General features: G+C 39.1%; 42 protein-coding genes and 2 tRNA genes. 28 read left to right on the top strand and 16 right to left on the bottom strand.

Annotated elements, in window-relative coordinates; all coding sequences use genetic code 11:
- The first annotated feature begins 111 nt into the window (after nucleotides 1-111).
- Nucleotides 112-423, top strand: a complete 312-nt coding sequence (gene eif1A, locus ACUVXA_RS00235) for a translation initiation factor eIF-1A (protein ID WP_445869216.1) — start codon at nucleotides 112-114, stop codon at nucleotides 421-423.
- 26 nt (nucleotides 424-449) lie between these two features.
- Here eif1A and ACUVXA_RS00240 read toward each other — a convergent pair whose 3' ends face one another.
- From ACUVXA_RS00240 to ACUVXA_RS00255, 4 genes are all read right to left on the bottom strand, one after another.
- Nucleotides 450-1019: a KH domain-containing protein gene (locus ACUVXA_RS00240; RefSeq protein WP_445869217.1), complete on the bottom strand. Its 570-nt coding sequence runs from the start codon at nucleotides 1017-1019 to the stop codon at nucleotides 450-452.
- Nucleotides 998-1807, bottom strand: a complete 810-nt coding sequence (locus ACUVXA_RS00245; RefSeq protein WP_445869257.1) for a serine protein kinase RIO — start codon at nucleotides 1805-1807, stop codon at nucleotides 998-1000. The genes ACUVXA_RS00240 and ACUVXA_RS00245 overlap by 22 nt, the downstream gene beginning before the upstream one ends.
- Nucleotides 1808-1917: 110 nt before the next feature.
- Nucleotides 1918-2063, bottom strand: a tRNA-Leu gene (locus tag ACUVXA_RS00250).
- A 495-nt stretch (nucleotides 2064-2558) separates the two neighbouring features.
- Nucleotides 2559-5588, bottom strand: coding sequence for a hypothetical protein (locus ACUVXA_RS00255; RefSeq protein WP_445869218.1), 3030 nt, complete (start codon nucleotides 5586-5588; stop codon nucleotides 2559-2561).
- A gap of 613 nt (nucleotides 5589-6201) precedes the next feature.
- On the opposite strand from ACUVXA_RS00255, the gene ACUVXA_RS00260 reads away from it, so the two are divergent.
- Nucleotides 6202-7911 carry an APC family permease gene (locus tag ACUVXA_RS00260; protein WP_445869219.1) on the top strand — a complete coding sequence of 570 codons (1710 nt, stop codon included), beginning with the start codon at nucleotides 6202-6204 and terminating at the stop codon, nucleotides 7909-7911.
- 177 nt (nucleotides 7912-8088) lie between these two features.
- Here the strand turns inward: ACUVXA_RS00260 and ACUVXA_RS00265 are convergent, their stop codons facing one another.
- The 3 genes from ACUVXA_RS00265 to ACUVXA_RS00275 are packed head-to-tail and all read right to left on the bottom strand — an operon-like array spanning nucleotide 8089 to nucleotide 10335.
- Nucleotides 8089-8823, bottom strand: coding sequence for a hypothetical protein (locus tag ACUVXA_RS00265; RefSeq protein WP_445869220.1), 735 nt, complete (start codon nucleotides 8821-8823; stop codon nucleotides 8089-8091).
- Between the two features lie 19 nt (nucleotides 8824-8842).
- Nucleotides 8843-9511: a hypothetical protein gene (locus tag ACUVXA_RS00270; protein ID WP_445869221.1), complete on the bottom strand. Its 669-nt coding sequence runs from the start codon at nucleotides 9509-9511 to the stop codon at nucleotides 8843-8845.
- A 26-nt stretch (nucleotides 9512-9537) separates the two neighbouring features.
- Nucleotides 9538-10335 (bottom strand): ubiquitin-conjugating enzyme E2, encoded by a 798-nt coding sequence (locus ACUVXA_RS00275; protein ID WP_445869222.1) that lies wholly within the window; start codon nucleotides 10333-10335, stop codon nucleotides 9538-9540.
- Between the two features lie 261 nt (nucleotides 10336-10596).
- Between ACUVXA_RS00275 and ACUVXA_RS00280 the strand changes: the two genes are divergently transcribed.
- Nucleotides 10597-11295: a hypothetical protein gene (locus ACUVXA_RS00280; RefSeq protein WP_445869223.1), complete on the top strand. Its 699-nt coding sequence runs from the start codon at nucleotides 10597-10599 to the stop codon at nucleotides 11293-11295.
- A gap of 93 nt (nucleotides 11296-11388) precedes the next feature.
- Here ACUVXA_RS00280 and ACUVXA_RS00285 read toward each other — a convergent pair whose 3' ends face one another.
- Nucleotides 11389-11907: a GTP-binding protein gene (locus tag ACUVXA_RS00285; protein WP_445869224.1), complete on the bottom strand. Its 519-nt coding sequence runs from the start codon at nucleotides 11905-11907 to the stop codon at nucleotides 11389-11391.
- 464 nt (nucleotides 11908-12371) lie between these two features.
- Between ACUVXA_RS00285 and ACUVXA_RS00290 the strand changes: the two genes are divergently transcribed.
- On the top strand, nucleotides 12372-14069 hold the full coding sequence (locus ACUVXA_RS00290; protein ID WP_445869225.1) for a lactate racemase domain-containing protein: 1698 nt from the start codon (nucleotides 12372-12374) through the stop codon (nucleotides 14067-14069).
- 83 nt (nucleotides 14070-14152) lie between these two features.
- Here ACUVXA_RS00290 and ACUVXA_RS00295 read toward each other — a convergent pair whose 3' ends face one another.
- On the bottom strand, nucleotides 14153-15136 hold the full coding sequence (locus tag ACUVXA_RS00295) for a PhoU domain-containing protein (RefSeq protein WP_445869226.1): 984 nt from the start codon (nucleotides 15134-15136) through the stop codon (nucleotides 14153-14155).
- Between the two features lie 112 nt (nucleotides 15137-15248).
- On the opposite strand from ACUVXA_RS00295, the gene ACUVXA_RS00300 reads away from it, so the two are divergent.
- The 6 genes from ACUVXA_RS00300 (at nucleotide 15249) to ACUVXA_RS00325 (ending at nucleotide 21016) form a co-directional block, all read left to right on the top strand.
- Nucleotides 15249-16178 carry a PstS family phosphate ABC transporter substrate-binding protein gene (locus ACUVXA_RS00300; protein ID WP_445869227.1) on the top strand — a complete coding sequence of 310 codons (930 nt, stop codon included), beginning with the start codon at nucleotides 15249-15251 and terminating at the stop codon, nucleotides 16176-16178.
- Nucleotides 16179-16192: 14 nt separating this feature from the next.
- Nucleotides 16193-17326 carry a phosphate ABC transporter permease subunit PstC gene (gene pstC / locus ACUVXA_RS00305; protein WP_445869228.1) on the top strand — a complete coding sequence of 378 codons (1134 nt, stop codon included), beginning with the start codon at nucleotides 16193-16195 and terminating at the stop codon, nucleotides 17324-17326.
- On the top strand, nucleotides 17326-18267 hold the full coding sequence (pstA, locus tag ACUVXA_RS00310) for a phosphate ABC transporter permease PstA (protein WP_445869229.1): 942 nt from the start codon (nucleotides 17326-17328) through the stop codon (nucleotides 18265-18267). Before pstC ends, pstA begins: the two co-directional genes overlap by 1 nt.
- 5 nt (nucleotides 18268-18272) lie before the next feature.
- On the top strand, nucleotides 18273-19103 hold the full coding sequence (gene pstB, locus ACUVXA_RS00315) for a phosphate ABC transporter ATP-binding protein PstB (protein ID WP_445869230.1): 831 nt from the start codon (nucleotides 18273-18275) through the stop codon (nucleotides 19101-19103).
- A 28-nt stretch (nucleotides 19104-19131) separates the two neighbouring features.
- Nucleotides 19132-19797 (top strand): phosphate signaling complex protein PhoU, encoded by a 666-nt coding sequence (gene phoU, locus ACUVXA_RS00320; RefSeq protein WP_445869231.1) that lies wholly within the window; start codon nucleotides 19132-19134, stop codon nucleotides 19795-19797.
- A gap of 265 nt (nucleotides 19798-20062) precedes the next feature.
- A complete protein-coding gene (locus ACUVXA_RS00325) occupies nucleotides 20063-21016 on the top strand; it encodes an ArsA family ATPase (RefSeq protein ID WP_445869232.1) in 954 nt (317 codons plus the stop codon).
- A 32-nt stretch (nucleotides 21017-21048) separates the two neighbouring features.
- Here the strand turns inward: ACUVXA_RS00325 and ACUVXA_RS00330 are convergent, their stop codons facing one another.
- Nucleotides 21049-21384 (bottom strand): hypothetical protein, encoded by a 336-nt coding sequence (locus ACUVXA_RS00330; RefSeq protein ID WP_445869233.1) that lies wholly within the window; start codon nucleotides 21382-21384, stop codon nucleotides 21049-21051.
- Nucleotides 21385-21509: 125 nt separating this feature from the next.
- Here ACUVXA_RS00330 and ACUVXA_RS00335 point away from each other — a divergent pair, with 125 nt between their 5' ends.
- Nucleotides 21510-22223, top strand: a complete 714-nt coding sequence (locus ACUVXA_RS00335) for a hypothetical protein (RefSeq protein ID WP_445869234.1) — start codon at nucleotides 21510-21512, stop codon at nucleotides 22221-22223.
- Nucleotides 22224-22599: 376 nt separating this feature from the next.
- Here the strand turns inward: ACUVXA_RS00335 and ACUVXA_RS00340 are convergent, their stop codons facing one another.
- Nucleotides 22600-23265, bottom strand: coding sequence for a Mov34/MPN/PAD-1 family protein (locus ACUVXA_RS00340; protein ID WP_445869235.1), 666 nt, complete (start codon nucleotides 23263-23265; stop codon nucleotides 22600-22602).
- 200 nt (nucleotides 23266-23465) lie between these two features.
- Between ACUVXA_RS00340 and ACUVXA_RS00345 the strand changes: the two genes are divergently transcribed.
- The 4 genes from ACUVXA_RS00345 to ACUVXA_RS00360 all read left to right on the top strand — a co-directional run bounded on the left by ACUVXA_RS00345 (nucleotide 23466) and on the right by ACUVXA_RS00360 (nucleotide 26376).
- Nucleotides 23466-24152: a substrate-binding domain-containing protein gene (locus ACUVXA_RS00345; RefSeq protein WP_445869236.1), complete on the top strand. Its 687-nt coding sequence runs from the start codon at nucleotides 23466-23468 to the stop codon at nucleotides 24150-24152.
- A gap of 158 nt (nucleotides 24153-24310) precedes the next feature.
- Nucleotides 24311-24553, top strand: a complete 243-nt coding sequence (locus ACUVXA_RS00350; protein WP_445869237.1) for a ubiquitin-like domain-containing protein — start codon at nucleotides 24311-24313, stop codon at nucleotides 24551-24553.
- 194 nt (nucleotides 24554-24747) lie between these two features.
- A complete protein-coding gene (locus ACUVXA_RS00355) occupies nucleotides 24748-25182 on the top strand; it encodes a ubiquitin-conjugating enzyme family protein (protein WP_445869238.1) in 435 nt (144 codons plus the stop codon).
- Nucleotides 25183-25227: 45 nt separating this feature from the next.
- Nucleotides 25228-26376, top strand: coding sequence for a ThiF family adenylyltransferase (locus ACUVXA_RS00360; RefSeq protein ID WP_445869239.1), 1149 nt, complete (start codon nucleotides 25228-25230; stop codon nucleotides 26374-26376).
- A gap of 38 nt (nucleotides 26377-26414) precedes the next feature.
- Here ACUVXA_RS00360 and ACUVXA_RS00365 read toward each other — a convergent pair whose 3' ends face one another.
- Nucleotides 26415-27290, bottom strand: a complete 876-nt coding sequence (locus ACUVXA_RS00365; protein WP_445869240.1) for a hypothetical protein — start codon at nucleotides 27288-27290, stop codon at nucleotides 26415-26417.
- A 155-nt stretch (nucleotides 27291-27445) separates the two neighbouring features.
- On the opposite strand from ACUVXA_RS00365, the gene ACUVXA_RS00370 reads away from it, so the two are divergent.
- The gene (locus ACUVXA_RS00370; RefSeq protein WP_445869241.1) at nucleotides 27446-28177 is read left to right on the top strand and encodes a M48 family metalloprotease; all 732 of its coding nucleotides are present in this window, start codon (nucleotides 27446-27448) and stop codon (nucleotides 28175-28177) included.
- Between the two features lie 4 nt (nucleotides 28178-28181).
- Here ACUVXA_RS00370 and ACUVXA_RS00375 read toward each other — a convergent pair whose 3' ends face one another.
- On the bottom strand, nucleotides 28182-28406 hold the full coding sequence (locus ACUVXA_RS00375; protein WP_445869242.1) for a hypothetical protein: 225 nt from the start codon (nucleotides 28404-28406) through the stop codon (nucleotides 28182-28184).
- 119 nt (nucleotides 28407-28525) lie between these two features.
- Between ACUVXA_RS00375 and ACUVXA_RS00380 the strand changes: the two genes are divergently transcribed.
- Genes ACUVXA_RS00380 through ACUVXA_RS00395 form a run of 4 tightly spaced genes read left to right on the top strand, consistent with a single transcriptional unit; the run spans nucleotide 28526 to nucleotide 33534 of the window.
- Nucleotides 28526-29905 carry an AAA family ATPase gene (locus ACUVXA_RS00380; RefSeq protein WP_445869243.1) on the top strand — a complete coding sequence of 460 codons (1380 nt, stop codon included), beginning with the start codon at nucleotides 28526-28528 and terminating at the stop codon, nucleotides 29903-29905.
- On the top strand, nucleotides 29902-32397 hold the full coding sequence (locus ACUVXA_RS00385) for an AAA family ATPase (protein ID WP_445869244.1): 2496 nt from the start codon (nucleotides 29902-29904) through the stop codon (nucleotides 32395-32397). Before ACUVXA_RS00380 ends, ACUVXA_RS00385 begins: the two co-directional genes overlap by 4 nt.
- Complete coding sequence (locus tag ACUVXA_RS00390) at nucleotides 32394-33029, top strand: hypothetical protein (RefSeq protein WP_445869245.1); 636 nt, start codon at nucleotides 32394-32396, stop codon at nucleotides 33027-33029. The genes ACUVXA_RS00385 and ACUVXA_RS00390 overlap by 4 nt, the downstream gene beginning before the upstream one ends.
- A gap of 1 nt (nucleotide 33030) precedes the next feature.
- The gene (locus ACUVXA_RS00395; RefSeq protein ID WP_445869246.1) at nucleotides 33031-33534 is read left to right on the top strand and encodes a hypothetical protein; all 504 of its coding nucleotides are present in this window, start codon (nucleotides 33031-33033) and stop codon (nucleotides 33532-33534) included.
- 38 nt (nucleotides 33535-33572) lie between these two features.
- On the opposite strand, the gene ACUVXA_RS00400 is transcribed toward ACUVXA_RS00395, so the two are convergent.
- The gene (locus ACUVXA_RS00400; protein ID WP_445869247.1) at nucleotides 33573-34718 is read right to left on the bottom strand and encodes an aminotransferase class V-fold PLP-dependent enzyme; all 1146 of its coding nucleotides are present in this window, start codon (nucleotides 34716-34718) and stop codon (nucleotides 33573-33575) included.
- A 197-nt stretch (nucleotides 34719-34915) separates the two neighbouring features.
- Between ACUVXA_RS00400 and ACUVXA_RS00405 the strand changes: the two genes are divergently transcribed.
- Complete coding sequence (locus ACUVXA_RS00405) at nucleotides 34916-35902, top strand: ornithine cyclodeaminase family protein (RefSeq protein WP_445869248.1); 987 nt, start codon at nucleotides 34916-34918, stop codon at nucleotides 35900-35902.
- A 64-nt stretch (nucleotides 35903-35966) separates the two neighbouring features.
- Here ACUVXA_RS00405 and ACUVXA_RS00410 read toward each other — a convergent pair whose 3' ends face one another.
- Nucleotides 35967-36830, bottom strand: a complete 864-nt coding sequence (locus ACUVXA_RS00410) for a TVP38/TMEM64 family protein (protein WP_445869249.1) — start codon at nucleotides 36828-36830, stop codon at nucleotides 35967-35969.
- A gap of 295 nt (nucleotides 36831-37125) precedes the next feature.
- Here ACUVXA_RS00410 and ACUVXA_RS00415 point away from each other — a divergent pair, with 295 nt between their 5' ends.
- From ACUVXA_RS00415 to ACUVXA_RS00445, 7 genes are all read left to right on the top strand, one after another.
- Nucleotides 37126-37776 (top strand): DUF47 domain-containing protein, encoded by a 651-nt coding sequence (locus ACUVXA_RS00415; RefSeq protein WP_445869250.1) that lies wholly within the window; start codon nucleotides 37126-37128, stop codon nucleotides 37774-37776.
- A gap of 69 nt (nucleotides 37777-37845) precedes the next feature.
- Nucleotides 37846-38421 carry a tRNA-intron lyase gene (gene endA / locus ACUVXA_RS00420; protein WP_445869251.1) on the top strand — a complete coding sequence of 192 codons (576 nt, stop codon included), beginning with the start codon at nucleotides 37846-37848 and terminating at the stop codon, nucleotides 38419-38421.
- A 160-nt stretch (nucleotides 38422-38581) separates the two neighbouring features.
- Nucleotides 38582-38748 (top strand) — tRNA-His (locus tag ACUVXA_RS00425).
- Nucleotides 38749-38859: 111 nt separating this feature from the next.
- On the top strand, nucleotides 38860-39156 hold the full coding sequence (locus ACUVXA_RS00430) for a hypothetical protein (RefSeq protein ID WP_445869252.1): 297 nt from the start codon (nucleotides 38860-38862) through the stop codon (nucleotides 39154-39156).
- 68 nt (nucleotides 39157-39224) lie between these two features.
- Nucleotides 39225-39989: an alpha/beta fold hydrolase gene (locus ACUVXA_RS00435; RefSeq protein WP_445869253.1), complete on the top strand. Its 765-nt coding sequence runs from the start codon at nucleotides 39225-39227 to the stop codon at nucleotides 39987-39989.
- Nucleotides 39990-40161: 172 nt separating this feature from the next.
- Nucleotides 40162-40716: a zinc ribbon domain-containing protein gene (locus ACUVXA_RS00440; protein ID WP_445869254.1), complete on the top strand. Its 555-nt coding sequence runs from the start codon at nucleotides 40162-40164 to the stop codon at nucleotides 40714-40716.
- A 138-nt stretch (nucleotides 40717-40854) separates the two neighbouring features.
- On the top strand, nucleotides 40855-41007 hold the full coding sequence (locus ACUVXA_RS00445; protein WP_445869255.1) for a hypothetical protein: 153 nt from the start codon (nucleotides 40855-40857) through the stop codon (nucleotides 41005-41007).
- A gap of 168 nt (nucleotides 41008-41175) precedes the next feature.
- On the opposite strand, the gene ACUVXA_RS00450 is transcribed toward ACUVXA_RS00445, so the two are convergent.
- Nucleotides 41176-41856: a roadblock/LC7 domain-containing protein gene (locus tag ACUVXA_RS00450; RefSeq protein WP_445869256.1), complete on the bottom strand. Its 681-nt coding sequence runs from the start codon at nucleotides 41854-41856 to the stop codon at nucleotides 41176-41178.
- Between the last annotated feature and the right edge of the window lie 460 nt (nucleotides 41857-42316).

A 42316-nucleotide genomic window follows, 5' to 3' on the forward strand; every position in this document is an offset into this window, starting at 1 on the left:
CAAAAAAAGGTTTTTTATAATTTGTCTAAAAAGCGAAGCTTATGTAGGTTTTTTAGGAAATTTTAAAAGAGTGATTACGTATCTTTAAAAGACTAAAGAAGGTTGAAAGTTGTGCCACCGAAAAAAACCACCATAGACAAAGAAACAGAATTCAGAAAAGTACGCACTCCACGAGAAGGAGAAATTCTAGGCGTCGTCGTCAAAATGATGGGGTTCGACCGTCTCCAGGTCAAATGCACTGACGGAAAAACCAGACTGTGCAGAATAAGAGGAAAAATGAAGAAAAGGGTCTGGATTCGTGAGGGTGATGTTGTGCTTGTTGCACCCTGGGACTTTCAGGATGAGAAGGGCGATATAATGTGGAGGTATTCTAAGGGGCAGGCTCGATGGCTTGAAGATAACAGTTACTTGCAAGGTATATAATAGAATATTCGTTTTTGCCCTTTAGGTTATATTTCGCTTAAAGTTTTCCATGATGTCCATTTTCTTTTTAAGGCTCGTCTTCTCTTTTGAAGAAAACCATAAACAGTTGAATGGGGTAATCCCTCGATTAACATAATTATTGCTTCTTTAGCCATTCTACTTTGATCCGCATCACCAATTATAGCTACAGTATGCCCATAAACTGATATTATAGCTCCGCTAACTTCTTCAATAATCCTTCTGGTTTTTCCTCCGGTACCTATTATACGTCCCTTAATCCTATTCATTGCGTTTTTTGATTTACCAGTAAAAAGTGTAAGATCTACTATTTCCAACAGCTCATCTTCCCCTAGAAGTCTAAAGGCTCTATTGGGACTAAAGCCTCTTCCGATTGCCCGTGCAATGTCTCTCGCTTTCCAGACAGCCAAGGGATCGTCAGTTTCTTCTGTTGATAAAATGAAAACACTGCCTTCTTTACCATCAATCTCCAGTCTAGTTTTAGTCTCTTTCTCAATAGTAGCCTTAATCTTTCCATCCGGGCCAATAAGAATGCCCATACGTTCTTTCGGAATTTTTATAAACTCTCTGGTCTCCAAGCCAATTCCTCACCTGTAACCTTTCTATACGCCTCATCCAAAGATAGAACATTCACCCCTAAACTGGAAAAATATCTCAAAACATTCCTAATATCACGAACCAAAAACTCAATTGCCTGAGGATGACTCAGAAGAACTGCCTGAGAAACATCAATAATAACAGGCTCATCCCAATACAAAATATTATACTCACTCAGATCCGCATGAACCAGCTCAGCCCCCCGATAAAGCTTAACAACATAATCCAAAACAATCTCAAACACAGAATCCGGCTCCTCAATCACTGCTTCCTTAAGCCTCGGAGCAGGAACACCCTCCTCACCAATAAACTCCATAACCAGAACATTCCCTCGACAAACAACTGGCTTAGGAACCCTAACACCCACTTCGTCCGCAAGACTCAGATTCTTAAACTCCTTCTCAGCCCACGTATACACTATCGAACGCGTGTCCCTCTTAACCCTCGAAAAACGCGGATCTCCCTGAATATAAATCCAAATCCGCTTAAAATCCATGGTCGAGGTTCGAAAAATCTTAACCGCCAAATCCCGAATCTCCCCCTCCTTCTCAACAGTAGCCCAATAAACATTCGCCTCCTTACCCGAAGAAACAACCCCCTTCATACTAGTCAAATAACCCCGATTAATCAAACCATACAAAATCATCGCAGTTCTCTTATCAACAACCGCCTGCACCGTCTCCAAATCCTCAGACATCTTACGCTTCATTCTACTCTTATCTATCTTACGATCAAACCTATCAACACGCTTCTCCAAAACAATCACCATCAAACAAAAACCACAAACATCAAACCAAAACATCACAAACCAAATAAAACTAAACAAACACCCACCTTTAAAAATTTGGTGCGGGCATATTTCCCCAATCAAATTAGTAGTGCAGGGAGCGTGATTATCGAGACGCATCGCATCAACGCTTCTTTTCGAACACGCGAAGGCTTGCGCGGCTCCTCCAAAAACCGGCGGACACCACTACGCCACTGGGTCCTAAGCCCAGCTCCTTTGACCACTCGGAAATCCCTGCACCATTTTCCTACACAGAGCTTAACGAATTATATAACTCCAATGATTTCTAATTACACAAAATGGATACGCATATTAATTTTTATACGTTTTCCTTTTGAACTTTCCCATAGAAAAAATTTCCTATAAATTACTTACAAAATGTCGAAAATTCTAAATACAGAAAATTATAAAAACTGGTTAGTGTAATCCTATTTTGTCGAAACCAGTGCGGAGGTTTCCGAGCTAGGTCAAATGTCATCCCCAAGGGCTCGACAGGTTTGAGGAGCAGGACTGAGGACTCTTGAATTTGTGTTATTCGAGGTTCGGAACTCCTGTGGCGTAGGCCTTCACGCGTTCGATCAGTGGCAGAATTTCTGCTGCTGGAACACATCGCGTCCTCCGCACCATTCAATATTTATTTTTTAATCTCTTCTTTTATCTTACACTATTTTTGGTAAAAATCATTCTAGTATTGAATTTTTTAAGTAGAGGAAAAAATGAGTAGGGGTTGTTTTTACGGTCTTCGCAGTAGTGTTTTGTGGATTTTGATTAGGGTGTCTGGGTAAAATATTCGCATGAAGATGAGGCTGCATATTAGTAGTACGAATATTATGGTTATGATTCTGGACATTGAGTCTAAGTTGATTGAGCTGATGGCAGCGTTTGCTGTCAGTGGTGATAGCATTGATATGGGGGAGGGAAGAGTTGGGGGAACTACCTGAACAGTGAAGCTTTTTTCGAGGTTTCTGTCGGCGTTATCGGTTATGTTTAGGGTTATGTTTAGGGGGCCTAGTTGGCTTAGTTCGCTGGATGTTATCAAAAGTTCCCAGTATCCTGTGTTGTTATTGTATGTTGCGTTGTTTGTGGTTGGTACATTGTTTAATAATACTTCTAGCCTTGTTACGTTGACTTGTGGGGTTTCTGCAGTATAGGGCACATATCTGATCCATATCAGTAGTTTAAACGGAGTCCCTACAGTTAATGTTTTGTTAGTATTGACATCCGGCTCTATTAACCCCGCTCCCAGTTGATATACGTTGAACGTGTAGTAGTATTTTTCTACGGCTTGGCTACCTATCTCTCTTGTTATTATCTCTCTGCCTTCTGATTGTGTTTTAACCGATACAATGTATTTACCAACTTCTTGGGGCTCAAAGGTTACGTTCCAATTTTGATTATCGTTTGTGTTCCCCAGAAGATTTCGGATTGTGCCGTTTGGGTTAATTATTGTTACATTTAGAGATGCGGGTTTATCTAAAACGTTTGTTATGTTTAATGTGACTTCTTCATTGATGTATGGTATAATTGGCGGCGTAACGTTTACGCTAGAGTAGAATTGCATAGTAACATTTACAATTTCCCCACCGGAAATTTCTTGCCCTATTGGTGTTTCGTTGAAGGCGTTTTTGAGTATTGTTATCCTGTCGGCTGTGGTGTCATCGGTCCAGTTTCCTGAGAGGAGAGAGGTACTATTTAGATATACTTTATCAACCGCAGTTACGTTCACTGTTGAGTAGTCAATGTACATGGATTCCTGCGATAATGAAATGGTTGCATTGCTTTGATGGTTGTATATAAATGTGAATAGTGTATCAGAAGTCATGTTTCGGTTTTCTGTATAGGACATTATCGCGCTTATTGATGCGTTGATGGTGGCGCTGGTCCATTTTCCACTGGTTATGTCTAAAGCTTTAAAAATTAGTGTAGTCATGCCTGTGCTAACGTTGTATTTTGCTTGACTGCTGGTAAGGGATTGATACCAGTAGCCTTGGGTGCTATTAGTCATAGCGAAGTCGTTTACATAAAATCTTATGTTATTATTTAATCCATTGCTATAGTTATAGTAATATAAGTCATAACTTAGATTGTAAGTAATATCTTTGCTGCATTTTAAACTAAATGTGTAATTGTAATCATTGGTTGCTAGTATTGGTATCCAAACAGTATCATTCCATACTCTATTATTTCCCATAACTCCGGCTAGTTTGTTGTTTATCCAGATATCAATATTTTCTGTATCTGTGGAATTGTAGGAAATAACTTTCATACAGTGCCAGTATCGATTCCCATAGGGGTCTCGAACATCATCCCAGTTCCAATCACTATGATTATCGGCGCTGGTCCATACTTCGTAGCCTTCGGGTGGAGGAATCTCATAAGCAGTGGAGTGGCTTGCCCAGTCGTAAAATCGACTACTACTTGGGTTTCCAGCCCAATCCTTGGTATGGATTACTAGAAAATAGTTTCCCTCAGAGAAATAGCCAGTGAAGTTAAGGGTGAGCCATTCATAATTTGAAGTAATATCTTGGTATGGAATTTCTAGGCTAACGACAGGCTCATCGCTTGGTTTGTAAGCTCCGATTAAGGAATTATATGTTGCATTTCGGATTTCAGCGGTGAGATTTTCTGTTAACCCGGTGTTACGTATCAATATTTGGATTGTCAGGTTTTCTGAATCATGTGGTAAGATGAATCTTTGTGCTTCACTCATATTCCCAACAGTGCGAGCATAGCCATCGGAATTTCTTGTATCCTCAATAATGTTTAACCATGAAACCGGCTTTATATCTGTAAATGTAATAACCGCCAGATACATCCGGTCTCCATTAGAAACATTAACGGTAAAGCTTCCAATCCCAGCGGTGATATTTCCCTCGGCGCTTCCTGAGGTACTATAACCAATATTTCCTGTACTGTTAAATACATCTACCCAAAGCCGATTCAAAGTCCAATTCGCAGGAAGCTGCAGCGTCAAGGTATGCTGAAGTTTTGTGAAATTCAACATCATCCAACAATCAAAATCAACTTTTTTATTAAGCCAATAGCTAGTATCATTTATCTCCTCTACATCACTAAACTCTAAAAGAAGCGCAATACCATTATCACCATTATCACCATTATCACCATTAACTGGATCTGAAGTACACCCCCATGAGTAATACTTGGTAGCATCACCTGATGTAGTCTCGTTAAGCATTAGCAATATAAAGTAAGTCCAGTTTGAATTAAGTTCAATAATGGTATCATTAAGTAGAGTGGCCCAGCCTCCTCCCGAAGTAAAATTACCATATGTGTAGTTTTGGCTTAGCAGGATAGAGCCTGTCTCGTTATTTGGCACCCACTGTGTGCCTATTTTGGTTCCGTTTCTTAGTTCTACTCTAAGGTCTGGAGGAGTATTATTGTATCCTATCCACAGTTGTATACCATTAAAGTATGTTGTAACGGTGGTGTTAAATGACATGGCTACAGATCTGTTTGAATTATCGTTCCATGAAATTTTGAGATATTGTCCTGGAGGGCCGGTGAGATTACCCTCTATGATGTCTATGACTGTTTCGGTGATTTGGAACCAAGTTAGGTTATAGTATATTCCGTTTATTTGGATTGTTGGGTCGATTGAAGTGTCTTTTGATTGAAATGAAAGTGCTTCTGGACTTTTAGGAAAAGTAGATATTATTGGTAAGGTGGTGGATATGAGAAATATGGTGCAGATAAATAATATGCAAAACGTTAGTGCTACTGCAGCTTTCTTTTTGTGTCTCATTTAAACCACCGCTTCTGGTCAAGTTACTAAGTAATCGTTAATATCAATGCTTTTTATTTGGTTGTTCTTTATTTTAAAGACTTCGGATATTTAATGAATTTATTTACAATTTTGTTTGTATGTATTTTGGCTTATTTATCTTGGTATTTGCTTATTATCTTTTGCTACCTTTCTTTTAACACAATACTGTTAATTACATTGATAATTTATAATTATATTATTCCATGATATTGTTATACATTTTATATTTTTTTATTTTATGGTTCTTATAATAATTCACAATTATTTTAGTTATATTGGTTTTCTTATCAATGATAATTATTTTCTCATAGTTATCAATATAGCATTTTTAATATTTAAAATAATATATTTTTTATATTCTAAAACATTAATCTTATACTCTAAGATGAATCATCTAATTAACCTTAAAAACAACGTTATATTACCCGAATTTTTTAATTTTCGTAACTTCTCATTAAATACGCTTTAATTTGCTGTTTTTTACCCACTTCGGCATTTGACGTGACATTTTACAATTGTTAAACGATAATCTTATATAAGTGAAACAAAAAACTTAGAGAAAAGTCCAAATTAGGATGGAGGACTTAAAAAAATGGGAGCGAAAAAAGTAACCTTCGCAAGAGATGCAACAGGCCTAGTACGAGAAATCGGCTGGTTTACCGCCTTATCCATAGTACTCTGCAACGTTATCGGTGGCGGTATTAACAAATATTCAGTAAACACACCCGCCGCATTCCCCCTAGCCAATGTACCACTTGCATTCGCCATAGGCGCAATACCCGCCATATCTGCTGCAGTAGTCTTCGCCCTGTTCGGTGTAGCAATGCCCCGATCCGGCGGCGGCTACGTGTATATTAGCCGAACCATGAGTCCCTTCCTGGGATTCTTAAGCAGCTGGGTCTGGTGGGTATCAGTAGCACTATCATTCGGAATCATCGCCTTCCTAGACACAGCCTTCCTGGGATTCGGACTACAAGTCATAGGGCGCGTTCCCACAGATGGGCTATTCCAGATAGGAACATGGATGCAATCAACTGAAGCGGGGATCATAGTGGGAATAATACTGGTAGTAGTCTTCTACTTCGTCACAGTGGCCGGACTTAACATCTTCGGAAAGGTACTAAACGCGATGCTAATCATCGCAGCCATAGGCAGTGTCTTAACAATATTCTACCTAATGACAGGAAACACAGCAAACGCAATGGTCAACTACGCACTAGCCTACTCAAACCCAATAGACTTCTTCACCAGTGGAGGTCTGGACAACGCTTTCACAAGACTATTTAACAACTATTTCGTAGCATCACTTGAACACTACTGGAATGGTATCCTTGCTACTACTCCAATGGATGACACCGTTGGCGCAGTGGCACTTCTCACTTGGGCTTACATCGGTTTCACCGCATCCACATTTGTGGGTGGCGAGATGAAAGAACCCAACAGAAGCATGATAATATCAGTCATCTACGGTACTCTAATAATTGCCGCATACTATGTTGGAATCAGCTTCCTAGCACTAAACACCAGCGGCCTCTTCGCAAACGTATACGTTGTCGCAGCAGGCGCACAGGCCGACGCCACATGGGCACTCACAATGAACCCTCAGTATGCTTGGATAGCAGCTGCTATTGACCCAAACTTATGGCAATTCATACCAGCGTACTTACTACCTAGCTACCCGGCTCCGATTGGAACCCAGTTGCCATTCTACGCGACACTACAGGTTCCATACGCTTCCGGGCCCATCGCCTTCTTTATCGCTATTGCGGGTGCTATCTGGCTGATGAACGACATTCCACCATTCCTAATCACCGCTGCCCGAACCACCTTCGCATGGTCATTTGACAGAACCTTCCCCGTAAAGTTCGCCGAAGTTAGTGAGAGATGGCACAGCCCAGTGTGGGCAACCACACTAGTAGGCATAGTAGCTATTGGCGGTGTCCTACTATCCTCAGTCGACATTTTCATGGCTGCTTTCGACACCGTGGTAATGGATACCACCATGCTCTGGATCGGAGCCATGGCAGCAATACTATTCCCATACATCAAGCCAGAAATCTACGAGAGAGGACTCAAGTGGCAGTTGGGTGGCATACCGGTTATCACCATCGTTGGAGTTATAGCGTTCTTTGGCACAACGTTTGTAATATTCGCAGCCATACGGGCTCTAGCCCTCCAAGGATTCTTGCTCAACGTATTCGTGTTCGGCCTGGGTGGTCTCATATTCGCTGTGTACTACGCATATAACAGGAAAATAGGTGTAGACATGGCTACGATTTACGCCGAGATCCCGCCAGAGTAGTGCGGGAGCAACCTTTCCCCCTCTTTTTTTTAATTTCCCAATTTTGTAGTTCTATTTACTGATTTCAAAATGCACCTGGTTAACTTTAAACCTGTTTTTTATCTTTAAAATTTAGATTTTTTTGAAAAATAGAAAAATGTGTTTTAATGATTATATTTTGAAATCGAGTAGAGGGTTTTAGTGCATAAGGCCTGGGAAGTAATATTTTTCTCCCTCGGCATAGCTTTCATCTTTTCTTGTTATACCTTCTTGTTCTAGTGCTTGGAGTGCTGCTTGTGCTCTGGGTTTTACCCAGTCTGTTTTTAGCATGATTTCTTCGAGGGTGGTGAATCCTTTTCTGCTTGCTATGCTTATTATTTCGTTTTGATCGTCGGTTAGTTCTATTGGTAGGAATCTTATTATTTTAACACCGGATTTTAGTTCTTGTGTTCCTGGTATTAGGTTGTTTTTCTTTAGTATTTTTACTGCTTTTTCTATGTCTTTCGTTTCGAGTTTTTTAGCTAGTTTTCCAGTGTTTACCAGTAGGTATGACTCTGCGTAGGTCATTATTCCGCCGTTTTCTTTGCGTTTGAGCATGGCTCTCTGGTAGAGTAGCATTCCCAGTTTTTCATGGTCGATTTTTGTCCCTATTCCCATAGCTCCTTTTTTGAGTATTTCTTCTTCGGTCATTATATGCGTGATTACTGCTTCTTTGGGTATTCCGTACTGCTTTCTTATTCTTTCTACTTCTTCTTGGAGCTTGGGGCTAGTGGCTATAACTACTCCGTATTTTCTAGCTAGTTCTTCTAGTTTTTCCCCTGTTTCGGCTGCGGTTTCTAGGTCAGTCTTAATTTCCTCTAGTTTAAACTCTGTGGCTTTTTTTTGCATGTATCTTTTTTTCTCCATTTTGTCGCGTAATTCTCTTATTCCCATTTTTGGCTAGGCTCCTTTTCTATAACTGTTTTAATCTTTGTCGGAAGTCCTTAAACCATCTTACGGCGTCGTATTCGATTTTCTTGGCGTCTTCTGAGTCAATCACCAGGTCTGGTGGCTCATTTTTAAGTTTGTCGCGCCAAGCTAGTATCTCTTTGTATACCCAGTAGTCCTTGTCGTTTAGTCCAGTGAAGTTTTCTATAAGAAGTATGATGTCATCCATTATGGGAACTATATTATCGATTCTGGCATAGTCACCTAGCTGGACACAGTCAATTAGAGTTATGAAGTTCGATACCAAGTCAGCGGTTTCAGTGAGTAGTTTTGCTGGTGAGAGTTTAACGATTTCTAGGGGGATTTCTTCTTCTGGTCTCATTTCTGTCTCGTCTATCTTAACGATTCTTAGCTTCGCAGAGGCATTAGGAAAATTCTTTATGATTTGTTCTTCCTCTATAAATCGGGTAAGATTAAATCCCTGTTCTTCCAGTTTTTTACGCACGCTAATAATTTTTTGAACGTATGCTCTCATCTGGCGGCTGTAAGTGGCGGCATCGATTAAACCGTTTTCGTAATTTTTACCCAACATGTCTAAAGTCGCTATACAGGAGTAAAGTTCCGCTTCTAGTTCCCACTGATTTTCTTGATAATTTTTTTCCGGTTTTTCCCTGGACTTTTCTGCCATCTTCATTTTTTATCCTCCGGGTTATATTATTGTTATTTTGTTTGGAGTTCTTCTAGCTTCTTGTTTACTATGTATAACTGCTTCTTATATCTCTTGTATAGCTTAGTATATTCCGTTGGACCTATTTCCCCCGCCTCAAATTTTTCTTCTAATGTTCTAATCAAATCCTCAATAGCTATTTTCTCACTTTCAACGTCAAGGATTTTACGATATACTGGATCTTCAGGCATCAATGTGGATTCTGTCTGTTCCCGTGCCTCCTCTGGCACATTATGGGCAGTTAATCTTCCACGGAGCAACGCTATCTCCTCATCGCGTTCCTGAAGCGTACTCCTAAGTTTCTGTACCTCGGCTTCTATTTCGGAAAGATGTGGAGAGATTCCAGCACTTACCACTTCGCCTTCTTCTTGTTCCCCCTCTTTATCTACTATTGTTAAAGTTACTTTGGGTACCTCTCTTTCTGGTTTAAATCTGCTTGTAGCTGGACGGGGGGGTATTCTTGCAAAAGTGCCTTTTATAGTATTTACTACATGGTACAAATGGTACTCCGGTCTCCATTGTTCCAAAATATTTAATTGCACTCTTCCAGTTTCGATGTCAACGTTAGGATGTTCGGTGGGGGAAATCATGCGAACTTGAGGTGGATCAATTGGAAATGTGGGCGGAATTTTGATTTCCACCTCGAATTTGAGTCCTCTAAACTCACCTCTACCAGCGATTTCTCCTATCCAACGGGTGAGGTCACCTTTAACTGGCTCAAAGCCTCGAGTTCTCTGGTACATCAACTGAGTTTCCCGTGCCAGAGTTAATTCAAAATTACTGCTGGACAACGCTTATAACAACCCCATTCACTTTTTCTCTAAGAAATATCCCCTAACCTAACATATTAAAACTTTTGATATAGGCATAAAACCGCCTGCTACAAAGGGTTTTAAACAATTTTTCAAACATTTTCAATAGAATCTTTGCTTTCAAATTAATAAATCCCTTCTCTAACACAATTCTAACTAAATTAATATACGTGGAAAACATTCATAATTATTAATATGAAAATCAAAATTTATTATTAGACCTCAAAACTTGGTGGTATAATGGAGAAGGCTCCCAAAGCAGAGGGGTTTGTCGTTATCGGAGGCAGAGTCTATCCGGCAAACCAAGTCATTCAAGCCCTAGTAACCGAAGGCTTCGCCGACACAAAACTAGAACACGGTGGAATACTGGTAATCGGCGGAGTACGCGTATCCCCCATATTCAAAAGCCCACAAGAACACGCAATGGCCATCACCTGCTACGGAAGCCTAGCCTACTGCTGCAGCCTAAACAAACCCTGCGAAAACAGAGACAGAGCATTAGAACTACTAGGCTTAACAAAAGAAGACTACATACGACTAAAAAACTACTTACACAACAAATTCATAGAATACTCAAAAAGCGTCACAGCCACCAGTAAGCCCAACTCAACATACTACACGCCAAAAGAACCCACCACCCCATACTCATACCGCAGCAGACCAATCGAAGCAACAGACCCATTCGAAAACATGGAAAAAACAGGCCCCCACCCCCTCCTACATTCCGATAAAATGGAACAGCAAAGCGGCATCGTAGAACCAATATCCGACCTCTTCAACCACCCAGAAGAACCAAAAACCGAACCCATCCTACCGGGCTACGGAGGCAGCACACTATTTTCCGACCAAAACGACGAATTCTCATTCTGCATATACTGCGGGTCAAAAATACCACCAGCAGCAAGATACTGCAAAAAATGTGGAAAACCCGCACTCTAAACCAACCTAAACTCCTCATAAAAATAGTTTTTAAAAATTAACCTAAAAGTAAATATCAAACTATTAAAAGACAAATATTCACGAATTTTTATATCACGCTTTATCAGATTCCAACATCAATCCAATTAGCTTTGTCATAGCTTCCTTTAATCCAACACCCTCCGTAGCCACTGTCCCTATTACCGAAACCTCCTGGGAAACGCCCAACTTTTCCTTGACCTCATCTGGACTCAAAGCCCCAACCAAATCTTGTTTGTTCGCAAGAATCACCACAGGCACCTTCTTAGGCAGTTCTTTCTGAACTCCTGTCAGAACACTCCTAGCCAATTCAAGTGTTTCAGGGGATGTGCTATCTACAACAAGTAAAATTCCCGCACTTCCAAGAGCCAAAATCTCCTGCAGAAATCTAAACCTCACCTGTCCAGGGGTCCCGAAAATTTTCAAATCTAAAAAATTAACTTCCTCGTATCGTGAACCAAAATCAAAGGCTACAGTTGTGCCTAATGAATCTATGCTAACCGCTTCTTTGCATAGTTTACTTACTACAGTGCTTTTTCCAGAGGAATAAGGTCCTGTGACTAAGATTTTCATTACTTTTGGTTCTTCTTCCAAACTGTTTCGCCTTCCAGAATCTTACTAGTTATTAGTTAAAAATAATACCTGGTAGATTTTTAATTTATATTAGTATCTTCATGTTTATAATATATTTCGCTTTAATCATCTGATTTTATAATTTTTGGTACAGATTCAACTAATATTTTGTTTTTTATTGATTAACCATTCTTAATTTATATGTTCTTTTTATTTTACTGTTTTCAACTCAATTTTTTTAAGTAACCTAAATATTTAACTTCTTCAAAAACCATTATTTTTCATAAACCTGAGGTTTGTAAAATTTTAATTGAGGAAACCATAAAAGTATTTGTGTTTACTAGAATCTGATTATATCTACTTAACCATTTTTCGTCAATAATCATGTATTAGATCCAATTATATGTTAAAATAATATTATTGTAACTATTAGTTAATCTAAGCCCTGAACTGGTGATTTTGACAGTGAAAAGTAAAGGAGGCAGATGCAGGCTTTGGACAGAATAGTTCTTATCTCTATGATGCTTTTCAGTGAGTTGCTAAGTGCTTTAGAAACAGTGAACACACCAAATGCCAGCTCTAAATTCAAATCATACATTGAACAAGTGATAGTTAAACATCCCCAGGTTCTAGCCGGGTTTGATTTCAAATGGTTGGAGCTAAATGCTTTTACTATTCTTGATAATCTTTCAAGGATAGAGGAGAGGTTGAGGCGGGAAAAATGTGTAATGGCTCTTTTTGATTTGCTTCAGGCTGCTATTTCCTATGGGGAAGAGCTGGGAGCGCAATTCGAGTATCTGGATAAATCTGCTCTCATCTATAATGTTAATCATCCCATGTTTGAACAGTATGATTTGGCTAAGGGAATAATTCATGAGAAACTGGTTTGGTTTAAAAAGGAAAAAACAAAAAGAGAAGAAAATAAAAAGAAAGTACGCCTTTCTTTGAGATATGGAAACCGACTCGAGTCAACCAAAATTCCGGGACAAATTTTTAATGGTGTAATCGAACCTAAAAAAATCACTCTGAAAAAAATGTCATTAAACTCTGTTCGCAATATTTTAATGAATCCGATAGGAACTGATTCTCTGAGAAAAGAGGTTTCTGGTGTAAAAAGAGTGGCTATAATCGTTGATTACAATTTTAATTCACTTACCAGCGATATTTTGAAACTGGTTCTTAGCGAGCTAAAAAATGTGCAGGTTCCCCGAGTTGAGGTAATTTTAACTTGCGGCCTAAATAAACTAGATCCGAGTCAATTTACGAAGATGTTGGGTAGTAAAATTCTTGATCAGTATAATATTAGTTTCCATGATGCTTTGGATGAAAATGGTTTGACAGAAGTTGGAAAAACGCTATCTGGTGCAAGTCTGAAAATAAATACAAAGGTGGTAGAAGCTGAATATCGTATAGCCATCGGATGCATTCACCCACATCCCTACTCAGGCTTTACTGGAGGTTACCAAGCCATCCTCCCCGGTGTGGCAGGAGCCGAGGCAATTGTGTGTAATCAGGTTAGAGGAACACTTCTAGGTAGCCAAATAGGGTCCAATGCTGATAATCCCGTTTTTAGAGACACACAGAGTGTAGCTTCACTTTGTAGAATTGACTTTCTACTGAACACCATTATCGATAGTAGAGGTGGAATAGTAGACCTCGTTGCTGGAAATCCTGGAAATGCTTATGCTAAGGGAACAGAGATGTCTAGAAAACTTTTCAGAGTAGAAGTAGATAAACGGGCCGAAGTGGTAGTAATATCACCCGGGAAACCTTATGATCAAGACCTTTATACAAGTTTACAATCACTAGGAGCCACAAAACAACTTTTAAAGCCTAATGGATTGACTATATTGCTATCGGATATAAGCAATGAGGATCTAATCAAGCTTAAAAAAATTATGGCTGTAAAATACGATGAATTTCTGGATATGGCTCAAAAAGATCCCAAGGCTCTCCTAATGAGAAACATAATGGAGCTTGAGGGTCGGAATCTTATACTTGTTTCTGGAAAATCTTTGAAGGATGTTGGCAGACTCCCCATAATTAATGTAGATAACTTGGGGGAAGCCATTGATCAAGCAATGCGTATAGCCAACCCCTCTTCACTCCTAGTGGTGCGTGAAGCTTGGAACATAATTCCTGAATTTAAAAATGGGGAACATCCCTATCAAATAGACTTTTGAAGCCTAGAAGTTTCTCTAAAAATTGATACATTTATAAAAAATTCATTTTCCGGTTCTTAACCTTCTCCTGTTATTGACTTTTATTATTGACCACATTTGATAGTTTTTCCCTTCAGTACCATCTCGTAAAGGGTTTGATCTATGGCGGTCTCAGAAATGTCTGAGCAGTAGTCAATAATTCTCTCAAGATGTATAATAATTACTTTATATTCTGGAAATTCTGATTCCAGTCTTCGTAATTCTTTTTTAAGGCTGCTTCTCTGTTCCAGAATCTCAAATGCTTTACTCAAGTTCCTATTGAAGAAAACGTTTAGTAGTGAGCTGTATAAATCGTTTGCCCTTTCTGCAAATTTGGATAACTCATCGTTAGCTACTCCCGTAGCTAAAATCTGCTCAGCTATAGCCACCGCGTGATCCGCAATTCTTTCTATGTATCGTGTTATGTGACTGTAATGTAGGCCTTCTATGGGTAGTATATTTAATTGTCGGGCCAGAGACGGGTTCTCAAGTATTAGATGTACCATTCTTTGTACAAGCCAGTTATAACGATCAACATCATCATCCCGGTTGACGATAACTTGAGCTTCTTTCTGATCCCCATTTCCAAGGACCCGCACAACGCTGTTTAGAATATATCCTGTAGTGTTGAGCAGTCGCTGAATTATAGGCCTTATGGATGTTCCTTCACTAATATCCTTAATTAAAATAGATTTATCCGTCTCATCAACAACCTCAATCCCAATCATGCCTCTAACACTTCTTTCTATATCCTCTCGGACCTCAAGAGATATTTCCTTTGTAGATACCACATTCACTTGGTCGAGGCCAACAATATAACATGAAAGTAACATTACATAGGCCATATTAGGGTCACAATTTTCTATGTCAAAGGTTCCTTCAATTTTACGCTTATATGCTTCCTTACCTGAAAACACTATTAAGCTTCCATCCTCCAATTCCTGAAAGTTTACCTCGCTTCCACCTTTCAGCTTGGACCTCGCACACCAATTCTTTGGAAGATAAACGTAGAAAGACCCTTTTACCTCTTGGATTTTTCTAGATTCCATATTCTAAACACCTACATAAGGATACATGCGTATCCTTAAGAATCTTTAGGAAAATATTAGTATAGTATAAGAATAGAAGTCCACTCGAAAGAGGCATAACGGAATCAGGAGAATGAAAGCAATACTAGGAAAACTTCGCAGAAAAACAGCATTGATTATCATACTCTTACTGGCAGTGGCGGCAATCTCGGTATTTGTGATTCACCCTCTTATCTACGTTAAACCCCAAGCGGATTTACAGCGGACACTTGGACTATATACTGGACATCATTCAGATACCCTAAATATTGCGGGATCAACGACAGTACTGCCAATTTCACTTGCTATGGCTCCTGTTTTTCACGGTGTCACCGGGGTAAATGTTCAAGTATCCGCCGGAGGATCTGGTCTTGGATATGCTAATGTTATTGACAGAATTTCGCCAATAGGAGCCGTTTCCAGAACTCCTAAAAGCATTGAAATTAATAGTGCTGCTGCAAACGGGGTAAACCTTACATTACACCCCATAGCACTTGACGCTATCTGCATAATTTGGAATATTCCTGGGATGGCTCAGGGGGACTTAAAGCTAACAAAGGAGCAGGTAGCGAATATATACAGCGGGGTTTACACCAGATGGAACCAGGTGGACCAAAGTTTACCTCCTGTGACCATATGGGTTGTTGGTAGAGAACCCAACTCTGGAACTCGTGAAGATTTTGAAAAGCTCTTCGGAGTTAGTAAAACTGCGGTAAACCAAGAAGTAACAAACAATCAGGATATGGTTTTTTCGATTACTAGCACATCTTACTCCATAGGATACTGTAGCTTCGCTTATATTAAGGGTGTAAATACTGCTGAGATTGCTGGAGTAAATGGTACCTACTATCCGCCAACGAGGGAAACTATCAGGGACAAAGATTACCCTGCTTGGAGAGAACTATACTATGTAACCAACGGCGTACCCTTCAAGGGCTCACTTATTGATATGTATATAAATTTTGTGCTGAGTCCTACTGGTCAGAGTATTGTTGAATTGGCGGGTTACGTATCAATTGTATAGGAGGTACAGTAAAAATGGTTACACCGAAAACGCTCTTGGAAACTATACTCGATGTGATGAAGCGTTTGTGGAAAGGTTTCAAAAACCTCTGGCCCGAAGTCCTTAGTCACCCGGCTCCTAGCCTCAATGCATTGGAATTAAGAGGATCAGAATACTTTAGGAGGTTTTTCTCTCCTGAGGGGTTTACTGGTGTCTGCGCTCTTTCAAGTTTTGTTATAACCATGCTTATTCTATTTTTCCTAATACAGCAAGGGCTTCCCATTATCCAGGAGATGGGATATTGGCAGTATGGTCAGTACATTATTCCCCTTCTCAAAGATATTGGTTTAGCCGAATACATGTGGCTTCATGCTTTAATTCAGACAAATGGAAACATTATAATTGGTTTTATAAACTTTATTACTGGTTCAACGTGGGATCCGAGTGGCTTCAATTTCGGGATTCTGCCTCTTATAGTTGGTACTCTTATTGTTGTTGGTGGGGCACTGCTTATAGCTATTCCGGTTGGTATTCTTTCATCCATCCATCTAGCAGAGTATTGTCCACAAAGGATTAAGAACATTGTAAAACCTATTATCGAGCTTCTGGCGGGTGTTCCATCCGTAGTTTTCGGGTTTGTAGGACTTGCTGTTCTTGCTCCTCAGATTGCTAATATTTTTAGTCTAAGGTCTGGTCAAACCGCTTTAGCGGGGGCAATCATTCTCTCAATCATGATTCTTCCCACAATTGTTTCTATTAGCGAGGATACGATAAGTGCCGTTCCTAAATCCTACAAAGAAGCCTCACTCGCCCTTGGAGCAACCCACTTCCAGACGGTGCGAAAGGTACTTCTACCTGCTGCTATTTCTGGCATTACAGCTAGCATTATTCTGGCTATTGGCAGAGCGCTTGGAGAAACAATGGCCGTGCTTATGGTTTGCGGAGGTGTAGCAACCATTCCTCCCTTCTCATTTGAAATGTTCTTCACCGCTGTTAAACCTATGACCGCTGCTATCGCGGCAGAGATGGGAGAAACCGAGGTAGGCAGTTTACACTATAGTGCACTCTTCGGTGTTGCAATTGTACTTTTCCTAATCACATACCTTGCTAATTTTATAGCAGATATTATTAACACCAGATTCAAAAAGAAGTTCGGAGGACCAAAATAATGAAAAGTGAAATAGAGTGGCCGATCATTAAGAAGCGTATTGGAATCGGAGAAATGCTCTTCAGTATCCCCACCCTCCTCATTTTAGCCTCATTCCTTCTAATTATGGGCGTCATAGTTTATTATGGAGCACCAGCAATTAGCTGGAATTTCCTAACAGGTACACCAGGACTAAGAATGCTCTATGGTGAACCACTCGGACCAAGTTATCTCTATAGTGAACCATTTAATTTACAAATTATGCCCTATGGTGGAATACTCCCAATGATATTCGGAACCGTTGCACTTGTATCTGGAGCTATATGCATAGCCATACCTCTTGGAATTCTTTCAGCCGTGTACATTAACGAATACTTAGGTGAGGGGCGATTCAAATCCTTCATAATTCAAACTATTAGTAATTTGGCTGGTGTCCCATCAATAGTGTTCGGTCTCTTTGGTTTCGCATTCTTCTCCAAACAATTAGATTTTGGTGTTTCTCTACTATCCGGTTGGTTAGTGTTAGGGTTTATGGTGCTTCCCATAATAATCAAGTCAACAGAAGAAGCCTTAAAGACTGTACCTAGTGGCTTCCGGGAATCAAGCCTAGCTCTTGGAGCGACGAAATGGGAAACTATAACCTCAATTGTTCTACCTGCTGCGGCTCCCGGAATATCTACTGGTACGATACTGGGAATTGGACGCGTTGCCGGTGAAACCGCAGCCATACTTTTCGCAGCATCAATCTTCTACCAAAGCAGCCTCTACCCTACAAATATCTTTCAGCCAGTAATGGCTCTGACCTACCACCTATACTACGAGGCAACCTCAAGTCCCTTTGCGGAGATAAATAGACCTTTCGAGTTTGGAACAGCTCTCGTACTACTCGGACTAGTTCTACTCTTCAGCGTTTTAGCAATCTATATCAGAGCTAGAAGTCAGAAAAAAAGGAAAGGTTGGTGAAAAAAATGGCATCCGTTTTAAACAAACTTATAGTATCCAACAATAGAGAAAATAAAACAGCTAAAGAAAATAATCATAAAAATGGCGAAGTGAAGATAGAAGTTAAAAATCTAAATCTATGGTTTATCAAAAACCATGTCTTAAAAAACATAAACCTCAAAATCTATAAGAATAACGTAACAGCAATAATAGGCCCCTCTGGTTGTGGTAAGACTACTTTAATTAGATCTTTAAATAGGATGGTTGATTTGGATAATGCGAGGGTTGAGGGGGAAGTGCTTCTTGATGGTGAAAACATTTACAATTTTGTAACCAATGTGGTAAAACTCCGGGAAAGAGTGGGAATGGTTTTTCAGAAACCTAATCCGTTCCCCATGTCTATATACGATAATGTTTCTTATGGTCCCAAAATTCAGGGAATAAATGACGGTAAAAAACTAGATAAAATTGTGGAAGATAGTTTAAAGCGTGCCGCGTTATGGGACGAGGTAAATGATAGATTAAGTGTAAACGCATACGAGCTTTCTGGTGGTCAACAGCAGAGACTTTGCATAGCGCGAGCACTAGCTATAGAGCCCGAGGTGCTGTTAATGGACGAACCATGCTCCGCACTTGATCCCATTGCCACAGCAAAGATAGAAGACCTAATATGGCAACTCAAAGATAAAATCACCATAGTAATAGTTACACACAACATGCAGCAAGCCGCAAGAGTTTCACAGTACACCGCCTTTATGTACCTCGGAGAACTAGTGGAGTTTGGCCCTACCGCAAAAATTTTCGAAAATCCCGGAGATGAAAGAACTATGGACTATATCACAGGCAAGTTCGGGTGATATACAAGTAGAAGGGTGAATAAAAAAATTGGAGAAAAAAAATATTAGAATACGCTACCGGCAAGAGTTACAAAATCTAAGAAACTCATTTATTAAAATGGGAGAAGATTGCATTAAAACAGTCCGTGATTCCGTTGAATCACTCAAGAATCAAGATGTAGAATTAGCTCATAAAGTAATAGCGGACAGTCAGAAAATAGACAAACAAGAAATGGAAATAGAACAACTATGCATGAAGCTTTTAGCCCTGCAGCAACCTATGGCCGCAGATTTAAGATTCATCGTAACCTGCCTAAAAATGATAACCGACTTAGACAGAATAGGCGACCTCTCAGAAAATATTGTCGAAATCGCCATAAAAACCGCAGGCAAACCTTTCTTCAAACCCCTAATAGATATTCCCCGCATGTCAGAAATCGCGCAGGGAATGATCAGAAAAGCGCTAGACGCATTTATAACAGGAAAAATCGAAAATCTAACAAAACTCTCTGAAGAAGACGACCTAATAGATGGTCTCTTTGACCAAATATTCAGAGAACTCATCACCCTAGTAATCGAGAAACCAAGCGGAATATCCGATGCCACATATCTTCTCTTCGTAGCAAGATATCTTGAAAGAATAGCCGACCACTCATGCAACCTAGCATCCAGAATAATTTATATGGTAACAGGTAAAAGAGTAAAAATAGAATAAAAACTAATTAAAGAAAAAAATTTAAACGTACCTTTCCAACCCTTTTTAAACATTATATTCTCACTATTTTTAACCACATCATTTTCTAGAATTTAAGTGCTCATATATTTAATAAAAACTTTTAGAAAGCTAAAAGAATATCCATTTTCAGACATACAGTATTTCATAAATCTTGAGGCATCCCTTCCGAAAATAAATTAAGTGCCAATATATTAATGTCTCACTAATCAACAACATTAAATACGAAAAAAGGTGGAAGTAAAAAATGACACTAACCGATTTACTAAAAGAGAAACAAGTAAAATTCATGCTCCTAGGCGGGAAAGGCGGCGTTGGGAAAACCAGTTGCTCGGCAGCTACTGCTATTTGGGCGGCGGAGCATGGTCTGAAGACATTGATTATTAGCACGGATCCTGCTCATAGCTTGAGTGATAGTTTCGACCAGCAGATTGGCTCGGAGATTAAGAAAATTAAGGGTGTTAAGAATCTTTATGGATTGGAGCTAGATCCTCATAAGTCGTTTGAAGAATATCGTGAGAAAATGGAGCAGGATGACCTTCCTGAGAAGACCCAGTCTTTGCTGCAGGGGTTGGGTGGTTTAACTGGTATGACCCCACCGGGAGCGGATGAGGCTTTAGCATTTGCTAAGGTACTTGAGTATATTGAGAATCCGGAATATGATCTTGTAATCTTCGATACTGCACCAACTGGTCATACTCTTCGGCTTTTATCATTGCCAGATGTGCTTAGCGGCTGGGTTATGAATCTGCTTAAGATAAGAGAGTTTTTCGGTAAATTTGCTGGATTGTTTAAACGTTTGATAAGTAGGGGCGGCGAGGTGGAACGTGGCATGGAGGTTTTGGAGCATCTTAAAAACACGATTGATGTGGCTAGGATTGAGCTTTCGGATCCGGAGAGCACAGCTTTTGTGATTGTCATGATAGCTGAGGCTATGGCAGTTTTTGAAACTGAGCGGTTACTTTCCGCCCTCAATGAGTACGAGATTCCCTGTGATCATATAATTGTCAACATGGTTTATCCGGAGATACTGGACTGTGCATTCTGTCGTTCGCGACGGAATATGCAGTTGGAGAACCTTAAGGAGATACGTGAAATCTATGATGACTTCAATATCACAGAGGTTCCTCTTTTTGATGTGGAGATTCGGGGTGTGGAAAAACTAAAAGAACTTTCGAAAATATTATTCGGCGAAGCTTAGGATTTAGGTTAGGATTTTTCTACCATCATTATTTACAGCAGTTGAAATGGATCAGTTGGCATAGCTAATAATATGTAAACTAATACCAACAGTACTCCCAGCCCTATTATTGCTGCTATAATCACAGCCTCACGAGGGTACTGGGCTCGAATCATCCCTCCAACTAGACTTAAAAGAGCTAAAGAACCTAGAATAATTAAAACAATTGGTGATTCAAGAGAAACCTCTCCAATAGAGTTAATTCCAAAAGGAAATAAACCGCTCCATAAACCTTGAAAAATGTATCCGATTATCAATATAAAAACTAAGAATAGCAGGGTGGCGAGTGCGTCCACTTTGTCTTCTTCGGGCAGTTTTTCATTTGCCATAATATCTCTTCCCGTATTTGTGTTCTCTTTCACATGAAATATTTTAATAGGTCTTTTCTAATAATATTCTTAATACAATATCATTAGATATCCACTCTTTTAAAATAAAAAGGTGGAAAGCGGTCATGAGTGATTTAGCTGCATTCCAAGGGCATATGAATCAGATACCCTCTACCCTATTAAGCCTTTTAGGCATACCACCACCTAGTAGGATACCGCCAAAAATTGAGGGAATACCCAGTAATCTTAAATCAGAACATATAGTTTTCGCTATTTTCGACAACTTTGGATTACTGGAGTGTACTTACTATCAGCCAAAATTCCTCATAGGAAGATCAGAAGCCATACTAATGCTGGAAACAAAGAATCCCTACACACGAAACGTTCTACAAGAAATTATTCATGGCAATCCTAACGCCGATTTCAATCTTTTAAACCACATTCAAGAAAGTGGACGTAAGGTAACCATGATTGCCAGACCCGATGATCTCGAGGGAACTGGAGTAAGTGTGGAAACCAAACCCAGTGACTCAGATAATAGAACATATATCGAAACAGTTAAAATACTGAACCGAACAGATTTTCTCTGGATTCACTTTCTAGATTTTGAAAATCTTTACAAACAGTACAGCTTTAGACCCCCCAAGGAAATTACTCAAAAGCTAATTTCTCGCACCGACAAATGGCTAAAAGTACTTCACAAGCAAGCTAAACCCGGGACACTAATGGCGATTTTAGGCACACGCGGAAGAGAGGAGTCGCCTAAAATAGAATACGAAGGAAAATACGCCGATTGGAAAAGAGCCAGCCTACCCATATGTATCCTAATCAAAAAATAGCTTTTAATTGATAAATTTTTCACCAATCAACAATTAATCAATCATAGTATAGATTAGAATAATTTTTAGGGGTCCAGAAGAAACGAGCATTTTTAAAGGGATGGAAAAGCGAATCTATTAATCATTGGAGGCATAGCAATACTGGTGCCGATACCCATAAACTTATTCACACTTTTCAAATCGCGATTGTCGCAGCGGTAATGTGGTTCTTAAAAAGAGCTATAATGGATGATAAGAAAATGGATCTCTTTGAAGGTTTAATGATTGCTTTGATACAAGGTTTTGTGTTTATACTAATGCTATTCGGAGGAGTCTAAATGATAAAATGTCAAAACCATTTTTTTAAATCATTTAGAATCTTTACACATTCTAGCCCTTATTCAATTGACTTGGGCTGCTTTAGGATATCAGAAACTCTGCTAAGTTCTACATGAATTGCTCTGATTTCTTCAGTGGCCTCATTGATTTTTTCTTCTAACTTTCTATTCCATTCATAGAACTCTAATCTAAGTTTGTCCAAAGATGTTATGTAATGCTCTTCACCCCTCTCCATGTCATCAATAAAATTTCTCAGTATTTTATCCTCATCCAATACCATTTCATATTTTAGGGAAACCGCCTCACCGTCTTGGACTCGAAACATTTTAACCTCCGCATCGGTGGGACGCCCCGAAATAATGAAATCGTGCGGATCAACCACTAATGCAACACACTGAGAGAACATTCTCTGAAGTCTCTGTTGGGTTTCTATATCAATCGAAGAGAGAAAACAACCGAATCCCGGATGTGAATGATACCAACCAACAATGTACTCACTCCTTCCCTGTCTATGAATTTTTTCAGCGATACGAGGGGCAACGGACCGGGCCAGCTTCACATGGCCTGTTGTACCAATCTGCGGACCAGTATCTGAGTCAGAAATTTCAACCACATCCCTTGCTAATCTCCCAATAAGTACCCCGGCCACTTCTATGCCTGAAAATTGCATGCTATGCCTGAGAATCTTAGCAAGAGTTAAAGGATAAATCCTAACGTCAATCATGATGTCTTTCCCCATAAATATTAAAGTAAATTCAGTTATGGTAATCATAATCAGAGCATAACGAAATTTTCTTACCTATAGACTATCTATTTTTCTCTTCTTATGAAGCATAATCTATTTAACTAATTTTATAAAACTATTGATAGTTATCAACAGTAGTTAATCAATTGAATTTAAACAAAGAGATGAGGAGAGCTTCATTGTCTAAAGAGAATTTTTTACATGTTTATCCCTGTTGTGATGTTGCTACACCACTAAAAATGTCAGCTAAAAAATTCCAAGAAACATATAATGTTGAAACTAAATTTACTATAGGAATGCCTTACGAAATAATCCCTAAAATCGAAGCCAATCATGAAGGGGATGTTTTCACCTGCGGGGCAGCATACATAATGGACGAAATGGAAAAAAGCGGTTTAATCCTCAGAGAGAACAGAAGAGTACTAGGCTACAGAAGATCAGTAATTCTAACACAAAAAGACAATCCCAAAAAAATAAAATCCCTCACCGACTTGACAAAAAAAGATATTAAAATCGCCGTGGCCACCATGGGAAGTCTAAAGGGAGTTTGGGATGAGATCTGTAGCAAAACTGGGCTTACAGAAAAAATACAAAAGAACATCACTCTTTATGCTGATGGGTGCGGTGAACTCTTAGGGTCAATTGTGCGAAAAAAAGTTGACGCCGCTTTCGGCTGGAACACCCACCAAGTTCTGCATGGAAAAGTTGTTGAAGCGATTGAGCTTCCGAAAGAAATACAAGTTTACAGAAGCACCGTAATAGCAACCACACCATTTTCGAAAAACAAAGAAATCGCGAATAAATTCATAAAATTTCTAATATCAAAAGAAGCAAAGAAAATATACAAAAAATGTGGCTGGATTTAAATATAAATAATAAGCCTTTAAAAGCCCTGAATCAATGTTATATTTCAATCGGACTTATTTTAAAAATTTTGTATTATGAGAAGCCTTTAAATTATTTATTAACCCTTTGAATACATAGCATAGTAGAAATAAACAAACAGATATTGGGGGTTAAGTTCATGCAAATAAAAGTGGTCCCGGCAATCGGCAACGAAATTCCGTTTGAGATGGAAGTTGATCCAGACGAAGATGTGGGTTCATTAAAAAAGAGAGTGGCGAAACAGTGTGGAGTTCCTGCCAGTGCATTGACTCTCACCTGTAGGGGCATTGAATTACAGGACGATAACTCCACCTTAGGAAGCCTTGGAATTCAGGAAGGAGATAAAATATTTTATGTGAGTTCAGACATCGAGGGAGGATAATTCTTTTTATCTATAAAAATAGTCGAAGAGTCTCCCCTTCCTCCCAAGAACTTTAAATATAATACAAAAATTCGTTTAGTAGTTGAAATCTTTAGAAAAACCGCTATTGTGTAACCTTTATTTATGAAAGTTTTCTAGGAGGTTCGTAAACGCCTGCTAAACTCGATTCTGATCGTTATTGGTCTCGGCTGGCCTTGGAGGCTCAACGGATGAGGAAGGAGGAGCCTACTTTTCACTCGGTGAATGGTAAGCTTAACCACTGGCGTGGAATAATATACGGTCCTGTTGGCTCTCCCTATGAGGGTGGAATGTTCAAGATAGAGATTAAGATTGGTAGAAGTTTTCCTTTTGAACCACCTGAAGTTTTTTGGCATACCAGAATCTGGCATCCCAACATTGCTTTCGGAGATAGGTCACCTTTCTCAATTTGTATTGCGATTTTGGGGAGAGAATGGAGGCCCCAAACCAACATTGTTGGAATAATCGAGTCTCTACGTACCCTGTTGACAAATCCTAATCCCGACAATCCTCTCAACTCCGAAGCAGCTTATCAGATTCGAAGGGATCCAGCGAAATTCCTTGAGAAAGCCAAAGAACTTGTTTCAAACCATGCCAACAAGGGTTGGTAAAAATTTTCCAATATTTTAGGAAAAAACTTGAATTGAGGGTTTATCTTGGAGGATCGCTACCACAGACAAAAACTTGTGAATGTTATGGGTGTTGCTTGGGATCAAAATAAGCTCTTAGATTCAACCGCTCTGATAGCAGGTGTGGGCGCCTTGGGTTGCGAGTCTGCGAAAAACCTCGCCTTGATGGGGCTTAAAAAACTGATAATAATTGATAATGATGTTGTAGAACTCTCCAACCTAAGTAGACAAATGCTATTCCGAGATCAGGACATTGGCTCACCTAAAGTTGAAGCCGCTGAACGGGTATTAAAGGAAATGAGTCCCGGTATAGAGATAGAAAAATATTACGATAGCATCGAGAATGTTCCTATTGAAAGGTACCAAGAGGCCGACGTTTTTTTGAGTAGTTTGGATAATTTTGAGGGGCGTCGCTACCTAAACTCGATAGCCGTCTCTTTGAACAAACCATTTATTGACGCCGGAACCCATAGCTTTTTTGGTCATGTGCGAGTAATCATTCCGCATCTAACTCCTTGTTATGAGTGTTATCCTCCTAAAGAAAAACAGAGAGTTTGGTGTTCACTCCGTAGACGTGAACCAAGTGATTTAATCGATGAATTGGAGAAATACAGGATAAAGGGTTTAACTCCCCAACTCATAGAAGAACTATTTTCAAGGGGCTACAAAACCGAGCTGGATTTAAAATATGCTAAATTAAAGGACTTGATCTCGATTCCCGGAATTACCGAGGACCTTGTAGAAAAAATTCAGGAGAAGATAGCTCCCAAACTGCCTGCCATTCTAACTACAAATGCCATAATTGCGGGGATTCAATCCCAGGAAGCGTTAAAGGTTTTACTTGGCTTCCCCAGAACCGCGGAAATGTACAGATATAATGGGCTAAGCGGGGGATTGGATTACTTAAATAGGGAGCGGAGAACAGACTGCTGGCTCTGCGGAACCCAAGAAGAAATCCAACAATTAAATGTGGATCCAAACTCCACAGTGTTCGATCTCAAAGTGCAAATATCGCAGCGATACGCAATTCCAGATCCTGAAATAGCCTATAAGGAATATTTCCCTCTAGGAGAAGAATTAGTAATCAAAGATGTCGGAATGAAATCCAATGAAAACATATACGTAATCTCAAAACACATAGCAGTACCTAAAAAGCTCAAATTGAAACTTGTGTGAAAAAATTAAAATTATAAACTGTCGGAATTCCTTATTTTTTAAAATGGGGTGTCACAAATCACGCATTCTCTTCTATATCCTTGGCTTAACCAGTTTTCAATACAATTCCTGTGAAATATACTCAAGCATCTAGGATTCCTACACTGAACGGTGTTTCTGTATTCTTGTGTGGTGATTTTATTCAGACATATGGGACAAATTGGCGGGGAAAAATTATTAAAAAAATCTAGCATAGACATAGCCACTTCGGAGAGATTTTTGCTCTGATTCCAGTTCTTGATAGGGGGTAGATTTTCAAAAAAGTTACTGAGATTTGGATCTGCATCTTCTTCACTACCAGATACTGTTACTATGGGTTTCATTTTCGGAAAGCCTTCGGGAAGCGATAGTTTTAATGTTAAAATTTTTCCTCTGAGTCTCGGTTTTGAGTATCTTGTAAAAGTGATTAATAATTTGTATTCTCTAAGACTTGGAGTATCCCTAAGAATTCTAATCGACACAAATTCTGATCCGCTCAGAAGTGCACCCGAAATTTCTCCCATTTTTTGAAGCTCTTCAGCAAGCCTTCTAGAAGTGATGCTATCACTGTTAATGGTCTCCCTTTTTTCAATGTATTCTTTTAAAGCATCAATAACATCCGTTATACGATATTCTTTTCTCCAATTTTTGAGAACACCCAACTCTTCATTAAAGCTAATAGGAACCTTTTCAGCTTTTATTAGCGGTGGTTTTGCAGGAAAATCTTCTGGTATGGAGAGTGAAATATATACGGGTCTATCTCCTATAGCAATGTAGCCTGTCCAATAGCTGAGTTTTCCATTTCTACCGGTTCCCAGCGTCTTATACTTTTGTTTAATTAATTTGGCCTCCAATGCTAGACGCTTAAAGAAGTCGGTTTCTTCATTTTGGACCATATTATTACCCGCATAAACGCTGAGTCAACAGACCATTTCCCAATCAGCATTTCTAAATGCATCCCTTAATTGTTTTTTAAATCTGGAAGTATTTTTAAGTTCCCCTATTCTCCTTTGTATTAGTATTCTACTAGTACTTTCTGGGAGTTGCTCTGATGAGCGAGCATTATCTGGGATGGATCCTAAGAAATATGATACTACCCGTCTATTCTGAAGTAAAGAATGAAAAATTCGATATCCGTTACGGTAAAACACCAAAAGGTATGCTTGCGAATGTCAAAACCATGGAGTTTCAAAAAGGAAGCAAAACTGTTGCAAGAAAACATTTTATTATAATAAGTGAGAAATTAAAAGGATGGGACGAGGACGAGGTTGCTGCGATTATAGCTCACGAATTGGGACACTTAGTAAATCGAGATTTTTCATTCAGAAATTCTCATGATGAGGAGCTGGCAGCGTCAACACAAGCCATATCGAGGGGTTTCCTAGATGGCTACAAAAAAATTTTTTCAAGATTTTGTAAGCAACCTTGCTGGATAATTACTCGCACCAGAAATGGTTTTGAGCTTAGAAGTGAATGGAGACAATTGGGTGGAATAGGATGCCGCGCGGGCTCCGGGGTTTTTCACACATATTGTCCTTTTGCCGAAGACCTGAATCTTACCTCCATTGCGTATCTGCATCCTTTACTACTGCCAGCGAGTGGAATTTGTGGACTGTGTAAAGAAGCTATTAATAATAGGGTAGCAACCTGGAAGTGCGTGTCTTGTTCAGTTCTATTCCATGAGGGATGTCTAAAAGCTTTTGTTCGATTAAATGGGAAGTGTCCTACCTGTGGGAAATTCGCAATTTTTCAAAAACCAGATTTGAGCAACAATTTTGTTTAGAATTCTAATCTTTAATTTTTACCTCGTATCCACACAAGGGGCAATTTTTGGAGTTTCTGGAGTTCATCCAGTTTTTGAGTTCATCCAAGTGCATTATTTGGCGGCATCTTATACACTGGTAAACATTTCCCCGGTCTTTGACTGGGTCTATTTCTAAGGAACAGATTAAACAGTTCCATTTCCACTTCCCAAGAAAATGTTTAGTCGACGTAATGTACTTTTCGCTCATTTCCTTCTCCTTTATGCTTAGGAAATATTTTAGTATCTCGGTTGGTTATATGTTTAAATACATAATAATAAAGGTATTTTCTGGGAGACGGCGCCCTTTATAAGCACGGGGTAAATAATATGCCAAAGAGTAGACGGATACGAGTAGACTACATCTCCACGCCTTTAGCTGACGTTCCTACAGTAGACGCTTTGGAAGACGTTATAAACAGTATTAACAGTTTAAAGGAAGAATTAGATGCTATGAAAGAGAACACCGGGGGTTTAAGCGGAGAGATGATAGAAACAGTTAAACAGAGCATTAACACTCTCACAGAGAGAATAAATGGGATTGAAGTCGAGGGAAGGGATTTTTCAGAGAAACTGGATTCAATTAGTGGCGCACTAGCCGCAGCTATTCTTTTAATGCAGAGAGCTCAGCGTCAGGAAGAATCCATTTTTCAAATTGTAATAAAGAAACCTGAAGAATTGATATTTACCTTTGATCATCTGGGGAACTATTCAGAGGAGAAAACGCAATTGGAGCATTACGTTTCTTTGCTGAGAAAGATTCCAGATCTTAAATCTAAAGGATCAAAGCTTAATGGTAAATTGTTAATACATGGTAGAACGGGCACCGGAAAAACCAAATTAGTTTACGCCCTGGCTAAGGAGGCCAAAGTTCCAATAATAGATTTTCAGAAAAGTTTAGCATTTGGTTTACCTGATAATCTAATCACGGGTATTCATGTAATTTTTAAATTCATTCGTGAAGATTCACAAAATAAACCACTTATTCTTTTCATTGATAATTTTGACGCCCTTGCAAAGAGCAGAGATTTATTCCAGTCTCCCACCCTTTCTGCGGTGCTAGATGAACTTGATGCTACCAATGTAGTTGATCACTCAGTACTTGTTATTGCAGCCACCAATAGACCTGACTTATTAGACGCTGCGGTCTGGACAAGATTCGACGACGTACTCCATCTTTCCCTCCCTGATGCAAGAGCTCGAACAGAAATTCTGCATGTGCTATTGTCACCCCTCTTGTATGAGAAGAATGTTGACTTTCCACAAATTTCTGAAGCCACGGAAAATTTCTCTGGTGCTGATTTAGAAAATCTTATCTCTCGGACTGTGGTTTTGCTTGAGAAGAGGCGTAAAAAGGTATTGACAACAGATATTCTTTTAGAAATAGCTCATTCTATGAGGACGGAAATACTGCAGAGAATACGGGAAAAATCCACGTTTCAAAAGAAGAACAAAAAGGAGGAGGATAATTTCCAACAGTCTCTAATTCAAGATATAGTTACTAATGATAAAAAATACGAAAGGCTGCTCTTAGCTCTCACAAAGCTCAAAGGCGGAGACTCGTTATCCAGTGATGAAATAGCTATTGCGAAAAATTTCGAATTCTTGACCTCAAATCCGGAGAAGGGCATTGAGATTTTGAAAGAGAAGCGGGAGAGAGTGCAAAGAGTTCAAGAAACAATGCAGAAGATGTGGGGCGCAAAAACGTGATTACCGAAGTGAAACTGAACAACTTTATGTCATATGACAATGCTTCAGTACCCCTTTCGCCAAGTTTCAATGTGATAGTGGGAAGGAATGGGGCTGGCAAGACCTCGATTATAACTGCGATTAAAATCGCTTTTGGTTCCTTGGGAAGGGAAAGGCACCGATTACTTGACCGATATATACGCCATGGAGAGAAGGCTGCCAGAATATCTATCGTGATAGAAAACAAAAATGGTGTGGGTGAACGAATTTTCACCGATTTGAGCGACGATAAGGTGGAAATTACACGTATTTTTCGTAAAGGCAAGCAGTCACTTTTTAGATTAAACGGCAAACCTATTCAACTACGCAGTTTAAAGACTTTGCTTTTTAATGCTGGTATCAATCCCGATAATCCCCTAGTAACTATACCCCAAGGACAGGTAAACGATTTGATTAAAGCAAAGCCAATTGAACGAGCGTATTTCATGGTAGAAGCATTAGGGTTAGGTTTCGCTCTAAAAAGAATTGAAGAAAGTAAGGAAAAACTCAGGGAGAATAAGGAGAACCTCAAGGGTCTAAGCACCAGATTAGGAGAAGCTAGAAAGGAGCTTAGGACGAGAAAAAATAGAAAAGAAAAATATCTAGAAAAAATTGAATTAGAGGGAACAAAGAATAAACTAGAGGCTATGTATCCTTTCTCCTTAAAATATCAAAAAGAAAGTGAATTATCCCAAGCCATTGAAAAGTTTGAGAAATTGAATATTGAAATACGTGAGCTTGAACTTTCTCTTGAAAATAGAGAAAAAGAATACAATTCCACAGTTAAAAAAATTTCAGAACTTAACTTAAAGGAAGATAATCTATTACACATGAGAGAGGAAATTTACAGAGAAAAATCACAACTTTCCGAGGAAAAATCAAGACTACAGTACGATATAAACGCCTTAAAAGAGGAAGGCAAAATTCCAACTCAAAAAACTTACTTTTCAAACATTTCCAAAATAAAGCGAGTAATAGAATCAATTAATATTAAAGGCGAAATAATTGGACCCATAGCCGAATATTTGAAAATCAAGGATTCAAGATACAACTTGGCAATAGAATCCGCTCTTGGAAGAAGGGTAATAGAAAGCTTCGTTACCACCAACCGTCAGGATTGTATACTACTACATGATAAAGTAATCTCGAAGGGAATTAGAACTCGCATCTATTGTGTAACGGATAAATATCAAAAACCATCCGTGAAAAAACCCGTTTTTCCAGGCGCAGGTATAATCGACTGGGCAGTAAATATGGTTACTGTTCCCGAAGTACTTCGCCCCATAGTTGAAGAAATTCTTTCCAGATATCTTATCGTAGATAATCTGGAAAACGGATTGGTTAACGCTAAAACTTATAATACTCCCGTGGTAACACTTAATGGCACAAGAATCACTTACTCCCCGGCAGGATACTTCAATATCGATATTCCTTTACAATTTTCTATTATTGAATCATTTAATGTTAAAGATAATGAAAGTAAAGTAGACCAAATACCATACGCTTTAGAAAAATCAACCCAGCAATTGAAGGAATTAACCGAGAAAGTACAAGAATTAGAACAAAGAGAGAAGGATACTATTAGCAACCGTTTACATATAAAAAATGAAATAGATTCACTAACAAATGAGCGAGATTCTCTGAACCGGGAAGTCACTGAGTTAAAAGTACGTCTTAAAACCTTAAACGAAAACTTGCCATTTTATCGAAGCCTTTCAAACTCACTACGCGAGGAATTAAAAGAGCTAGAACCCAAAATCGAACTAATAGACTCTGCACTCCATCCTCTTAAAGAAGAAATTCTACCCCTACCCAAACTAGATCAAAAAATTAACCGTATCGAGGCAAAATTAGAAGCACTCAGGGAATACTCGGAAGAGGATTTAATTTCCTATGAGGAGTATGAAAAGATAGTAAAAGACATAGAAGAGCAAAGAAAAAAATTGGAAATTGAACAAGAGATTCTTGTTGATACTCTAAAAAAAGAGCAATCCAAGCTTTTCGAAGAACTACAGACCTTAATGGTTGAATTTAATGAAAATTTTGAGGAGATTCTCCGAGAAGTGGGCGGAAAGGGTTTTGTCGAGCTAAAGCAAGAGAGCGACCAGTTGGCTCTCTACCTTTTCTCTAATTTTAGAGAAAAAGAACCTTTTTCGGTCGATACAGGCGAACACTCTGGAGGAGAGAAAAATATAACAACGATGGCCTTCTTATTGGCTCTTCAAAGAGTTCGCCCTTCACCGTTTTATCTATTCGATGAATTCGGCATACACACCGATCCCGCCAATAAAGAAGCCATATCCAAAATGATTAGAGCCTGCTCCGATCGTTCCCAGTATGTTGTTATAACTCCTATGCGTTTAGGTATAGCAGAACAAGCCGACCATGTGATAGGGGTTTTTCGAGATACAGAAGGTAAATCCAGAATAGAAGTGCTGCAAAAAAAGGATTTTGAAGAGGTTGAGGCTACATGAAGAAAACCTCGGATATTCTCAAAGAGTGCATAACTGTTCTGAGAGGCGACGCTAATCCCTTTAACCTTCCGGTCTATGATTATGCGATCGATCTTCAAGAAAGTCTTTCCAAAGTAAATCTGGATAACATAACAGAACACTCTGAGGCCTTATACAATCTGGTGATGGTTCACGAGAAAAAGATTAATGAAGCTTACAAACTACTTTTCCCAGATTTTCCAAGAGATAAAAATCTCAAAAATAAGCTTCAAAAATTGGATATGAACTCTCTATCCAATCTGATTAGATTGAGACCCGTAGTGAAGTTAAACATTGTTACTACAGCTGGACTGCTTTACTCACTTGCGTTTCTTGAAGAACGGGAATATGCTCCCTTAAATTTTCCAGAAGCGGAAAAGGTTGAGGTAAAGGCAGACGTATCAAACTTTTATGAGGAACCAGACTTCATGAAAATTGTAAAAAACTTCTTAAATCTCCTACGAAAATCAAACAAAACCGAGATGCTTAAGATTATTCGCGGCGACACCTGGGAAGAGACTGTTCGAAAATTTATGGCCTTCGCCTTCCTAATTGACGACCAAAAAATAAAAGTAATTTCTGAGGAAAACAAAAAATTCCTAGAGGCAATTTAAAATGTCGACAGAACTCCAACTACTATCCCTACTTCTAATTTTAAGTTCTGGAAAAAAGCCAGGAATTACCTCAGAAGAATTGCGTAAAATATTCCTCACGGACAACGAAGACGAATCCAGCCTATACAACCTAATAGGTGAACTGCAGGAGAAATTAAAAGAAATAGGCCTACAATTAAAATACATTCCCACCGAAAGAAGATGGATGGTGGTGGTAAACGATTTAGGCTCAGCCCTAGTTCCTGGCTTTCTAATCGACAGATCCGTAACTGCCACTCTTGCAGCAATCCTCGCTTTAATACTCGAAAAAGGAGCCCCCATAGAAAAGGAAGAACTAAACTTTCTTAAAGAAAAGATGAGCGAGGAACAACTACGTAAAAACCTCAAAGCACTTGAGGAAAATGGATACATAGGAATAGAAAAAAACATCATCACACTGAAAAACCGGACAATATACGAAGTAGACCTCGAAGAATTCAAGAAAAAAATTTTAGAAATAAAGTAAAAGTAAAATAGAACTCAAGTGACTATTCAAGAAGTGGTCTAAATTTTTTTAAGAATCTGTTTCAAGTTCTCCACGAATTGGAGAATGTCTGCTTCAGTGTTGTATACGTGAGGAGACAATCTAATCATGTTCAGTCTTACACTTAATTCTACAGGCCTTTTCAATTCACGCATCTTTTCCGCGACCTTTTTGCTATCTCTACCTTTAATTTTAAATGTCACTATTGAACCCCTGTTCTCAGGCGTTATAATTTCAACACCTTCGATTGAACCCAGTTCTTCGCTCAGAAGCTTATTTAACTCCATGTTATGGTTATAGATGTTTTCTATTCCAATTTTCCTTAGATATTTTATTGATTCCACAAGCCCTAGCTTTACGTCGTATGCACTTGTGCTGTATTCAAATTTCCTAGCTGTAGCTGCAAACGTTAATTCCCGTGCATTAAAATTCCACATATCCTCTGTGGAGCGCCAACCTACAATTGCAGGCTCCAACTTATCACATAATTTCTTAGAGATACACGCTATTGCAGTTCCAAAAGGAGCTGTTAACCATTTATAACTACCTGTGATATAAACATCGGCAGCCATTTCCCTAACATTTAGTGGCAAATAACCCGCTGCTTGAATACCATCCACAACTAGTATTCCACCAACCTCGTGAACCCGCTTAGCAATCTCCTTAAGATCAAATTTTTGACCGTTAAGAAATTCCACATGACTCAAAACAACAACTCTGGTCCCTTCATCAATTTCATTAAGTAAATCATCCATTGAAACACGCCAGTTTTCAGCATTAACAAGCTTCACATTAATGCTTTCCTTCCAAGCAATTCTTAACCACGGGTAGGTGACGCTCGGAAATTCGATATCTGTTGATACCACTTTACCTTCCTTCAACTCTAGACTCCATGCAATGGAATTCATTGCTTCAGAAACGCTGTTAAAAATAGCAATATCTTTCGCGTTGCATTCTAATAGTTTAGCGCCCTCCTCTCTAAGACCATCATAAACCATTGCTTCCTTCTCCTCGTCTAAAGTTAAAGTGCCACCCCTAGTCAAGTCGATGAAAAAATCCTTTGTTCTCTCGATAACAGTTTTAGGAACTAGTCCAATACTTGCAGTATTCAAATAATTAACCTTCTCAGTAATTGGAAAATCAGCTAAAATCTCCTTAATAGCCATGCTATCACCCAAAATAATAAATATTTTAAAACTACTTGCAAAGTTTTATTAATTTACTCTTAACACAGTTCTAAATATAACAAGCTAAAGAACACTATTTTCTGGAAACTAATAAAATATAAACTTTTATGGATTAACTGAATCATTAGACGTGTGTGGCTTCTAGAGCAGAAAGTCAGGATAGGTGAATAATTGAAGTGTCTGAAGTAGTTATCCTTTCCCAGGAAGAGGTCAAATCTTGCCTTTCTATTAGTGACGCTATCAAGGCGGTTACCGAAGCACACAAGGCATTCACTAAAGGACGAGTTGAATTGCCACCTGTAGTGCACCTGAACGTCGAAAAGTATAGGGGTGAAGTAGATATTAAATCGGGATTCGTGGAGGATTTCGGACTTATCGGAACAAAAATCGCTTCCGGCTTCTACGATAACCCAAAACTCGGCTTACCATCAGGAATAGCAGTAATTATTCTAATGGATTTGAAAACAAGTATCCCGCTGGCAATCATGGACGGAACATACATAACGGCAATCAGGACTGGCGCAGCAGGGGCAGTAGCGGCAAGTGTGCTCGCAAGAAAAGACTCCAAGAGAGTTGGAGTAATAGGAGCAGGAACACAGGCACGAATGCAAGTGTTAGCCTTAAAAGAACTATTTTCCCTTGAACAGGTAAAAGTATACAACATTCGTGAGACCGGTAGTAAAAAATACGCTTCGGAGATGAGCCAACGTCTGGGCATCGAAGTTAAGGCAGTCAGTTCAGCAAAAGAAGCTGTAAGTGATGTGGACATTGTTGTAACAGTCACGCCTTCAAAAAAAACCTTAATCATGAATGAATGGATTCAAGAGGGCGTTCACATCAACGCAATAGGGGCAGACGCCCCAGGAAAGCAAGAGCTAGATCCAACAATTATGAAGCGAGCAAAAATCGTGGTGGACAGCCTCAAGCAATGCCGCGAGATTGGAGAAATTCAACACGCTCTCTCCCAAGGATTGATTAAGGAAAGTGATGTTCACGCGGAGATTGGAGAAATCTTAATCGGAAAGAAGAGGGGTAGGACAACAGAAAAAGAGATTACTCTCTTTGATTCCACCGGAATGGCGGTACAAGATATCGCTGCATCAAATGTCGTCTATCAGTTGGCGAAAAAGAGAGGTATGGGTCATCTCGTAAAGTTACTCTAAGTGAATGGCAAACAATTTAAAGAGAGCTGTGACCACTTAAAATGTGTATCGGGGCGGTTTCCATCTACTGTTTTACGCCATTTTTGGTTACCAAGTATCTTCTCTTAATCACAAACTCGTACATCACTGCTACAAAGACGACTATCAATGCCACTATAATGAAGAACAAAGTGTAAGGATCACCGAAAGTCACATAGTTAAGATATAGTAAAAGTTTGGCACCTAAAAAACAATACAAAAAGGCTCGGGGATATCCTCCAATCACCGTAGGAAAAAAATAAGATTTAAACTTTATTTTAGTCAGACCAGCGCCATAAGAAACGGCGTCAAAAAGCATAAATGGAATTAATCTAGCAGCGAGAATTGCCCAGAACCCGTACTTCGTGAACCACCTGTCTGCTATGAGAACAGCGTCCCCGAGTGTATAGATAACTACTCTGTCAAAAAGTCTTCTCAGTATTCCTCCGCTCGTTTGATATTCTTTTTTCTCCATCTCAATAGCTTCTTCCCATCTTTCAATTACTGGTCTTCCAACAAATCTGGCAATATAAAACCCGATAACACCACCGGCGACTTCTCCGGTGCCTCCAACGAAACCCGCTAACAAAATTCCATAATCAAATCCATAAAGCGAAGAAAATAAGGTTATATAGAATATCAAATTGAAAATATTAAAGATTCCAGGAAATAAAACGATTAAAGGAATAAGCGAAATTGCATGGTATTGAATGGAGAAGGTGGCTCCACCAAGCATTAAAACAAGCTCACTGGGAATCGGTGCGATTATTGCTTGCAAAATCATGGCTGCAAAGAATCCAATAGGTCCATAGGTAAAAATCCACCATAAAACACCATTGAAAAGACTCTGGAAAAACGCGTTAACACTGTCCAATAAAGACAAAGTCACAAGCATTGCTGACAAATACATTAAAAAAATCCTCCAAAACAAAAACTAATTGAACAAACAAAACCTATAAACTTTACTATAATAATAAGAAAAAATTAAAACCAAAATTTCACAAAACAAGCCAACATCACAACAATAAAATAAGCGAAATACACACTCTTCACCCAGATTATAAGAAACAAAAAAAGAATCATCAAAAAACATTATCAACACAATAAATTCTTTTCCTTCACCACTAAGTTTTAATCCTTAAAAATAGGAACTTATTTAAATGTGTTCGGGAAGAATTAAACACCCAGAAAAGAGGAAAGAAGTCATGACAATCGATTTAAACCAAAGCAAGGAGCGCATAGTTTTAGAAATAATCCAAGACCATATAAGAAAAATACTATCAGCAGCAAAAGAGCTCGCCCCATTTCTAGAAGCCTGGCTAACCGGAAACGAAAACCAAATGGAAGAAACACTATTAAAAATCTCCCAAGCAGACAACGAAGCAGAAGAAATAAAACTAGCCCTGCTAGACGAACTCTCCGTAGCAGCAACCCTAATCCAAAGAGAAGATATGATGCGGCTAGTCCTCATAACAGACGAAATAGCTGATTACGCCGAAGGGGCCGCCTTCAGACTAAAAGGACTAAAAGACTGGAAACCCAAAGGCACCCTAACTGAAGATCTGCGAAACCTAGTAACCACCATGATCAACTCTGTAGAAACACTTCGCGAAGCCATATTCACCATAATAGAAGACGCAGAAAAAGCCAAAAAAGCAGCCGAAGAAGTAGACAAAATAGAAAGATTCATGGACCAAATCCACAGAGCCACCGAACAAACCCTATTCCAACTAAACATAGACCACCGCACACTAATACGCCTACTAAATATCATAACCAACCTAGAAGACACAGTAGACATCGCCAGAAGAGCCGCCGATGCGGTACGCATAATAGCCGTTGCAAGGCAAGGCTAAACCAAAACAAAACACCATAAAAACAAAACACCATGACAAAAAGAAAAACAAATCATAGAGGTAGAGTAAGTGAAAACCACCGAAGAAACCACAGGAAAAAAAAGAGCAGAACTAATACAGGGAAACAGAGTGATCGTGTGGAACCCCGAAGAAGGCTCCCAACTCTACGCCGAAAGCTTCTACGGCCAACCCCTAGGCATACGAAAACCCAAATCCCCCCAATTCACCCGCCCCCTAGAACTCTCCCTAATCGAAACACTATACCTCCTTGAAAAAGAAAAAATTGAACTCACAGATGCTACTGACGGCCACACCATAACCAAGCAAGAACTAGAACAAAAAGCAGAACAAACCTACATCGACTTCAAAACAAAATACACAGTCTACAAAGACCTCAGAGAAAAAGGATACATAGTCCGACCCGGACTAAAATTCGGAGCAGACTTCTCAGTATATAATCAAGGTCCAGGGATAGACCATGCTCCTCTCATAGTATCAGTGGTGCCCAAGGGCACACAGCTAAGCCCCATAGAAACAGTGAGGGCCGGGCGCCTCGCAACCAGTGTCAGAAAAAAATTCGTGATCGCCACAGTAGCACCCACAGGGGAAGCAAAATATTACATGTTCGCATGGCACAAACCCTAAGCCATAAATTAAACCAAAAAACACAAAAAGTTACTCGTATAATGAAACCAAACTATTTATAAAAAACTTAATTTCAAAACTTTAAATAAAAATTCAAAATCAATTAATCCGAAAAAATTTTATACCACTATGCACGATATTTTGCTGAACAAAAAACGCGGCCTAGGTAGGGTAGCGGCATCCTTGGGGACTGTGGTTACCTTTGAGCCTTAGCTCGACGGTAATAGTCATCCCTAGACCCGGGGAACGTTAACCTTTTTGGTTTAGTTCGGGATTTCAATTTGAGGATTAGCCGTGGCTGTTCTCATGGAACTCCCGGCCTGGGCCCTCTATTCCTTTCATAGATTTTATAGATCTTAGTAGGTTTTTTTGGGTTAATTATAATAGTTTATGATTTGTGGTTTTTATTATGAATTAATTATTTGGAGTTGCGTTTTTATGGGCGAGTTTTTGACTATGGATTTATTGAACGCTTTGAGGGACACTCCTTTTCCTATTGAACGGCGGGCTGATTTTATCAAATCTTCCCGGGATGAGGTTTTAAAGAGGTTGGGTGGAGTGGAGTTTGATGAAATTGTGGTTCGGGAGGACTATCTGGAGGCTTATCAGAGGGGGCGACATGTGATTTCTGTTGTGAAATCTGGGAACCTTTTTTATGTTCGGAATGAAATGAAAGAGCGGAAGATTGGCACTTTAACGGCTTTAAGTCTGGTTTTGTCTGCTGGTATCCGATGATATTTATATACTATTTGTACTATATGTAATTCAATTTTAGCGTTGATAACTATTTATGAGGGCTTGTGTTGTCGTCGCTGATTATTAGGGGTAAAAAGATTTTTTACAAGTCTATTGGTCGAGGTTTACCGATTGTTTTTATTCACGGTTCGATGGGTAGTCATGTTTCTTGGGAGTTTCAGAAGCCTCTTGCTGATGGGTACCGTTTGGTTTTGTTGGATTTGCCGGGTCATGGGGGGTCGGATCCGCTTGATGGTGAGATTTCTGTGAAGCTTTATACCGATTATGTGGCAGAGTTTGTTCAGGGTTTGGGTATTGAGAAGATGGTTGTTGTTGGGCATTCTTTGGGTGGTGCAATTTGTATCCAACTGGCTTTAGACTACACTGAACTTTTGAGCGGAATGGTTCTGGTGGGTTCTGGGGCTAAGTTGGGGGTGCTTCCCACTATTCTTGAGGCTTTGAAAACTAATTTTAAGGAAAGTATTGAGTTGGCTATTGGAAGTATGGCTTTTGCCGAGAAAGCCAGTCCGACCCTTGTTGAGATGACTAAGAACGAGTGTTTGAAGTGTAGACAGGAGGTGGGGTTTGCAGATTTCAATTCTTGTAACAATTTTGATGCTAGAGAAAGATTGTCAGAGATTAGTGTTCCAACTTTGATTATTGTGGGCACCGAGGACAAGTTGACTCCAGTGAAATGGTCTCAGTATCTGAATGACAAAATTTCCGACTCCTTTCTAAAAATAATTGAGAATGCTGGTCACATGGTGATGATAGAACAACCGGAAGAGCTTAACCAAGCATTACTAGATTTTCTAAGAAGTTTACCGCACTAATTTCATTATACTTAACTCCTTTTTCTCCTTCAAAAATTTGAATTTTAATTTGTAATTCTAAACTCCTATTGGGCCAAAATTAAGACCAGTAAGAATTATGTTGTCGCTTCCATAAATAAAAAAAGGGAAGTTACTTAATTTAATAGTAGAATTCGATATAGAAGGAGTAGCCTTGGTCTCTGAACTAAGAAAACTTTACAAGAAAGCAGTGAGTGATTTTTTTGAGACCGTAAAATCCGAAGCCTCTAGTTTGGAGTTTATCAATTTTTTTCAGGAAGCAGAAAATAGTATACATATTCTAATAAACTCAGCACCCGACATTGCTGTTCTAAACGAAATTCTACAGGATGCATATGCTTTATCGGAAAAAGCAACTCTAGCAAGTTCCTCAGTCCAGAAAAAATTGAAAGGCATTAAAGATAAGTATGAAGTAAAAATAAACAAGACTGTAAACAAATCCTTAATACTAAGCGAGAAGAAAAGACTGGAAAAAAGTGCTACTGCTGAAAATTTAGTATGTCCTGACTGTAATGAGTTGATATCTAGAGATGCCGAGTTTTGTCCATACTGCGGAACTGAGCTGGCTAAATGTATAATCTGCAGTTCGGTTATTGGCGGTAATCAAGAACTAATAGTATGTCCTAATTGCGGGGAATCCGCTCACTCCCACTGCTTAGCAAAAAGCAATGGGAAATGCACCAAGTGTGGAACATCTCTCAATGTGTAAAAAAACTAGTTCCTTGGCGATAATTTTCTAAATTTTTTTCTTTGCATCAAAATTCTTTACAAAATTAATCTAAATATTAAGTAAACTTTTTAAAATTAAAAACACATAAATCATTAAATTCTATGTTGGGATGTTTTAATGATGACCAATTACGTTAAACTCAACTGTTGCGATGAATGCTTTATGATCGAAATCTGTGATGATCATGAGAAATGTTGCTATGTCTGTGAATATTATGAGAACGGAGAGTGTGCCTTAGCCGAAGAAATCATTTGGGTAGAACTCGAATAAAAATAAGTCAAACGGGATATAAAAAAATATTAAAAAGTTAATTTGTAAGCTAACCGGTTTATCGCTCCCCTTATTTTTATCTTTGTATAATTAAGTGAAACGGTGCATCTATTGCTCAAATGTTTAGGGTTAGTGCTGTGAAACCAATTTTCATATTTTATTGGTTTTCTAGATTCTCTCTGCCTCTGGTTTTTTCCCCTCTTTGGTGCTAGGAATCTTAATCATGTCTTCCAAACCCAAAGCTCTGAGTGCCTCAAAAATTGCTCCTTTCTCGTCACCTGAAATCTCATCGGGGATTTCCTGAGCTGGTGCTTGGGGTATAGGAGCTTGAGGCTCGACTGTAGTAGTAATTTTCGGAGTTGTAGGAGGCCTGGGTGCTGGAACCGCAGTAGTCACAGTAACCGGTTTTGGAGGCGGTGTGGGCATTGGTGTAGTAACGGGTATTCTGGGCGCAGCTGGAACCTCAGGCGTAACTCCTATCATGCCCGAAATCTGACTAGCATATCTACGCAAAACACCCAGATTGAGACCTAGCTGTGTCGTATCCTTACTCGCAGCCACTAGCATATGATTGGGTCCCGCTCTAGTAAGTAAAATATGTCCATTGTCCCCTCTTATGATAATATCCGATAAGCTACCGTAACTCAACTGCATAGCAGCCATTTCACCAGTACTAATCATGGCCGCAGAAGCAGCAGACAGCATATCCGCATCAACAGATGTGGAAGCGGAGCTAGCTAGGCGAACTCCGTCCCTGGTTATGACAGCACAGCCCTCGAGCTTGGTGGTGTCCTCTATTTTTTGGAGTAATCCTCTGATTTTTTCGGATTTTTGTTCGCTTATAGTCATTTTTTAGCACCAATATTGTGATTGTTGCTATTTTACTTTTAGTGTATTGTAATAAATATTCTTTTTGCCATGTGTAATTAACTATATTTTTTATTTATTAGTAATTAATATTGATTTTTATTTTATTAATTTTTTTCATAAAATATTTGATTCGGGTTGTAAATTTTAGTTGTATATTTTATGTAAAAATACTTTCGGTTAGGTGTCTCACCCCTTTCTGTTCATATTTTTAAAAGTATTTTTTTGTGGGGTTTAAATACTGAACACCTAAAAAATAGTTCAAACAGTTGGAAATGGTTAAAAATGAAGACTGCAAGTGTTGAAGCCATATTTGATCCTCTGTTTATACCGCCCAAACTTTGCCACCGGGAAAAGGAGCTCAATGAACTTCTAGGATTAATTGAAGGGACCAGTATTTCTTAGGTTTATTTGGTTTTGTTTATAAAGGAGAGAACATTTT

The sequence above is a fragment of the Candidatus Jordarchaeum sp. genome (genome assembly GCF_052745115.1).

Bases quoted from the DNA above. Each gene is read 5' to 3' on its own strand.
- ACUVXA_RS00255 (WP_445869218.1), bottom strand. From the start codon at position 5,588: ATGAGACACAAAAAGAAAGCTGCAGTAGCACTAACGTTTTGCATATTA.
- ACUVXA_RS00245 (WP_445869257.1), bottom strand. From the start codon at position 1,807: ATGGTGATTGTTTTGGAGAAGCGTGTTGATAGGTTTGATCGTAAGATA.
- ACUVXA_RS00375 (WP_445869242.1), bottom strand. From the start codon at position 28,406: ATGAGCGAAAAGTACATTACGTCGACTAAACATTTTCTTGGGAAGTGG.
- ACUVXA_RS00290 (WP_445869225.1), top strand. From the start codon at position 12,372: ATGCAGGCTTTGGACAGAATAGTTCTTATCTCTATGATGCTTTTCAGT.
- ACUVXA_RS00380 (WP_445869243.1), top strand. From the start codon at position 28,526: ATGCCAAAGAGTAGACGGATACGAGTAGACTACATCTCCACGCCTTTA.
- ACUVXA_RS00340 (WP_445869235.1), bottom strand. From the start codon at position 23,265: ATGATTGACGTTAGGATTTATCCTTTAACTCTTGCTAAGATTCTCAGG.
- pstB (WP_445869230.1), top strand. From the start codon at position 18,273: ATGGCATCCGTTTTAAACAAACTTATAGTATCCAACAATAGAGAAAAT.
- ACUVXA_RS00270 (WP_445869221.1), bottom strand. From the start codon at position 9,511: ATGAAGATGGCAGAAAAGTCCAGGGAAAAACCGGAAAAAAATTATCAA.
- ACUVXA_RS00415 (WP_445869250.1), top strand. From the start codon at position 37,126: ATGACAATCGATTTAAACCAAAGCAAGGAGCGCATAGTTTTAGAAATA.
- ACUVXA_RS00350 (WP_445869237.1), top strand. From the start codon at position 24,311: ATGCAAATAAAAGTGGTCCCGGCAATCGGCAACGAAATTCCGTTTGAG.
- ACUVXA_RS00335 (WP_445869234.1), top strand. From the start codon at position 21,510: ATGAGTGATTTAGCTGCATTCCAAGGGCATATGAATCAGATACCCTCT.
- ACUVXA_RS00280 (WP_445869223.1), top strand. From the start codon at position 10,597: ATGGAGAAGGCTCCCAAAGCAGAGGGGTTTGTCGTTATCGGAGGCAGA.
- ACUVXA_RS00450 (WP_445869256.1), bottom strand. From the start codon at position 41,856: ATGACTATAAGCGAACAAAAATCCGAAAAAATCAGAGGATTACTCCAA.
- ACUVXA_RS00330 (WP_445869233.1), bottom strand. From the start codon at position 21,384: ATGGCAAATGAAAAACTGCCCGAAGAAGACAAAGTGGACGCACTCGCC.
- ACUVXA_RS00390 (WP_445869245.1), top strand. From the start codon at position 32,394: ATGAAGAAAACCTCGGATATTCTCAAAGAGTGCATAACTGTTCTGAGA.
- ACUVXA_RS00370 (WP_445869241.1), top strand. From the start codon at position 27,446: ATGAGCGAGCATTATCTGGGATGGATCCTAAGAAATATGATACTACCC.
- ACUVXA_RS00445 (WP_445869255.1), top strand. From the start codon at position 40,855: ATGATGACCAATTACGTTAAACTCAACTGTTGCGATGAATGCTTTATG.
- ACUVXA_RS00400 (WP_445869247.1), bottom strand. From the start codon at position 34,718: ATGGCTATTAAGGAGATTTTAGCTGATTTTCCAATTACTGAGAAGGTT.
- ACUVXA_RS00325 (WP_445869232.1), top strand. From the start codon at position 20,063: ATGACACTAACCGATTTACTAAAAGAGAAACAAGTAAAATTCATGCTC.
- ACUVXA_RS00365 (WP_445869240.1), bottom strand. From the start codon at position 27,290: ATGGTCCAAAATGAAGAAACCGACTTCTTTAAGCGTCTAGCATTGGAG.
- ACUVXA_RS00300 (WP_445869227.1), top strand. From the start codon at position 15,249: ATGAAAGCAATACTAGGAAAACTTCGCAGAAAAACAGCATTGATTATC.
- ACUVXA_RS00395 (WP_445869246.1), top strand. From the start codon at position 33,031: ATGTCGACAGAACTCCAACTACTATCCCTACTTCTAATTTTAAGTTCT.
- ACUVXA_RS00295 (WP_445869226.1), bottom strand. From the start codon at position 15,136: ATGGAATCTAGAAAAATCCAAGAGGTAAAAGGGTCTTTCTACGTTTAT.
- pstC (WP_445869228.1), top strand. From the start codon at position 16,193: ATGGTTACACCGAAAACGCTCTTGGAAACTATACTCGATGTGATGAAG.
- ACUVXA_RS00410 (WP_445869249.1), bottom strand. From the start codon at position 36,830: ATGTATTTGTCAGCAATGCTTGTGACTTTGTCTTTATTGGACAGTGTT.
- ACUVXA_RS00265 (WP_445869220.1), bottom strand. From the start codon at position 8,823: ATGGGAATAAGAGAATTACGCGACAAAATGGAGAAAAAAAGATACATG.
- pstA (WP_445869229.1), top strand. From the start codon at position 17,326: ATGAAAAGTGAAATAGAGTGGCCGATCATTAAGAAGCGTATTGGAATC.
- ACUVXA_RS00260 (WP_445869219.1), top strand. From the start codon at position 6,202: ATGGGAGCGAAAAAAGTAACCTTCGCAAGAGATGCAACAGGCCTAGTA.
- ACUVXA_RS00430 (WP_445869252.1), top strand. From the start codon at position 38,860: ATGGGCGAGTTTTTGACTATGGATTTATTGAACGCTTTGAGGGACACT.